The 57,671-nt window shown below is 70.3% G+C and carries 41 protein-coding genes and 2 pseudogenes (1 of these 43 running past the window's edge); 19 read left to right on the top strand and 24 right to left on the bottom strand.

From position 1 onward, the window contains the following. The 4 genes from CHR28_RS09380 to CHR28_RS09365 all read left to right on the top strand — a co-directional run. On the top strand, window positions 1–348 hold the end of the coding sequence (locus tag CHR28_RS09380; RefSeq protein WP_094053051.1) for an aldo/keto reductase. It extends 702 nt beyond the left edge of the window; only the last 348 of its 1,050 coding nucleotides appear in the window; its start codon lies off the left edge, out of view; its stop codon occupies window positions 346–348. Next, window positions 345–1,061, top strand: coding sequence for a DUF998 domain-containing protein (locus CHR28_RS09375; RefSeq protein ID WP_094053050.1), 717 nt, complete (start codon window positions 345–347; stop codon window positions 1,059–1,061). The genes CHR28_RS09380 and CHR28_RS09375 overlap by 4 nt, the downstream gene beginning before the upstream one ends. 10 nt (window positions 1,062–1,071) lie before the next feature. Next, window positions 1,072–2,115, top strand: a complete 1,044-nt coding sequence (locus tag CHR28_RS09370; protein WP_094053049.1) for an SDR family oxidoreductase — start codon at window positions 1,072–1,074, stop codon at window positions 2,113–2,115. A 133-nt stretch (window positions 2,116–2,248) separates the two neighbouring features. After that, a complete protein-coding gene (locus tag CHR28_RS09365; RefSeq protein WP_094053048.1) occupies window positions 2,249–2,764 on the top strand; it encodes a hypothetical protein in 516 nt (171 codons plus the stop codon). A gap of 65 nt (window positions 2,765–2,829) precedes the next feature. Here CHR28_RS09365 and CHR28_RS38765 read toward each other — a convergent pair whose 3' ends face one another. Then, complete coding sequence (locus CHR28_RS38765; RefSeq protein WP_094053047.1) at window positions 2,830–6,117, bottom strand: DNRLRE domain-containing protein; 3,288 nt, start codon at window positions 6,115–6,117, stop codon at window positions 2,830–2,832. Between the two features lie 751 nt (window positions 6,118–6,868). Then, window positions 6,869–7,069, bottom strand: a complete 201-nt coding sequence (locus CHR28_RS38235) for a hypothetical protein (protein ID WP_256984181.1) — start codon at window positions 7,067–7,069, stop codon at window positions 6,869–6,871. A gap of 334 nt (window positions 7,070–7,403) precedes the next feature. Between CHR28_RS38235 and CHR28_RS09350 the strand changes: the two genes are divergently transcribed. Continuing rightward, window positions 7,404–9,164, top strand: a complete 1,761-nt coding sequence (locus tag CHR28_RS09350; protein ID WP_373453341.1) for a hydroxysqualene dehydroxylase — start codon at window positions 7,404–7,406, stop codon at window positions 9,162–9,164. 108 nt (window positions 9,165–9,272) lie between these two features. On the opposite strand, the gene CHR28_RS09345 is transcribed toward CHR28_RS09350, so the two are convergent. After that, window positions 9,273–9,650 (bottom strand): VOC family protein, encoded by a 378-nt coding sequence (locus CHR28_RS09345; RefSeq protein ID WP_094053130.1) that lies wholly within the window; start codon window positions 9,648–9,650, stop codon window positions 9,273–9,275. Between the two features lie 192 nt (window positions 9,651–9,842). Here CHR28_RS09345 and CHR28_RS09340 point away from each other — a divergent pair, with 192 nt between their 5' ends. After that, entirely contained in the window at window positions 9,843–10,439 is a 597-nt protein-coding gene (locus CHR28_RS09340) for an RNA polymerase sigma factor (protein WP_094053045.1), read from the top strand. Further along, window positions 10,436–11,458 carry a CU044_5270 family protein gene (locus tag CHR28_RS09335; protein ID WP_094053044.1) on the top strand — a complete coding sequence of 341 codons (1,023 nt, stop codon included), beginning with the start codon at window positions 10,436–10,438 and terminating at the stop codon, window positions 11,456–11,458. Before CHR28_RS09340 ends, CHR28_RS09335 begins: the two co-directional genes overlap by 4 nt. 138 nt (window positions 11,459–11,596) lie before the next feature. On the opposite strand, the gene fxlM is transcribed toward CHR28_RS09335, so the two are convergent. The 9 genes from fxlM to asnB form a co-directional block, all read right to left on the bottom strand. Then, window positions 11,597–13,954, bottom strand: coding sequence for a methyltransferase, FxLD system (gene fxlM, locus CHR28_RS09330; RefSeq protein ID WP_256984180.1), 2,358 nt, complete (start codon window positions 13,952–13,954; stop codon window positions 11,597–11,599). A gap of 53 nt (window positions 13,955–14,007) precedes the next feature. Then, window positions 14,008–14,955 (bottom strand): NUDIX hydrolase, encoded by a 948-nt coding sequence (locus tag CHR28_RS09325; RefSeq protein WP_094053042.1) that lies wholly within the window; start codon window positions 14,953–14,955, stop codon window positions 14,008–14,010. A gap of 547 nt (window positions 14,956–15,502) precedes the next feature. After that, window positions 15,503–15,961, bottom strand: coding sequence for a DUF2199 domain-containing protein (locus CHR28_RS09320; RefSeq protein ID WP_256984196.1), 459 nt, complete (start codon window positions 15,959–15,961; stop codon window positions 15,503–15,505). A 312-nt stretch (window positions 15,962–16,273) separates the two neighbouring features. Beyond that, window positions 16,274–17,566, bottom strand: a complete 1,293-nt coding sequence (locus tag CHR28_RS09315) for an ATP-grasp domain-containing protein (protein WP_179272363.1) — start codon at window positions 17,564–17,566, stop codon at window positions 16,274–16,276. Then, entirely contained in the window at window positions 17,563–18,342 is a 780-nt protein-coding gene (locus CHR28_RS09310) for an aspartate/glutamate racemase family protein (protein ID WP_256984179.1), read from the bottom strand. The genes CHR28_RS09315 and CHR28_RS09310 overlap by 4 nt, the downstream gene beginning before the upstream one ends. Then, window positions 18,339–19,598: an MFS transporter gene (locus tag CHR28_RS09305; RefSeq protein WP_218829465.1), complete on the bottom strand. Its 1,260-nt coding sequence runs from the start codon at window positions 19,596–19,598 to the stop codon at window positions 18,339–18,341. The genes CHR28_RS09310 and CHR28_RS09305 overlap by 4 nt, the downstream gene beginning before the upstream one ends. Continuing rightward, window positions 19,588–20,673, bottom strand: coding sequence for a MupA/Atu3671 family FMN-dependent luciferase-like monooxygenase (locus tag CHR28_RS09300; protein ID WP_218829464.1), 1,086 nt, complete (start codon window positions 20,671–20,673; stop codon window positions 19,588–19,590). Before CHR28_RS09300 ends, CHR28_RS09305 begins: the two co-directional genes overlap by 11 nt. Window positions 20,674–20,703: 30 nt before the next feature. Then, a complete protein-coding gene (locus tag CHR28_RS37685) occupies window positions 20,704–22,713 on the bottom strand; it encodes a hypothetical protein (RefSeq protein ID WP_094053039.1) in 2,010 nt (669 codons plus the stop codon). 64 nt (window positions 22,714–22,777) lie between these two features. Further along, window positions 22,778–24,649 carry an asparagine synthase (glutamine-hydrolyzing) gene (asnB, locus tag CHR28_RS09290; protein WP_179272362.1) on the bottom strand — a complete coding sequence of 624 codons (1,872 nt, stop codon included), beginning with the start codon at window positions 24,647–24,649 and terminating at the stop codon, window positions 22,778–22,780. 245 nt (window positions 24,650–24,894) lie between these two features. Here asnB and CHR28_RS09285 point away from each other — a divergent pair, with 245 nt between their 5' ends. From CHR28_RS09285 to CHR28_RS09250, 8 genes are all read left to right on the top strand, one after another. Beyond that, the gene (locus CHR28_RS09285) at window positions 24,895–27,975 is read left to right on the top strand and encodes a non-ribosomal peptide synthetase (RefSeq protein WP_179272361.1); all 3,081 of its coding nucleotides are present in this window, start codon (window positions 24,895–24,897) and stop codon (window positions 27,973–27,975) included. Window positions 27,976–28,021: 46 nt separating this feature from the next. Further along, on the top strand, window positions 28,022–33,904 hold the full coding sequence (locus CHR28_RS09280; RefSeq protein WP_094053037.1) for an amino acid adenylation domain-containing protein: 5,883 nt from the start codon (window positions 28,022–28,024) through the stop codon (window positions 33,902–33,904). Continuing rightward, window positions 33,901–35,247: a KamA family radical SAM protein gene (locus CHR28_RS09275; RefSeq protein WP_094053036.1), complete on the top strand. Its 1,347-nt coding sequence runs from the start codon at window positions 33,901–33,903 to the stop codon at window positions 35,245–35,247. The genes CHR28_RS09280 and CHR28_RS09275 overlap by 4 nt, the downstream gene beginning before the upstream one ends. Before the next feature lie 94 nt (window positions 35,248–35,341). Next, the gene (locus CHR28_RS09270; RefSeq protein ID WP_094053035.1) at window positions 35,342–36,295 is read left to right on the top strand and encodes a TauD/TfdA family dioxygenase; all 954 of its coding nucleotides are present in this window, start codon (window positions 35,342–35,344) and stop codon (window positions 36,293–36,295) included. Continuing rightward, a complete protein-coding gene (locus tag CHR28_RS09265; RefSeq protein WP_094053034.1) occupies window positions 36,292–38,094 on the top strand; it encodes a carbamoyltransferase family protein in 1,803 nt (600 codons plus the stop codon). The genes CHR28_RS09270 and CHR28_RS09265 overlap by 4 nt, the downstream gene beginning before the upstream one ends. 134 nt (window positions 38,095–38,228) lie before the next feature. Continuing rightward, window positions 38,229–38,990 (top strand): thaumatin family protein, encoded by a 762-nt coding sequence (locus tag CHR28_RS09260; protein WP_094053033.1) that lies wholly within the window; start codon window positions 38,229–38,231, stop codon window positions 38,988–38,990. 20 nt (window positions 38,991–39,010) lie between these two features. Next, on the top strand, window positions 39,011–39,850 hold the full coding sequence (locus tag CHR28_RS09255; RefSeq protein ID WP_094053032.1) for a glycosyl hydrolase: 840 nt from the start codon (window positions 39,011–39,013) through the stop codon (window positions 39,848–39,850). A gap of 52 nt (window positions 39,851–39,902) precedes the next feature. Then, entirely contained in the window at window positions 39,903–40,331 is a 429-nt protein-coding gene (locus CHR28_RS09250; protein WP_256984178.1) for a septal ring lytic transglycosylase RlpA family protein, read from the top strand. 67 nt (window positions 40,332–40,398) lie between these two features. Here the strand turns inward: CHR28_RS09250 and CHR28_RS09245 are convergent, their stop codons facing one another. The 5 genes from CHR28_RS09245 to CHR28_RS09225 form a co-directional block, all read right to left on the bottom strand. Beyond that, complete coding sequence (locus CHR28_RS09245) at window positions 40,399–41,976, bottom strand: PTS ascorbate transporter subunit IIC (protein ID WP_094053031.1); 1,578 nt, start codon at window positions 41,974–41,976, stop codon at window positions 40,399–40,401. Between the two features lie 21 nt (window positions 41,977–41,997). After that, window positions 41,998–42,780, bottom strand: a complete 783-nt coding sequence (locus CHR28_RS09240) for a PTS sugar transporter subunit IIA (protein WP_094053030.1) — start codon at window positions 42,778–42,780, stop codon at window positions 41,998–42,000. 267 nt (window positions 42,781–43,047) lie between these two features. Continuing rightward, on the bottom strand, window positions 43,048–43,515 hold the full coding sequence (locus CHR28_RS09235) for a hypothetical protein (protein WP_094053029.1): 468 nt from the start codon (window positions 43,513–43,515) through the stop codon (window positions 43,048–43,050). Window positions 43,516–43,671: 156 nt separating this feature from the next. Then, window positions 43,672–44,808, bottom strand: a complete 1,137-nt coding sequence (locus CHR28_RS09230; RefSeq protein ID WP_094053028.1) for a fatty acid desaturase family protein — start codon at window positions 44,806–44,808, stop codon at window positions 43,672–43,674. Between the two features lie 7 nt (window positions 44,809–44,815). Continuing rightward, window positions 44,816–45,871 (bottom strand): ferredoxin reductase, encoded by a 1,056-nt coding sequence (locus CHR28_RS09225; protein ID WP_094053027.1) that lies wholly within the window; start codon window positions 45,869–45,871, stop codon window positions 44,816–44,818. Between the two features lie 87 nt (window positions 45,872–45,958). On the opposite strand from CHR28_RS09225, the gene CHR28_RS09220 reads away from it, so the two are divergent. Further along, a complete protein-coding gene (locus CHR28_RS09220; protein WP_094053026.1) occupies window positions 45,959–47,098 on the top strand; it encodes a PucR family transcriptional regulator in 1,140 nt (379 codons plus the stop codon). Window positions 47,099–47,773: 675 nt separating this feature from the next. Here CHR28_RS09220 and dmpG read toward each other — a convergent pair. From dmpG to CHR28_RS09195, 4 genes and pseudogenes are all read right to left on the bottom strand, one after another. Then, a pseudogene (gene dmpG, locus CHR28_RS09210) lies at window positions 47,774–48,786 on the bottom strand (4-hydroxy-2-oxovalerate aldolase). After that, window positions 48,783–49,601, bottom strand: a pseudogene (locus CHR28_RS09205) (acetaldehyde dehydrogenase (acetylating)); the annotation flags it as partial. The pseudogenes CHR28_RS09205 and dmpG, both read right to left, overlap by 4 nt. Beyond that, the gene (locus CHR28_RS38935) at window positions 49,571–49,822 is read right to left on the bottom strand and encodes a hypothetical protein (protein WP_094053024.1); all 252 of its coding nucleotides are present in this window, start codon (window positions 49,820–49,822) and stop codon (window positions 49,571–49,573) included. The pseudogene CHR28_RS09205 and the gene CHR28_RS38935, both read right to left, overlap by 31 nt. Before the next feature lie 121 nt (window positions 49,823–49,943). Then, complete coding sequence (locus CHR28_RS09195) at window positions 49,944–50,708, bottom strand: IclR family transcriptional regulator (protein WP_256984177.1); 765 nt, start codon at window positions 50,706–50,708, stop codon at window positions 49,944–49,946. A gap of 443 nt (window positions 50,709–51,151) precedes the next feature. On the opposite strand from CHR28_RS09195, the gene CHR28_RS09190 reads away from it, so the two are divergent. Further along, complete coding sequence (locus CHR28_RS09190; protein ID WP_094053022.1) at window positions 51,152–52,423, top strand: prolyl oligopeptidase family serine peptidase; 1,272 nt, start codon at window positions 51,152–51,154, stop codon at window positions 52,421–52,423. 169 nt (window positions 52,424–52,592) lie between these two features. Next, the gene (locus CHR28_RS38215; RefSeq protein ID WP_256984176.1) at window positions 52,593–52,724 is read left to right on the top strand and encodes a hypothetical protein; all 132 of its coding nucleotides are present in this window, start codon (window positions 52,593–52,595) and stop codon (window positions 52,722–52,724) included. On the opposite strand, the gene CHR28_RS09185 is transcribed toward CHR28_RS38215, so the two are convergent. Beyond that, window positions 52,708–53,436: an SDR family NAD(P)-dependent oxidoreductase gene (locus tag CHR28_RS09185; RefSeq protein ID WP_094053021.1), complete on the bottom strand. Its 729-nt coding sequence runs from the start codon at window positions 53,434–53,436 to the stop codon at window positions 52,708–52,710. The two genes, CHR28_RS38215 and CHR28_RS09185, sit on opposite strands and share 17 nt — an antisense overlap. Before the next feature lie 240 nt (window positions 53,437–53,676). Here CHR28_RS09185 and CHR28_RS09180 point away from each other — a divergent pair, with 240 nt between their 5' ends. Continuing rightward, window positions 53,677–54,018, top strand: a complete 342-nt coding sequence (locus tag CHR28_RS09180; RefSeq protein WP_094053020.1) for a winged helix-turn-helix transcriptional regulator — start codon at window positions 53,677–53,679, stop codon at window positions 54,016–54,018. A 135-nt stretch (window positions 54,019–54,153) separates the two neighbouring features. Here the strand turns inward: CHR28_RS09180 and adhE are convergent, their stop codons facing one another. Further along, a complete protein-coding gene (adhE, locus tag CHR28_RS09175) occupies window positions 54,154–56,796 on the bottom strand; it encodes a bifunctional acetaldehyde-CoA/alcohol dehydrogenase (RefSeq protein ID WP_094053019.1) in 2,643 nt (880 codons plus the stop codon). A 224-nt stretch (window positions 56,797–57,020) separates the two neighbouring features. Next, a complete protein-coding gene (locus CHR28_RS09170) occupies window positions 57,021–57,668 on the bottom strand; it encodes a CBS domain-containing protein (protein WP_179272360.1) in 648 nt (215 codons plus the stop codon). Between the last annotated feature and the right edge of the window lie 3 nt (window positions 57,669–57,671).

The raw sequence follows: 57,671 nt of genomic DNA, 5'->3' as shown, positions 1-57,671 counted from the left end.
GAGACCGACGCGGCCTACGCCGACCTCCTCTACACGCCCGCGCAGGAGGTCTCCAACAAGGCGATCATCGACGCGGTCGGCCAAGTGGCGGACGCGCACGGCGTGAGCCGCGCACAGATCGCGCTCGCCTGGCTGCGCCGCCAGCCCGTCGTCACCGCGCCCCTGGTCGGCGCCGGTTCCATCCACCAGATCGACCAGGCCGTGGCCTCCCTCGACATCGACCTCACCGACGACGAGGTGCGCACCCTGGAAGCCCCCTACACCCCGCGCTACGACTGGCAGGGCGTCTCCGGCGAAGCGGAGCTGGAGGCCATTCGCCGGCGCATCCCCGGAATGGCCCTGTCATGAACTCCATCGTCCGCTCCGGCCCGGCGGCCCGCGCCGGAGGCCTCCTCATCCTGCTCGGCCCCCTCGTCGCCTGGCTGGCCGAGTTCGTCACCGCCGCCGCCTGGCAGGACCCGCCGTACTCGCCCTTCCACAACTGGGTCAGCCACCTCGGACTGACCGGCCCGCCCCAGACCGCGTTCGGGCAAGTCGCCAACTCACCTCTCGGCGCCGTCATGAACACCGGCTGGGTGGTCTACGGCATCCTCCTGGCAGTCGGCGCGTTCCTCGTGTTCGACCTGCGCAAGGGGCTCCGCCCGACCGTCATCGTGGTCCTCGCCGTCCTGGCCGGCGCCGGAGTCAGCCTCGTCGGCATCTTCCAAGGCTCCAATGCCAACGTCGACAACGGCCTGATCGCCCTGCACACCCTCGGCGCGCAGACCGTCATGGTGGCCGGCAACATCATGGCCGTCGCCGCCGGAGCCAACGGCGCCCGCATCGGCCTCAGCCGCCGCCGCTCCACCGCGAGCATCGTCCTGGGCGCCGCCGGACTGATCGCCTTTCCCCTCTTCATGGCGGACGCCCTCACCGGCTGGATGTGGAACATCGGCCTGCTCGAACGCGCCGTCATCTACCCGATCATGATCAGCCACGCCCTCCTCGCCAGCAGCATCGCCGCCCGGCGACTCCCCGCGACACCCCCACCCACCCCCCTTCCCACCCACGCCACCAGCTGAGGAGACACCCATGACACCGGTACTGGTCACCGGAGGAACCGGATTCATCGGAAGCTGGTGCATCCTCGCCCTGCTCGACGCCGGCCACACCGTCCGCACCACGGTCCGCGACCCGCGACGCGAACCGGCTCTGCGCTCCTGGCTGCACCAGGCCGCCACCTTCGACGACGACCACCTCACCGTCGTCCGCGCCGACCTCCGGAACCCCGACGGCTGGGACGCCGCGGTCGCCGACTGCGATCACGTCCTCCACGTCGCCTCACCCACCCTGCGCCACACCCCGGCAACCGACGACGAACTCATCGTCCCGGCCCGAGAAGGCGTCCTGCGGGTGCTGCGCGCCGCCCGCGACGCAGGCGTCCGCCGCACCGTCCTGACCAGCGCCTTCGGCGCCATCGGCATCGGACACCCGCCCCGCTCGACCCCGTTCACCGAAGCGGACTGGACCGACACCGACGCCGACATCCCGCCTTACCAGCGCTCCAAGACCCTCGCCGAACGCGCCGCCTGGCAGTTCGTCACCGAGGAGGGCGCCGGTATGGAACTGGCCGCCGTGCACCCCGCAGGAGTCTTCGGCCCTCTCCTCGGCCCCGACGACCCGCCCTCCCTGCGCCTGATACGCAGAATGCTCGAAGGAAAGATGCCCGCCTCCCCGCCCTTCGCCATGGGCTACGTCGACGTCCGTGACGTCGCCGACCTCCATCTGCGCGCCATGACGGACCCCGCGGCCGCCGGCGAACGCTTCCTCGCCGTCGCCGGGCCCAGTCTGCGCGTGGCCGACATCGCCCGCATCCTGCACGACCGTCTGGGCGAACGCGCCGCGAAAGCCCCCATCCGCGAACTGCCGGTCTGGCTCACCCGCGCCCTGGCCACGGTGAACCCCGAACTACGCCTGCTCAAGCACCAACTGGGCCGCGACCTCGACGCCACCAGCGCCAAGGCGGAGACCCTCCTCGGCTGGAAACCACGGCCGATCGAAGACACCATCGCGGACACCGCGGAGAGCCTCCTCACCCACGGCATCGGCGCGCCTGTACGGCAACCACGCCGATGACGCTGTTCCCCTACCGCCATATGACGGATTTCGACCTGCCGGCCCCTCGTCCAAGGTCCTGAGTCCCCGAACAGGTCGACGGCCGCCGGGCATTATGCTGCTCGCGACTCGACGAATCGCGTGTGAGGTGCCCATGAGCAGGCTGCTGGATTTCGACGAAACCACGGTTTCCCCAAGTTACCGCATCTTCGGTCTGGTTGACACGAGTATCGATACGTATGCACCCCATGCGGATCGCTCGCAATGGCTCCTTTCTGCCCCTGGCATGGTGTATCTGCAGGTGCCGCCCCAGGTGATCCGGGCGTCCGTGCGATTGGAGAGTTGGTCGACCGTCCCTCCGCCGAGCGATGTGGAGTGGTCCGGTACGGAAGAGGTGGAGGTGGAACTCCCCGGCGGTGACCTGGCCTTGGAGACCATCGACGGCGGGCAGAAGGAAACCCCTCTGATCCTGCCCTCGGCCGGCTTGTACAGGATGCGATGGCAATGGATATTCAACCCTGCGGGCGGCCCTTTCACGTCTCCACTGGCGGGAACTGGTGAACCTCTGCCCGCACCCCTGAGGCACGAAGAGAAACTGAACGGCGCCGACCAGTATTGCCTGGTCCAAATCTGGCGCGTAGCCGCCGGTGAGGACATCGAGGAAGAGTGAAAGTGAAGCGGGGCCGCTCCGATGGAGCGGCCCCGCTTGACGGCCATTCGGGACCGGAGGTCCGGTCAGTCGCCGATGACGACTATGAACGGGTCATGACTGAGAATCCGGTCGTTGTCGTACCAGGCGCCGAGACGCCGCCCGGCCTCCTGATTCTCGTCCGAGTCGATGTAGCGGACGGAGAAGTCGTCGCGGTATGCATCCCCCTCGTACTGGTAGCGCGCGGCCCCCTGATAGCTGGAGGCGAAGGGGAACTCGTCGCAGTCGCGCTGCTCACCCGCCGTGGGCCGGCCAGGAACGGCGGCGTTGTTGCAAGTGGAGGAGACCACCGAGCGGTTGGCGTCGTAGCGCGCCTGCTCGTTCAACCCGAACCCGGGCACGAGGCGGTGCATCGGATTCAGGGCACTCCCACCGGGCAGCTTCTTGTCGCTCTTCGTCGGATAAGTGCTGCTCGGGTCGTCCAGAGCGTCGCCGATGTGGTCCGCGACAGCGGCGACTCCGATGTACGGCTCCACGGGAGCACTCGGATCGGACGTGTCACTGCGGTCGTAGCGCAGGGCAGGAGTCGCGTCGGGGAAGACGGAACCCACCTTCGCCCGCACGTTGTAGGCGGCGCTGTCGAAGCGGATCTCTCCCTGCTCGCCCTCGGAAGGAATCACCTGGGAGTACCCGGGGATCGTGAACTTGAGGACCGGGGTGAACAGGCCCGTGGCTATCTGATCGCCGTTGGCGACGTCGGGCAGCCTGGGCGCCAGCGACCACAGGTCGAACTTCGTGTCACCGTTGTATTTCCACTGGCTGGGCGAGTCGCTGCGGCCGGTGTACACGCCGGGCTGACACGCGTCCTCCGCCGTCGGGCTGCCCGGAACTCCGATGTCCCAGTCTCCCTCGCACTCCAGTTTCGCCTCCAGCTTGGCGCCTGCCTTGTTGAAGTCTCCGCTGGAGAGGAAGACATCGACGTTGAAGTCGAATTCGGCGAACCGGGTCAGCGTGCTGTCGCCCAGACCGCCGATCTGTCCTCGTCCGATGAGGGTGTTGGTCGAGATGAAGGTGCCCTGCAGATAGCAGCCGGGGGGCCAGAGACCGCACCTGATCGCCGGCATGACCGTCAGAGTCTCCTGGCAGTACGAGAACCGGTTCTTGATCCACCCCGAATCGTTGTCCGAGTCGTCGGCGTTGTGGCACTCGTCGACGTCGGCGATGTACTCGTAGGGATCCTGGCCGTTGTTCTCGGGCTTGCGGCCACGGGTGAAGCGCTGACTGGGAACGGTGTACGTGCGCTCCCACGCAGCCATCGTCCCGACGGTCGGCCCCTGTGCCGTACCGGCCGCGGCACTGCGGGAGGCGTCGGACGTGGCCGCGGCGGGCTGCTCAGCGGACGGACCGGTGCGCGGCTTGATGCCGAGCGCGTCCAGATTCCCGTCCCTGTTCAGGACCTGCTCGACCTGGGAGGGGTCGGCGATCAGCGCGGGATCGTTGATCGTGTAGGTGTCGCCCGGCTGCAGACTGGTGGGGACGCCGGCGGCGGCGGTCTCCACGACGAACGTCCGCCACGGGGACCATCCCAGGTTGTAGTGGGTTCCGTCGTAGGCGTTGGTGCGGAACTTGTACATCTTGCCGTCGACGAGCTGCCCCTCGGGGACCGTCACGGTGGCCCACTCGCCGGGTGTGACGAAGCCGGACACCAGTACGCCGTCTCCGGCCGGAGTCGTGATCGGCGTGTTCGTTTCCGCGTCGTAGACCTGGAAGCTGCCACTGACCTTGTCGCCGTCCGCGTCGGCGAACTGGTCCCTCAGCGTGGGTGTGAGGGTGCTGACAGCCCACACACCGTTGTAGGTCTTGAAGGGCGGACCAGCCTGCTGCGCCGTTCCGTCGGAGGGACGGTAGTTGTAGGTCACGGTCAGCTTCGGCTGGTTCGCGGTGGCGTTGCCGGAGTTGACGCGCTTCCAGGCCCGGGTGTCGTCCGTCTCCGCGCGCAGACCCATGTAGCCGCGGGTCGCCTTCGCTGAGGCCCAGGTCTGCACGAGGGTGTCGACGTCCGCGTTGATCCAGCCGTCGGGCTGGGTGGCGGTGCAGTCCGGGTTGCCGCGGGTCTGGGTCGAGGAGTGGTACTGCTTGTTCCAGGTGGGCTGGTTCGTCCACCGCGACGAGGTGGACGCCGCGGTGGTGTCCCAGACGGTCCACGTCTGGGCGGCGCAGTCGGTGTTGCCGGAATGGAAGTTCCACAGTGCCAGGTTCGTGTCGATGATCAACGCGTCCTGGATCGGCGTGGTGTTCCAGTGGACGAAGGACCGCGCCACGCGGGTGGTGCCGTCGGCGTTGGTGGTGCCGGGGTTGCCGAAGTCGAGTTCGGTGTCGGCCGACCAGTCGACGGTCTCACCGCGCTGCACGTAGGTGTCGAAGGTCGACGCCAGGGCGGAGGTCGAGGGGTCGACCGTGACGGGGTACCGGGTCTTGGGGCTGGCGAGGAACTCCGCGCTGGGCGTGACGACCAGGTCGATGCGGCCGGTTCCCTTGTCGACGACCTTCATGGCGACGCGGGACCGGCGGGTGTGCTCGCCCGACCGCTTGTCCACCGAGGCGTCCCACATGACGGGGGCGGGCATCGTCGCGCGCCGCTCACCGGTCTCGGCGTCGGTGAACGTCACCGAACCGTCCTTGTTCGCCTTGGCCTTCAGCCCCTTGGCCTTGACCGGCAGCGTGTACGAATAGGCGCCGGAGGGCCTCTCATTGATCTCGACGTACTGCTCGAAGCCGGTCCGCGTCGCCTCGACGATGACGTCGGCGCCCGGTACGGCCTCCCGGTAGCGAGCGGTGGTGCCGTCCAGCTCCGGCGCGGGAAGACCACCCTTCCACTGCAACGTCACGGCCTGCTCACCGGTGCCCAGCGTGACGAGATCACGCGGGGCGGCGTCACGGGCGGCGGCCAGCGAGCGCGGCGCGGTGCCGCCCTTGCCGGCCAGGCGCAGCCCGTTGGGATGCTCCTTCGCCTTCACCGAGCCGTCACCGGCCCTGGTCAGCGTGGCATCGACCTTGCGCCACGCCCCGGCCCGCCAGACGCGCTCGGGCCCGGAGGTCAGCTCGGTGGTGAGCGTGCCGTCGGGGTTGGCCACGGTGTACGAGGTGGCCGTCGTCTCGTCCGTGGCGACGACCTTCTTGCCGGTCTTCCGCGCTTCGAGTCTCGCCCACTCCTTCGAGCCCTTGGCGTGCCGAGCGGCGGCCTTCTTGGCGTCGGCCTTGCGGACGTCAGTTCTGTCGGACCGGGAGACCTCATCCGACTTGCCACGGTCCGGAGCGGAGACCGCGGCGGCCTGGCCCGTAATGCCGATCCCTACTTCGGCGATCAGCAGCAACGCGGCGGCGGTCGCTATTCGGTTGCGTCTTTTGCGTCTTGCTGGGGTGGAACGTGTGGATGGCGACACGAAGTGCGGTGCCCTTCCTCATGGGTCAACTCAAACGTCTGTGCGGAGTCGCACGGACGCCAGGACCCTGACAGGAAGGGCAACCCCCTCTGAAGTTGCTTTCAAGACACCTGCATCGGTCAACTGGGCAGGTCAGGGGCGCGCTTGGCATCCCGGGCCGCACATGATCAAACGTCAGGTAGATCACATCGGGCCCTCGGCCTCACGAGGGCGGATGGGGAAACGTGCAGAGGGAAAAATCCGCTCCCCGCTTGGCCTGTGACGCCATTTGCCGTGACGGGGAAGGTCGAGGTGTCCGATAGGGAACATTCCCCACCCTGAACGGCGAAACGGGGCTGTGGAGATGGTCTGCCTCAAGGCCGAGGTGACCTGAAAGTGATGCTAACTCTCCGTGCGTCAAGGGAGTGTGACGTTTTCCCAGCCCAATACGCTGGATAAAGAATTGCCTACCCGGCCTCACGCGCCGGGCAACCTCCGACAGGCTTTCGCGCGCCTCTTTTCCTCCGGCCGGGATCACATGTAGATCGTGGACAGATGGATCTCGTCCACTCCGGTGATCCCCTTGATCCCGTCCGGGCCGGCCGAGGGGTCGACGTCGAACTCGATGTCGTCGTAGCCCCAGCCGGCCGGCCGTGGCCACGGTCGAGTACTTGACGCCGGAGGCGGTTCGCCAGCCGATCTCCTACATCACGAGGGTGGCGCCGAACGCGGTGCAGTGGAGGTCGCCGTAGGCGCGGGCGGAACCGTCCTCGTTGACGCACACGGTGATGGTTCCGTAGCCCTGGCTCACCTCCTTGGTCTCGGTGACGCAACCGGCTGCCGTCGATGCGGTGGTGCCTGGCGCGGCGGCCGCCGAGGCGGCGGGTGCGGCGGCGACGGACATGCCACCCAGGAGAACTGCGGAGAGCAAGGCAGAGGCGATCTTCTTCACAGGATGCCTTTCACCGGACGTGACAGGGTCGCCGTAAAAGCTAGCCACGGGCGTTATCGCCGGAGTATCCGAGCCGGATGCGGAGACTTCGCGAGCCTCTCCTCGGAACCCCCTGTACGCGTAGGGGTGGGGGTGGCCGGCTCGGTTTCCGGCCATCGAAGGAATGGGTGCGCACGTGCCTTCCGGGCCGCACGCGTTGTTCGTATGCTCCTGCGGCGGACGCGTTTGTTACCTGCGGTAAGAGGGGGAGCGGATGGTCGGTTCAGGTGCTTCACGACGGACGTTCATGGCCGGGACCGCTGCCGTCGGTGGCGCTGCCGCGCTGGGCACCGCAGGTACGGCTGAGGCGGCGGCACACACTCCGCAGGCACACGCTCCGCAGGCCCGCGCTTCGGTCTCGGTCGCCGTGCTCGGCGGGGGAGTGGCCGGCTTGACCGCCGCTCACGAACTCGCCGAGCGCGGATTCCGCGTCACCGTCTACGAGCGCCGGGCGCTCGGCGGCAAGGCCCGCAGCATGGGCGTGCCGGGCAGTGCGCGCGGCGGGCGGCGGGAGTTACCCGCCGAGCACGGCTTCCGATTCATCCCCGGCATCTACCACAACCTGCCCGACACGATGCGGCGCATCCCCTTCCCGGGCAATCCCCACGGCGTCTGGGACAACCTCGTCGCCCCCTCCGAGATGTCCTTCGCCCGCACCGGCCGGGAGGACGTACGCCTTCCCCTTCCCTGGCCCGGCCACCAGCCGCCCGACCTCACCCTCGACGACGTCCGCCGCGCGCTGATCGCCGTCATGGAGACGGCGCGCGGCATACCGCCGCATGAGACCGCGTACTTCGTCAACCGCGTCCTGGTCTTCCTCACCAGCTGCGACGAGAGACGCAACGAGGTCTGGGAGAACACACCCTGGTGGAACTTCATCAGGGCCGGGCGGATGAGCCAGGACTACCAGCGCATCCTGGCCGTCGGGGTCACCCGCAACATCGTCGCCACCAAGGCGGAGGAGGCCAGCACGCGCACGGTCGCCCGTCTGCTGGAGGCGTTCGTCCTCAACGGCTTGGGACGCGGCGCGGACGGCCCGCTCGACCGCATCCTCAACGCGCCCACGAACGAGGCATGGATCGACCCGTGGGTGTCCCATCTGACCTCGCTCGGCGTGGAATTCGAGATAGGCCGAACAGTCCGAGAGGTGCTGTACGACGGAGGCAGGGTCACCGGAGCACTGATCACGGACCCGGCCGGCCAGACGCGGACCGTCACCGCCGACCACTACGTCTGCGCGATGCCTGTGGAGCACGCCCGGCGCACCTGGGGCGCCGCCCTGCGGGCCGCCGACCCCCAACTCGCGCGCTGCGACAAGCTGGAAACGGACTGGATGACCGGCATCCAGTTCTACCTCACCGAGTCCGCACCCCTGCTGGATGGACACCTCAACTGCGTCGACTCGCCTTGGGCGCTGACGGCCATCCAACAAGCCGGGCACTGGCCGCACCGGAACTTCCCCGCCGACTACGGCGACGGGGCCGCCGTCGACTGCCTCTCCGTCGACATCTCCGAATGGGACAAGCCCGGCATCCTGTACGGCAGGACGGCCAAGCAGTGCACCCGTGCCGAGGTCGCCAAGGAGGTCTGGGCACAGCTGAAGGCGGCGCTCAACGACACGGGAAAGGTGGTGCTGAGGGACAGCACGCTGCACTCGTGGTTCCTCGATCCCGGTGTCGACGGCATAGGCACCCCTCACCCGGTCAACGAGGACGAGCTGCTGATCCACCCCGTGGGCACCTTCCACAACCGCCCCACGTCGGCGACGAGGATCCCGAACTTCTTCCTCGCCGGTGACTACGTCTCCGTCGACATCGACCTGGCGACCATGGAAGGCGCCAACGCCTCCGCACGGGCGGCGGTCAACGCGCTGCTGGACAGCGCGGATTCGGACGCACCGCGCTGCTCGATCACTCCGCTGTACCGGGCACCGGAATTCGAGGCCCTCAAACGCCACGACCGAACCCGCTACCGCTGGGGCCTGCCCAACGCACTGGACCTGGGCTAGCGGAACACACACCGGTTCGAGGCGGAAGGGAAGATCAATTCCCATACGGGCGGTCGGCAGGCCAGCACTCGTCCTCGCTACCGGCCGCCGGCCACCCAGCGGCTCCTGTCAATCCCGGACGAGACAGAACGGGTGCCCTGCCGGATCCGCGAAGATCCGCCAACCCCTCTTCCCATCACCTGCGTCGAGCAGCAGGGCACCCCGCCTGAGAACCTCCTCCTGGGCGTGGTCCAAGTTCTCGACTCCCAGGTCGAGGTGGAACTGCTGGGGCCGAGCGGGATCCGGCCACTGCGGCGGCTGATGATCCTCCACCCGCTGGAAGGCCAGCACGAACCCACTGTCGGTGTGAAGCGTTGCCCAGCCATCGCCAAGAGACCACCGCGGATCGGGCTGGTTCACCACGCCACCGAGAAGCGCCTGATAGAACCGGGACAACTCAACGACATCCGTGCAGTCCAGCACCACGCACTGCAGCTTGGCGATCATGAGTGCAGCGTAGAACAGCACCGCCCGAATGGCCGGGGAAACGGCTGAGTGAGGGCTGAAGACGTACCGGGGACTCGTGGTCCTTGCGCGCTGAGGCGACGGCGTGAACCCGCGCGAGCCCATGTGACAAGTACTGGGTGTGAACACCCACCATCCTGACACCCACCGACCCCACCGACGGACGGACTGTCCATGACCGACCTGGCCGGCGGCGACGCCGAGCTCATCGCGGCCTCACTGGAGGAACCCGAGTGTTTCGCGGCGCTCTTCGACCGCCACGCCCCGGCGATCCACCAGTACGTCACCCGGCGCCTGGGCCGGGACGCGGCCGATGACGTCACCGCCGAGACGTTCTTGACGGCCTTTCGGATACGCGCCCGGTTCGATGCGGCCCGGGCCGGAGTGCGGCCCTGGTTGTACGGCATCGCCGCCAAAGAGATCGGCCGGCACCGCCGACAGGAGGTGAAGGCGCTGAAGCTGCTCGCCCGCACCGGCCACGACCCCGTCGCAGACAGCTGGACCGACTCCGCTGACGACCGCCTCGCCGCCGAAGCCGCCGCCCGCCCCCTGGCCGGGGCACTGGCCCGGCTCTCCGCGGGCGACCGGCACGTCCTGCTGCTGTTCGCCTGGGCCGACCTCAGCTACCAGGAGATCGCCGAGGCCCTCGGCATCCCCGTCGGCACGGTCCGCTCCCGCCTCAACCGCGCCCGCCGCAAACTGCGCACCGCGACCGGCGCGGCCGGCAACCCCCTCGTCGAAGCTCGCATACACGAAGGTGACCCCGCATGAACGAGCTCTCCGAACTCCACGGCCTGCGCGCCGACGCACCCCTTCCCGACATCGACCGGCTCGCCGCGCCGCGCGCCCGCCTCACCGCGGCTATGCACCAGGACACCCGCCGGGGACGCGCCGCCCTTCCCCAGCGCCGGATGATCCTGGCCGGCGCCGCCACCGCAGGGGCCCTCGCCGTCACCGCCGGGATCATCACGGCCCTGCCCGCAGACACAACCGGCGCCTCCGCGCCGAAGGGCGGCCCTCAGGTGCTGTCGGCAGGGGCCGCCGCCGACACGCTGGAACTGGCCGCCGCGACCGTCGAGAAGCACGGCGGGACCGAACCCGGCCCGAAGCAGTGGGTGTACGAGAAGGAAACCGTCTTCGGCCAGATGCAGGCGCGCACCAGCGAGAAGGGGATCACCTTCGGCCAGGACAAGTCGCGCACCACCGAGGAGTGGACCCGCTGGGACGGCACCGGGCACGCCAACCTGCCCGGCATTCCCCCGGCCGGCGACATCTCGGACTTCGACCCGGACAAGCTCCAGGTCTGGTACGGCCCCAACCAGGAGGAGGAATGGAAGAGGAAGGGGTACGACGACCGCTCCCAGCGGCAGTTCTACCGCTTCCTCGACACCCTGCCGAGCGACCCCGGCCGCATGATGAAGCGCATCCGCGAGGAGCACGCCATCGGTGACATCAAGGGGGAGACGCGCGCACAGCGCGACTGGCGGGAGATCGACGTGCTGTACCGGTCGGTGCTGATCCCGCCGAAGGTCCAGGCGGGCCTGTTCCGGGCCCTCGCGAAGATTCCCGGTACACGGGTGACGACCGGTGTGAAGGACCCGCTCGGCCGTGCGGCGATCAGCGTGAGCGTGGACTACGCCGAGAAGACCCCGTCGGGCTGGCAGGGCAAGCAGGAGATCTTCTTCGATCCCGAGAGCTACGCCTACCTCGGGGCGAGCAAGGACGACGGACTCATCGTCAGCGCCCGCGACGCCTGGGGCGTCGTCGACAAGCCCGGCGCCCGCCCCTGAGCACCCGCGAGAAGCACCCGGTACGGGGTCCGGACACATGCCTCCGGCGTCCCGGACCTCGTATCGGGAGTCGGTGTCCGGCAGCTCCTTGGCAGGAGGGCCGGCATCTTCGCCGGGCCCAATGGAGCCGACCGCGAATCAACTCACGCACTCGGTGTCGCCGCGCGGGGCAGGGGCCGAGAGGTGTCCGTCTCGGCCCGGCCAGCGGAACACCAGCCGGGAGTGCTCCTTGTCCAAGACGTCGCCGGCGGGCAGCAGATGGTCGGGGGTGGCTGCAGGGTGGACGGTCAGGACGGGGTCGGCGTGCTCGCTGTTGTCGTCGGCGCGGATATGGCGGTCCCAGGCCCGGACCGTGGCCGCGAACTGCTCCGCGAGCTGCGGGCCCTGCTCACCGAACGCGTGGACCACCCACTCCCACTCCTTGTCCTCCGGGCGCTCTCCGTGCCGGGTCTGGGCATGGGTCAGGTAGGCGAGCGAGGCGGTGCCGAGGATGGCTGGTGCGTCACGGTCCTTGGTGATGGCGGTGACCCCCGTGTCCTGATGGGCCTGCAGGCGGCAGAAGGTGGGCAGGGTGGTGGCCGCATACAGCTGAAGAGAGCCGAAATAGGTCTTGGGCCCCATGGTGACGCCGGTGGCGACTTCGTGCCGCGGCCCGTGCAGAGCCTCCTCCAAGTCCTCCGTGCCGGTGGCGGCGCCATCGTCGAAGCGAAGTGTCAGCCCTCCGTCGAGCAGAGGGACGACCGGGACGGCGCGTGCCTGCTGTCCTTGGTCGCGGACGAAGCCGCAGTACGTGAAGTGGCGGGCATGCAGAACCTCCCCGCGCCGCTCGAATTCGATCGCCCGGGTGTAGCCGCCCATTTCCAGCGGCAGGACGAGGCGCCCGCCTTCGGCCAACTGCTCGCGCCAGGCCGGGGCGATGTCCCAGCAGTTGTAGGTGATCACGCTGCCGTCGAAGCCGCCGCGGGGCACGAGGTGGGCGGGGGCGCCGAGGGAGGCGTCGGATTCGACGACGGTGACGCGTCCGCTGCCGGCCTCCGTGGTGAAGGCACGGGTGCGGCGCACGACCCACGGATCGATGTCGACGGTCACCACCCGCCCCCCAGGGCCGGCAACGTGAGCGATCAGCTCGGCGTTGTAGCCACCGGACCCCGCCTCGAACACCATCGCGCCCGGCCGAAGACGCAGGCTCTCGATCATGTCGGCTTGGAGCCAGGCCGCGGACACCGAGCTGATGGTCGTCCCGGTCTCGTCGCGGCGGGTGATGACGGCCCGGTCGCCGCCGTCGTACGCGGTCGTGAGATTCACTTCCGGGGCGAAACGGTGCCGGGGCACGCTCCGCAACGCGTCGCGGACGGACTCGGACGGGGCCCAGCCGCCATCGATGACCGTCTGGGCCATCGCCTGGCGCATCCGGACGGCCTCGGCCGGCTCGCCCGGCACGGCCGGCGGATCGACGGCGAGCGGGTAGGAGATCACGGGCGGCAGGTCCGGGATGACGCCGGGCCACACGGCGTCCAGCGCCTGGGCGGCCGGGACGAACACGTCTCCGGCACAGGAGAGCGCGTGCAGGTCGACGAACTCCCAGCGGTCGAAATGGCCCTCTTTCGGCTTGGTCAGTGTTCCGGACCAAGCGGTGATGCGGACGACGGCCGTGAGCCGCGGGATGCCGTGACTGTCGTCGACCAGCATCGTCACCACGTGAGCGTCCGCCGGATCGGCGACCAGGGTGGTCTCCTCGGCAAGCTCGCGGACCGCCGCAACGGCGAAGCCTTCCGGGCCGCGGGTCCTGCCACCGGGAAGTTCGAGCATGCCGCGGTGGGACCGGCCGAGCAGGACCCGGCCGGCGTCGTCGGTGACGACAGCGAGGGCGCCGGTCAGGGCATGGGAGGTGGCCGGCCTCATCTCGACGGCCCGGCTGCCGGTGTGGCAGGGGCCGCGCAGGACCAGGAAGGCCAGACCGTCGGCGTCCAGCCGCTCCACTGCCTCCCAACCGGCGCCGACGAGCGCGATCTCGTCCTCGTCCAAGGCGATGCCGCGCCGCTCCTCGGGCGTGGTTTCCGCCCCCGGAGTGATGACGACCAGAGCGCCGCCGTCCCGCAACCGCTCACCCAGAGCGTGTAGAACGCGCCCCCTGTTTGCCAGGAACGGGTACATCAGCCGCATCACGACCAGGTCGTACTCCTTCCCGTGCAGCGGCGCCAGGTCGTCGCGTTCGATGTCCAGCAGCAGCCAGCGCACGTCCTCGACGTCGGCGTGCTCGGTGCGGGCCCGGACGAGTGCGCTGCCGGCGAAGTCGACGGCGTCCACGGCATAGCCGAGGAAGGCAAGGTAGGCGGCCAGCTCGCCGGTGCCGCATCCCACGTCGAGCGCGCGGCCGCCCCCGTCCGGGGCCGGAGTGTGCTCCGCGAGAAGTTCCCGCTCACGCTCACCGACCTTTCGAAACCCCCTGCCGTCGCTGAAGTGCCTCTCCCACTCTTCGCGGGCGCTGTACGTCAAAGTGCTGCTCCTTGTGCGATGGGTGGGCGCCGCGCCCACGGAGCCGAAGCCGGTCAGCGCTGCCATCCCAGTTCGGTGTAGAGGCGGCGGCCGGTCTGGATGCCTTCGACTGCGGTGCGGGCGTAGGCGACGATCGGCTCGGGGAGCGCCTCGACGCTCCACCACCGCCAGGCCACGCACTTGTTCGGCTCCCGCAGCTGAGGTGTTCCCTGCCAGCGGTGGGCCCGGAAGAAGAGCTGGATGCGGGGCGGGTCCGCGGGCCGCTCGCGCATGTGCACGACGTGGACCAGGTCGACGTCGGCCGGGTCGATCACCAGGCCGGCTTCCTCGTACGCCTCCCGGACGAGGCATGCCACCGCGGCTTCCGCCTCGCAATGGCCAGTGAGCACATGCCAACACCCGCCGGCATACGCCGAGTCAGGGTGCCGCAGACCCAGGAGAACTTGTCCGTCACGCTCCAGATAGAGGTGGACGCCGACCACATTCAATACAGTCCCGTACGGTCCTTCGGCCGACGCGGTCTCACCGCCTGCCCCCGGGCCATGGGCCGGTGCGGGGTACTCGGCGGCGTGCCGCTCCAGCAGGGTCCTGGTCGACGGCAGCATCGTCATGTAGGGGAACTTCTCGGGCCGCACCCAGGCGAGCATCACGCCCTCCGTGAGCGGCAGCCGGTTCGGGTCGCCGTTCCAGCGGCCGGTGAAGATCTGGATCGGCACATGGGTTCCGTCGTGGCCGATGACGCTCTCGACCGCGTACGGCTCCAGGCCGGCAATGACGAGGCCGGCCTCCTCGCGCAGCTCCCGGCGGACCGTGTCGAGGAGAGTGCGATCCTGTGGCTCCCTGCCGCCACCGAGCAGCGACCAGCATCCTGGCTCCCAGATCCACGGCTTATTGGCGTCCCGCAGGTGAAGCAAGTAGCGGCCCTGGCCGTCGTGGATGATCGCGGAGGCGTTCACGGGTTCCGGCCGTCCGTCCAGCTGTGGATGAGAGCTGGGGGGCATGAGCGTTGTCTCGCCTTCGACGTACTGAGCGATGCTGCGAGCCAGGACTGTGGCGGTCGCGCTGGTGGGTCATGCCGCCGTCACGGGACGGCTGGCGCTGCGGATCCCCACGATGTCGAAGGGCTGCCGCCGCACCGCTGGCTGGTTCAACGGACGTCAATGAGTTCCCCCTGGCGCACGTGTTGGTGTGGTGCTGCCGTGCTCAACGACGCCGCACCGGTTTCGAACACCTGCGCTTTCGGACAGAGACCGCACCTTGGAGTTGAGCGGTCTTTCCTAGGTGCGCGGTGCACCGACCCTTGCCGAGCAAGAGCGCACGTCCGCTTGTGCATTGGCCGAAACGCCGACGGTCAGGCGTCGCAGGTTTCGGTTCGGTGGGGGCTGCTCGGCCCTTGCGGCTGTCTAAGACGAGGATGCGCTGGACGGCTGGCATGGACAGGCTTGCGAGCTCCGCCGAACTCAATGAACTCGCAGGCTGCTCAACACGCCTCTGATCCGAGGACGGAGACGACAAGACTGGGGAGCCCGCTTGTCGCATCGGCTGTCATCACTCGTCACCCGTGTCGGGGTGGAGCACTGCGGCTGCGATTTCTCGCACGCGGTCCGGGGTGATTCCCGTTCGTTGTTCGAGGGCGAGGGGATGGTCGGTGGGCTCGAGTTCGATGAGGGGGCGCTCGCCGATCGGACGGGTGTGCACGTGCGTCTTGAGGTTGAGGGTGGTCGGGTAGATCGGCAGGTCGGTGGTGAGCCAGCCGAAGTACGGCTTCTCAGCCTCGCGGCCGGGAGTGTCCCAGAGGTCCGCAGCCCTGGAGAAGTTCTCGCGGCTGAGCGAGACCCAGACGCCCCAGGAGAAGACCTCGTCACTGCCGATGACCGGTATCTCGATCATGCCCTTGATGAAGTAGTACTGTCCTCGGATCACGCACTGGTCGGGGGACAGCAGGCAGTCATCGGCGTCGGCGAAGGCCGGATCCCAGACGGCCGGAGCCTCGGCCGTGAAGTTCATCGGCAGTTCAGGGTGGTAGGCCCCGCAGCACGAGCAGGTGAAGCCGAGATCGCTGGTCATGGTGCTGGAGCCTAGCGAGGGCCTCCGGGGACGTCGCGGGCGGTTCACCTCTCATCCGCCGACTCGGGCCAGGGCTCGCGCTCAGAGACCGACCAGCTGTTGCAAGACACAACGTCGTGCCGCAGACCGGGCTTCGAGGCGGCGAGTCCGCGCGCCACGCGTGTCATGGCCGTGTGCGCTGCCGACACGAGAGCGAGCCGGGCGGGCAACCCCTAAGAGGGACATGCCCTGCCCGGTTCGGCAGCCGTCTCCCTACCTGAGGGCACCAACATGCGGCACCTGATTGAGTTCCGTAACCAGGTCGCGGTAACGGCGCAGGCCCTGTTCGTCGTCCTCCTCCGCCGCCGGGTCCGGCTCCGTCACGAACCGCACCTGGGAGGCCAGCGACTGCGCCAGTTCCCGCGCTGCCTGGGCCGTCTCCGCCGTCACCACCACGTACCCGGCCCGGTCCAGGGACCAGCGGACCCGGGGGATGAGCTGGCCCACCTTGAAGTTGAGGTGGAATTCGACGACACCGGCGTGGGCGCGTGCCTCTTCGGCGCCCTCGATGGCGACCAGGCGGCCGGGCTCGGCCTCGAAGAAGACGACCGCCGCACCGCCGTTCGCCGCGGGACGCTCCGTGAGCGGCTGGAGCAGACCCGTCGCCCAGGCCAGGCCGGCCTCCTCCAGGTCGATGCCGTGGACGGCGTGCGTCATCGTGTTGATCCGGTCGCCCCCGCGCCGGTTGTGGCTCTCGACCACCCGCGGCCCGGCCGGCGTGAGTTTCAGCTCGGTGTGCGACAGCCCGTTGCGGAGACCGACCGCGTCCAGGAAGTCGGACACCGTGCGGCACACCTCCTCCTCCAGGGAGGGGTCCAGCTGGGCGGGAATGGCGTGTCCGAACTCGACGAACCCCGTCCCGGTGATCTTGTCCGCGATGGCGATCGGCACATGACGGCCGTCGAAGGAGAGCGCGTCCACGCTGATCTCCGGGCCCTCGAGGTACTCCTCCAGCAGGAACTGCTTCAGGTCGAGCCCACTCAGCGTGGCGTACGCGGCCTCCGCCGCCTCGGCGCTGTCGATCTTGTGGATGCCGATGCTGGCGGAGCCGCCCAGCGGCTTGGCGATCAACGGGTAGCCATGGGCCGCACCGAACTCCCTGATCTCGGCCAGGCTCGACGCGACAGCCGCCCGCACGGCGCCGACGCCGCGCTCCGCGGTGTGCCGGCGCATGCGCCACTTGTCCGTCAGCAGCGCCACCGTCTCGGAGGAGACCCCGTCCAGGCCGAGCGCGTCGTTGAGCAGGGCGGCGGTGATGACGCCCTCCTCCTGAACGGTCAGCACGGCCGTGAACGGCGTACGGTCGTGCAACGCGCGCACGGAGTCCACCAGTTCCCGCGGGTCGGACTGGTGCCGGAGCACCAGGCACACCTCGTCCTGCACGGCGTCGGCGGGGAGCTTGCGGAACTCCTCGGGGGTGTACACGCAGACCACGTCCAGCTTCAGCCGCCTGGCCCGCTCGAGCATCGGCGGTTTGGGCGAGACGAGACAGACACGCGGGTTCATGGTCGTTCCTTCGTGGGGTCGGGGCGCGTCAGACGCCGGGCGAGCGCCACGGCGTCCTGGGCCAGTGCCGTGGTGGTGTCGAAGACGGGGAGGTTCTCGGCCTGGTGACCGAGCACCAGGGGGAGTTCGGTGCATGCTGCGACGATCATGCCCGCTCCCGCTCCGGCGACGCTTCTGACCGCCGGGGCCAGTGCCTGCGCGGCGACCTCCAGCTGGCCGGCCTTGATCAGCCGCACGGCCCGCATGACGGACCGCTGCTGCAGCAGCGGCGGCGGGACGACCGCATCGATGCCCTGCTCGCGCAGACCCTCCTGGTAAAGGCCCGTCACCAGCGTGCCGGTGGTGGCCAGGAGCCCCACCCGGGAGACCGACGGCGCGGCCGTGCGCAGCCTCCGCACACTGGCGTCGATCATGCTGAGGATGGGGACCGCCGAGGCCTGCCGCAGGTCCGCGAGGAAGGCGTGCGCGGTGCTGCAGGGCATGGCGATGAGCGCGGCCCCCGCCGACTGGAGCAGATGCACCCCTTCGAGCAGGCGGGGGAGCGGGCTGGGCCCGGCCGACAGGATGGCGTCGGTGCGGTCCGGCACCGAGGCGTCGGACCACACCAGCGTCCGCAGATGTTCCTGGTCGCTGACGGCGGGCGTCTCCCGCACGAGCTTCGCGAAGAAGTCGGCCGTGGCGGCCGGCCCCATGCCGCCGAGCACACCGACGATGCCGGGGGCCGCCGGATCGGGTGCCGGCGTCGCGGTCCGGTACCCGGAGGTGACCGCGCTCACCGCGCCGACCGCCCGTTCACGGCTAGCGCGTCGTCCTTGAGGAGGACCCAGGGCACGAGGCCGCCGAGCAGCACGACCACACCCACCAGCAGCCACACGGGAGTGCCCTGGTGCACGAGCGGTCCCACGACCAGCAGCGGCCCGACGAGGTCCTGGCCCACCCGGCCCAGGTTGTAGAAGGACAGGTACCGTCCGAGCGACTCCTTCGGGGCGAGCTCGAAGGACAACGGCGTACTCGCGATGAACAGGCTCTCCCCGGCCGTGTGGGCGAGCATGGCGACCACGAGGATCGCCAGCGCCACCCAGGCGTCGCCCACCGCCCCGGCCCCGGCGTAGGCGAGACACGCGGCGCAGACGGCGACACCGCCCAGCGCCGACGCGCGCAGGGCGGCGGAGAAGTCGGCGAACATCCGGTTCACCGGTACCTGGGCCGCCATGGCCAGCGCGCCGTTGAGGGCGAGCAGCGCGGTGAGGCTCCACTTGGGCGAGCTGGTGGCGTGGACGATCCACAGGGGCAGCACCAGGGACAGGATCGTGTTGTGCGTCATCGCCACGCCGTTGACGACCGTGATGGCCAGATACCGGCGGTCGCGCAACGGGGAGGCCCCGCCGCGGCGTTTGTCGTCCTCTCCGGCGGCCGCGGGCTCCGCCTCGGGGACGTCCAGCCGGGCCACGAGGAGCGCGGCGACGATGAAGGACGCGGCGTTGATCCCGATGCCCACCAGGTACAGCGCGCTGGAGCCGGTGACGACGGGCAGCGTGGCGGCCAGCGACCCGAGCACGATCGCCCCGTTGCGCGCCGAGAACACGGTGCCCAGGATCGTCGCCCGGTCCTTGGCCTCGAACAGCCGGCCCATCAATGCCTGGTTGATGGCTGGGCTGGCCCGGTCGGCCGTGGTCACCACGCAGGCGAGCACCACGAACAGCCAGTACTGCTCGGCGAGCAGATACAGGCCGTAGCCCACGGCCCGTATGCCGAACAGCACGATGAGGCCCCGCTGCGGCCCGACCCGGTCCGCGAGGGCGCCGATGCGGGGGCCCAGGAAGAACGCGCAGAGACTGCCCGCGGAGATCGCCAGGCCGACGGCGGAGACGCTGAACCCGCGGACGGTGGTGAAGAACAGGACGGACGTCGCCGTGAAGATGCCGGTGCCGAAGGAGTCGGCGGTCACACTCGCCAGCAGGAGCCTGGTCTCACGCCGTTGCAGCATCAGCACATCGCGCAGACGCGCCCACCGGGCGAGGTCAGTGCTCACGCTCGGTGACCTCACGTCCGGGGCGGCGGTCGCCGGCGAGCGCGGCGATCAGCGGGATCACCGCGGGGATCCGCTCGCTGGGCACGCCGAAGTCGACCAGGCAGGCGATGTCGTCGACACCGGCCGCCGCCACCCGGTCGGCCATCTCCCGGCAGGTGTCCGGGGAGCCGATCAGGGAGCCGTCCCGCAGATAGCGCTCGTAGGTGGCGTCCAGCAGCTCGTCGAGGAGGTCCTCGGGGATCTCGTCGTCGGGCAGGACATGCCCGCCGCTGATGGTGCCGCCGCCCTGGGCGGCCCGGAGTTCCAGCTTCACGGCGGAGCGCAGATAGTCGCGGAACGGTGCGCGGCTGCGGGCCTCGGCGGCCTCCGGGTCGGCGTCCAGGTGGGTGTGCAGCATCAGGGAGACCGTCCCGGTGGCCGGATCGAAGCCGGCGTCCGCGCGGGCCTTGCGGTAGAGGGCCACCTTCTCGGCGAGCTGCTCCAGGTTCTGGCCGATCAGGTGGGTCAGCACGTTGAGGCCGCGGGCCCCGGCGTCCTGGAAGGTCCGCGGGTTGCCCGACGAGGTGATCCAGATCGGCAGCTCCGGCTGGACGGGCCTGGGGTGCAGGCGTGCCGCGAAGGGCTGCCCGGTGCCGTTGGGAAGCTCGATGTCCTCCCCCCGCCACAGGGCGCGCACCGTGTCGATCTGCTCCAGCATGACCTGGTGCCGTGATTCGTAGGCGTCGGGGGCCAGCACGAAGTCGTTGGCGTTCCAGCCGGAGCCGAAGGAGACCGCCGCACGGCCGGACGACCAGTTGTCGACGACGGACCAGTCCTCGGCGATGCGCACGGTGTGGTGCAGCGGCGAGATGAGGCTGCCGGCCCGCAGCTGGATGCGCTCGGTCGCGGTGGCCAGCGCGGCGCTGGTGAGCGCCGGGTTGGGGAACACGCTCCCGAACTGGTCGAAGTGCCGTTCGGGAGTCCACACCGCGTCCAGGCCGTGTACGTCGGCCAGACGGCTGGTCTCCAGCACCGTCCGGCAGGTCTCCTGCGGGGCCGCCTCGCCGGAGGCGAAGAACATGACGCTGAAGCGCAAAGGGACTCTCCTGTCTTTCGGCGGGGTTGGTCAGACCGCGGCGGGCACGAGCCGGGTCGCGGACCAGCCGTGGAGGTGGCCGTGGACCGGGTGACTCGGGACGTTCTCGCCGCACTCCAGGCGGGCCGGGGCCCCGGCGACGAGCGCGTCGGTGCCGTCGCCCCCCTCCGGCCAGCGGATCTCGACGGTGTTGCGGCCGCGGCGCAGGAGGTCCGGGGTCACGGTGAACTCCCGGGTCGTCCACGCCGGGCCCACCTCGGCCGTGCCCACCGTGTGGCCGTTCACGGCGACCGACACCGGCGCGACCGGTACCTCGGCCGGCAGCCGCCAGGTCACTTCGAGGACGAGCGGGGCCGGTTCGTCGACGACGAGGGTGGAGCGGGTGCGGGGGGAGCTCACCCGCAGGTACGCCACGCGCGGTCCGACACCGGCGTCACGGCGTTCGTTGAACGTGGTGGCCAGGCTCGCATCGGCCAGCAGGTCGGTGCTGCCGGAGTGTTCGGCGACCAGCAGGTCCTCGTAGCGCCGGCGCGCCGGGACGCCCCTGCTTTCGAGGACGTCGAGCATGACCTCGCGCAGGCCGTGGTCCGCCAGCTTGCCGTTGAGCCGGCCGTCGCCGACCACCATGTAGCGCCGGAACGCCGGGTCCTGGGTGGAGCGCTCGTAGGAGGAGCACATCCAGTTCGGGGCGATCCTCGTCTGGTAGTCGAGGTAGTCCTCGAAGCGGTCGGCGACCGAGGCGTCGGCGTCGAGTGCCCGGGTCAGGTGGTGGCGCAGTACGTCCTCGGGCTGGCCGTAGTGGGCGTTGTGCACGGCGGCGAGGAAATGGGCCAGGGCGAGCCGGTCGGCGGCGGCCCGGGCCGGTACGCGGCCGGTGTCCGGCCGTTCGGGCAGCTCCAGGGCGGTGGCGAGGGATTCCGCCACGGCCAGGGCCGTGGCGCGCAGTCCGTCGAAGGTGAGATGGCAGTAGTCGAGGAACCACCGGCGGCCCGGCGCGCCGGCGTCGCCGTCCCGGAACAGGGCCGCCTGGTCGACGAGGTGGAAGCCGGCCTCGCCGGCCTTGCGGCGCATCACCTCCTGCACGGAGGCCAGGGTGCGCGGGGAGTGGATGGCGAAGGGGCTGACCACCGCGTCCTTGGCCGCCCGCAGCGCGGTGAGCGCCTCGTCGGGCGAGGCCGCGCAGCGTGCCGCCAGACGGTGGGAGACGGGGCTGGAGCCGCCGTCGAGGGCGGTCATCTCGGCGACGAGCGTGCGGGCGCCGGCGAGGTCGCCGCTGCGCAGGGCCCGCTCGGCCTCGTCCCGGGCGCTTCGCCAGCGCCGCATCCGCCCGGCGGGCAGGGCGGGGCAGTCGAGGATCGGCTCGTCCGTCCAGTCGCCCAGGTTGAACTCCGGGACGACCAGGACGACGGGGACCCCGCCCGCCAGTTCGCGCAGCAGGTCCAGCGCGCTCGCGGCGACCTCGGTGACGAGCTCCCGGAAGGACGCCGCGGCCGCCGGGAAGCCGCCCTCTTCGAGCAGCAGGGCCAGTTCGTGGCGCTCCACGGGCGTCGGGTCGACGTTGTTCCAGTTGTTCCCGGCGTGCACCACGAGCGCGTCGGCGCCGAGGGCGAGGGCTTCGGCCGCCGTCGTGAGGAGTTCCGCCAGGGAGCAGTTGGTGCGGGCGAGGTCAAGGACGTCCACGCCGTCGAGGGCGGTGCCGACGAGGCCGGCCAGCGAGTACGCCGGGTCGAAGAAGTACCCGCGGGTCGCGGACTCCCCGAGCACGGCGACACGGCGGTGTCCGGGGCGCAGGGGTATCTCCGGCAGGTCGGCCCAGTAGCGCCATTCGTCCCGGCGTCCGGTGTCCCGGCTCAACTGCCCGTCCGCCAGGCGCCACACGCCCACCCCGGCTCCCGACGGGGTGGGCGTGGTCAGCTCCGTCGAACGCTCGACGGGCCGGCCCAGCAGCTGCATCCGGGCCAGGGCGAGGGTTCCCTCCGGCCCGGACAGGGTGCGGCTGAGTCGCTCGGTGATGCTGTGCGTCGGATCGGTCGGCGGCATCCGTTGTCCCCCTGGCGATGTGGATCCGGGCAGGGCTGCTGCCCGGCGCCCGCCTGAGTTGCCGTCAGGCGGAGTATGCGGGCAGGTCGTAGAGGTCGAGGAGCAGGTTGAAGGTGAGTACGGTCATCAACAGGTCGGTCTCGAAGGGAACGTTGATGCGGAACCCGGGCGTGGCGTACTCGCGGACGAGCCGCTCCACCTGGTCCGGATCGAAGTAGCCGTCCGCCTCGATGCGTTCGCGGGACAGCAGGGCCTCGATCGCGGGGTCGTCCTGCCGGATCAGGTGCGGGCTGCCCGGCGCGGTGAAGCCGAACTTCTCGCGGTCCACGATCCGGCGCGGGATCCACTCCCGGGCGACCTGCTTGAGGAGGTACTTCTCCTCAAGTCCCTTCAGCTTCAGCTCGGGCGGCACGGTCGCGAGGAACTCGACGAGTTCCCGGTCGAGGAAGGGATGGCGGGACTCCACCGAGTGGGCGAACACCATGCGGTCGCCGTGGTCGCCGAGCAGATGGTCCGCCAGCCGGAGTTTGAGGTCGAGGTAGGAACGGCGGTGCAGATCGTGCAGGCCGGTCAGGCGCTCGCGGTCGACCAACGGGTGGCCGAGGCAGTCGATCTCGCCCTGCCGCTCACGTACCGGCGCCGAGTACAGCCGGGCCTTGGTGGCCCCGAATCCGGCGTCGTTGCGTTCGTAGAAGAAGTTCTCGTCGCCCCACAGGCTTTCGCGCATCCGGGCCTCGCGCAGGTCGGTGACGCCGCCCGCGGCCTGGGTGCGCCGGACCTGGTCGAAGCGGTAGCCGATGTAGCCGCCGAACAGTTCGTCCGCGCCCTGCCCGGTGAGCACCACCTTGACGCCGGCGCGGTGCACGGCCTCGGACAGCGCGTGGGCGGCCGAGTTGAACGACTCCTTCAGCGGGCACTCGGTGTGCCGTACGACCGCGCGCAGCCGGGAGGCTATCTCCTCGCCGTGCACGAAGCGCTCGGTGTGGCGGGTGTCGAGGACACCGCTCATCAGCCGCTGGTAGTCGCTCTCGGAGAGTTCCCGCTCGGGGAACGCCGCCGCGAACGACTGGATGTCGGCGTCCGGCATCAGATGCCGCATGATCGCGCCGACCAGGGACGAGTCCAGACCGCCGCTCAGGTACAGGCCGACCTCCACGTCGGACTGCAGACGCTTCTCGACGGAACGGACCAGCAGGTCCTCGACCCGGCGGACGTAGTACGCCTCGTCGTGGCGTTCGACGTCCGCGTCGGTGCGCGGGTAGGCGAGGTCCCAGTACGTCCAGACCTTGGGCCGGTCGCCCGGGCGGAACGCGACGGCGGTGCCGGGCGGCACGCTGTGGACGCCCTCGAACATGGTGCGCGGGCTCACCAGACCGGGCAGGGTGAACACCTGGTCCAGGCCGACGAGGTCGACGCGGCGCGGCACCGCGGGGTGCTCCAGCATGGCCTTGATCTCGGAGCCGAAGACCAACTCGCCGCCCTGGTGGGCGTAGAACAGCGGCGTGACGCCGAAGTGGTCGCGGGCGCCGATGAAGAGCTGTTCGCGGTGGTCGTAGAGCACGACCGCGAACTGCCCGTCGAGCCGGCTGACGAAGTCGCGGCCGAACTCCTCGTAGAGGTGCGGGATCACCTCGGTGTCGCAGCGTGTGCGCAGGGTGTGGCCCCGGCTGACGAGGAGGTCACGCAGTTCGCGGTAGTTGTAGATCTCGCCGGTCGTCATGGCGACGATCTGCCGGCTCTCGTCGTACATCGGCTGGTCGCCGGCTTCGAGGTCGTTGATCGCCAGCCGGGTGAACGCGAATGCCACCCTTTCGTCGACATGGAATCCGGTGGAGTCCGGTCCCCGGTGCCGGATGGCCGCGCTCATGGCGTCGAGTGTTCCGCGCGCCGCCCGGGGATCGTGCCGTGGCCCGACGAAGCCCGCGAGTCCACACACCGTCAACACCCTTTCCAGAGTCGGTACGGCATTTCGTCAACACGTCAACATCCGCCCTGGTACGGCGGGTTGCCGGGGCGGGACTGAGGCAGATTACATCACCAGTTGATCAATGCAAGGAAAGATTCCTTGACCAAATAAGGATCTTCCTAAAGTGCTTCCGATGTGCCACAGTCCCCTCTCGTGCATCGCTGGGGCGATCTTGTTCGATCCGCCGGCAGGGTATTCACGAGGGGGGCAGCACCGTGTCTGGTACCGGTCCGGAGTCGTTGTGTGCGGCGCTGGTCGAGCAGTTCCGCCGGACACCCGACGCGCGGGCGGTCTGCGACGACCGGCAGGTCCTGACGTACCGCGAACTCGACGTCCGCTCGGCCGCCCTGGCCGAGGCGCTCGTGGCGGCGGGGGTGGGGCCCGACCGGATCGTGGCGCTCCAGATGGAGCGCTCCGTGGACCTGGCCGTGGCGATCGTCGCCGTCGTGCGGGCGGGCGGGGCGTGGCTGCCGCTGTCCACCACGGACCCGGACCGGCGGATCCTCGCTCTGCTGCGCGACGCCGCGCCCGCGGCGGTCGTCGCCGAGGAGTCGTCCCGGCTGTGGTCCCTCGCCGACGGCGGCGTGCCGCGGCTCACTCCCCGCGCACACGCCGGGCCCGGCCAGGCGCCGCCGATCGACTCGGCCGCGCCGCACCACCTGGCCTACGTCCTGTACACGTCCGGTTCCACGGGCCGCCCCAAGGGCGTGATGATCGAGCACGCCGCCATCGTCAACCGTCTGCGGTGGATGCAGGATCGTTTCGGTATCGGACCCGGTGACGTGGTCGCACAGAAGACGCCGTACACCTTCGACGTCTCGGTGTGGGAGTTCATCTGGCCCCTGATGACCGGAGCGGAACTGGCCTTCGCCGCTCCCGACGGACACCGGGACCCCGGCTACCTGGCACGGTTCCTGACGGAGCGCCGGGTGACCGTCACGCACTTCGTGCCGAGCATGCTCACGGAGTTCCTGCGCCGGGTGCGGCCCGGGGACTGCCCGCGGCTGCGCTCGGTCATGGTGAGCGGCGAGGCGCTCGGCCCGTCCCTCGCCCGGCGGTTCTTCGAGCGGCTGCCCCACGCCGAGCTCCACAACCTCTACGGCCCCACCGAGGCCGCCGTCGACGTCACCCACTGGCAGTGTGCCGCGGACGCCTCACCCACCGCACCGGTTCCCATCGGCCACCCCATCACCGGCATCGAGCTGCTCGTCGTCGGCGAGGACGGCACCGAGGTGCCCGAGGGCCAGGTCGGTGAGCTGTGCATCGCCGGCGTGGGCATCGCCCGTGGCTACCTCAACCTGCCCGAGATCACGGCCGAGCGCTTCGTGCCCCACCCGGCCGACCCGACCCGGCGCATGTACCGCACCGGCGACCTGGCCAGCCGCCGGCCGGACGGGGCGTACCTGTACCACGGCCGCAACGACCGCCAGGTGAAGATCGGCGGCGTCCGCATCGAGTTGGGCGAGGTGGAAGCCGCCCTGCAGTCGCTGCCCTGTGTGGAGGAGTGCGTCGTGGTGACGCGTGCCGACGCGGCCGGCGTCGCACGCCTGCACGCCTTCGCCGTCCTGGTCCCCGGCGTGCCCTGGTCCGGATGGCGTGACGAGCTGCTGGGCATCCTGCCGGCCGGCTCGATACCGGCCGGCCTCACCCCCGTGGACGCGATGCCGAAGACCGCGCACGGCAAGGCCGACGTGACGGCACTGCGCGCGATCCTGGAGGAGCAGTCCGACCCGAGCGGACAGGCCGCCGGCGCCGACCCGCTGGAGCGCCTGTGGGCCGGCGTGCTCGGCACCACCGAGCCGCACTTCCTGCGCGCGGGCGGCACGTCACTGCACGCCGTCCGGCTGCTCGCCGACGCCGCCGAGGAGTTCGGCCGCACCGTCGCCCTGGCCGACTTCTTCACGGAGCCGACCCTCGACCGGCTGCGCGCCCTGCTCACCGCCGCGGACACGGGCCCCGGCACGGACACGGTGCCGTCGCGGATACCGCGCGAGGGTGAGCTGCCCCTCAACCGCTACCAGGAACGCCTGTGGTTCCTCCAGGAGTTGGAGCCCGAGAGCACCGCGATGAGCGCCCCCACCGCGTTCCGGATCACCGGGGTGAGCGCCGAACGGGTGGCGGAAGGCTTCGCCGCTCTGGTGCGGCGGCACGAGGTGCTGCGGACGACGTTCCGCTCCGTGGACGGTGAGCCGCGGGCCGTCGTCGGCGCCCAGCCCCCAGCCCTGGAGTGGACGGACGGGACGGGCCTGACGGCGGATGACGCGACCGTGCGACGATGGGTGACGCAGACGGCGTACGAGCCGTTCGACCTGGCCGCCGGACCACCGCTGCGGGCCCGCGCGGTCAGCTTCGGCCCCGCCGACCACCTGCTCGTCATGGTCACCCACCAGATCATCGCGGACGGCTGGACCTGGTCGCTGCTGACCGACGAGCTGAGCCGACTGCTCACCGAACCGGACCCGGGACCCGACGACTCGCGCCTGCAGATCGTGGACCACGCGGCCTGGCAGCGCACGCGGGAGACCCGCCCGGAGCACCGGGCGGCCGTCGAGGAGTCGCTGCGGCACTGGCGCACCGTACTGGCCAACACGCCGGACGGGCTCGACCTGCCGGTGGACGAGCCGCGCGGCCCCTCCCTCAGCGTGCCCGCCGACAGCGTCGCGCTGCGCTGGTCGCCGGACTTTCCCGCCCGGCTGAAGCGGCTGTGCCGCGAGCACGGCATCACCGAGTTCATGGCCCTGCTCGCCGGCTACACGGCCTGGCTGGCCCGGCTCTCCGGCCAGGAGACCGTCGTCGTCGGCACTCCCATGGCGAACCGGACGCCGCCCTGGACCGCCGACCTGGCCGGCTACTTCGTCACCACCGTCCCGCAGCGTCTGGAGATCGACGAGGACGCGACCATCGCCCAGGTGCTGGACCGCGCCCGGACCTCCGTCGTGGCGGGCCAGCGCCACTCGGTCGTGCCCATCGAGCGCATCGTCGCCGAGGTCGGAGGCGCCCGGACCGCCGACCGGCTGCCCCTGTTCCAGAACCTGTTCGTCTTCCAGAACATGCCGGCGTGGCAACGGCAGACCGACGGTGTCACCGTGCGCGTCCAACAGTTCCCGCCCCGGCACACCCACTACGACCTCAAGTTCGAGGTCTTCCCGCTCACCGAGGGCTACGAGGCACGTCTCGTGTACGCCCGGGGCCGCATCTCGGACGAGCGCGCCGCGCTCATGGCCCGCCAGCTCGCCTCCTTCGTCGAGGCCGCCGTCGACAAGCCCGACGCATACGTCGACGAGATAGCCCTCTGACCGGCCCCCAGGGCAGTCCCGACCACACGATTGGACTCACACTCAGATGACGCACGCCGACGACCACCCCACCGCGTCGACGACGCCGTCACGGCACCTGGTCGAGAGCACCACCGTCCCCGCCCTGATCGAGGCCACGGCCTCCCGGCTCCCGCACGCCGTCGCACTGGTCCGGGGCACGCGGTCCCACACGTACCAGGAGCTCGTGGAGCGGTTCTCCGCGACGGCCCGGGCGTTGCGGACGCGCCAGGTGACGACCGGGGACGTGGTGGCCGTCCGGGGCGGCCGGTCGCCGGAGACCGTCGTGGCCATGCTCGGTGTCCTGCGGGCCGGCGCGGTCCTGGTGATGATCGACGTCACCCAGCCGGAGGGCCGGGTGCGGGACGTGCTGGAACGGGCACGCCCGGCGCTGCTCGTCGACACGACCGAGCGGACGGGGGAGCCGGACGCCGAGGACGAGGGCCGCACGGCGCCGGCGGGCGCCGGAACCGCCACGCCGGTGGTCCGGCTCGCCGAGCTGGAGCGGTCAGCGGCGCAGGACGTGGAGCTGCCCGACGTGGCCGCCGCCGCGGACGCGTACGTGTGCTTCACCTCCGGCACCACCGGTGAACCCCGCGGTGTCCTGGGCTGGCACGGGGCGCTCGCCCACTTCTGCGCGTGGGAACAGCGGGCCCTCGCCATCGGCCCGGGCGACCGCGTCGCCCAGACGGCCGCGCTGACCTTCGACGCCGTCTTCAAGGACCTGTTCCCGGCGCTCATCGGGGGCGCCACCGTGTGCCTCCCGCCGACCGACCGGCCCTTCGTCGACGTGGCGCGGGTGCTCGCATGGCTGCGCGAGGACGAGGTGACGGTCCTGCAGACGGTGCCGAGCGTGCTGTCCACGCTGCTGGCCGAACAGCCGGCCGGCCCCGGCTTCCCGGCGCTGCGCCTGATCTGTCTGTCCGGCGAGCCGCTCGCGGGCAGCCTCGTCAACCGCTGGCGGAAGGCGACCGCCGACGCGGGCACCCGGTTCGTCAACCTCTACGGGACGACCGAGGCCACCATCCTCAAGTCCTGGTACCCCGTGCCGGACGGCGAGGTCCCGCCCGGCATCCTGCCCGTGGGCAAGGCCATCGACGGCGCCGAACTGCTCGTGGTCAACAACCGCGGCCGGCGGTGCGGCGTCGGCGAACCCGGACACGTGCTGATCCGCACCCCGCACCTCACCCGGGGCACCTGGCGCCCGGCCGCGGGGGAGGAGCCGCTGTTCGAGGTCAACCCGCTCAACCCCGACGACCCCACCGACCTCGTGCAGCGGACCGGCGACCTGGGCCGCATCGGCCCCCAGGGGGACCTGGAGATCCACGGCCGCGTGGACGACCAGGTCAAGATCCTCGGCGTCCGCGTCCACCCGGCCGAGGTCGGCGCGGTGATCACCCGTATGCCGGAGGTCGAGGACGCGGCCGTCGTGGTCCGCGCCGGGGACGACGGTCCCGCCCTCGTCGCCTACGTCGTGCCGGCGCAGGGCGCGGGCGTGGACGCCTCCGCCGTGCGGCGGCACGTGGCCGCGGCCGGCTCCAACGCGATGGTCCCGGCCCAGGTGGTCCTCCTGGAGCGGCTGCCGCTCACCGGCCACGGCAAGCTGGACCGGTCCGCGCTCCCCGACCCCGACGACGCTGCCCCACAGCAGCCGCACGAGGCGGCGGACGACGGCGAGTGGACCACGACGGAGCGGCGCGTCGCCGAGCTGTGGTCCGAGGCGTTCAAGAAGGAGATCACCTCCCGGCACGCCAACTTCTTCGATCTCGGCGGCCACTCGCTGATGCTGGCCCGGCTCCTCGCCCGGATCCGCCGGACGTTCGAGGTCGATCTGAACCTGCCGACCCTGTTCCGTTCGGCGACGATCGCCACACTCGCCCAGGCCGTGGACGGCGCCCTGGGAGAGGGCGCCCGGGCCGAGGAGGAACCGGCCCCCGTGCCCGTCCCGCGCGAGGCCGACCAGCCGCTCTCCCCCGAGCAGGAGGGCCTGTGGTTCCTCCAGCAGCTGGACCCCCACAGCTCCGCCTACAACATGGCCGGCGTGTTCCGGCTGCCCGCCGGCCTCGACGAGGAGACCGTACGCACGGCCTTCCTCACGGTGTGCCGCCGCCACGAGGCGCTGCGCCTGCGCTTCCGCGAGGTCGACGGCCGCCCCGTGCAGTCGGTGGGCGAGGCCGCCGTCGACTTCGCCGCCCTGCCGGCCGTGACCGACCGGCCGTCGGGCCTGGCCGCCCTGTCGAAGGCGGCAGCCGACGCCTTCGACCTGGTCACCGGCCCACTGGTGCGCGTCCGCACGGTCCGGGTCGCGGGCGACGAGCTCCTCGTCGGCCTGACCATCCATCACCTGTGCTGCGACGGGGTGTCGTGGAGCCTTGTCGCCCAGCAGGTGGACGAGCTGCTCGCGGGCACCGACCGGCACACGCACCTGGACGGCGACACGCCCCGGCTCCAGTTCGGCGACTACGCGGCCTGGCGCGCACGCCGCACGACCGGCAAGCGCGCCGAGACCGACCTCGCCTACTGGCGCGACCTGCTCGCCGACACCCCCGCCCCGGACGTGCCCTGGGGACGTCCCGTGCCCGGCGAACGGCCCCACCAGGCGCGGGTGCTGCGCGTCCCGGTCGCCCGAGAGGTGACCGACCGCCTCGCCGAGCAGTGCGCGAAGTCCGGGGCCACCGAGTACATGGCGATGATGACCGTCCTCGCCTACGGCCTGTCCCGGGCGGCGGCACAGGACCGGGTCGTCATCGGCAGCGACAGCGTGGGCCGGGACCGCGAGGAGTTCGAGGACGTCGTCGGGTTCTTCGTCCGCACACACGCCTACAGCTTCGACATGGCGGGCACCCCGACGTTCCAGGAGGCGCTCGGCCGGGTCAGGTCGACGCTCGTCGAGGCATCGGGGCACCGGGACGTCTCCTACGCGCAGGTCGTGGAGGCCGTCGCCGCCGCCCGGGACGGGGACCGCAGCCCGCTGTTCTCCGTGATGCTGCGGATGCCGCCGCGCGAGGAACTGCCGCGTGAGGCCGCCCTGTTGCGTCCCGTCGACGTCGTCGCCGACGCCGGCGACGGTTCGGGGACGGCGCCGACGGCCAAGTTCGACCTCACCGTGGTGGTGCGCCCCACGGAGGCGGGCACCGTCCTGGACTTCGAGTACGACGCCGACACGGTCCAGGCCGAGTTCGCGGCCGCGCTCGCCGAGCGGTTCACGCGCCTGCTCCGCTTCGCCGCCGAGCAGCCGGAGCGTCCGCTGGCCGACGCCGGCCGCGCCGAACACCCCTTCGCCGAGCCGCTGCCCGCGCGGGACCTCGTCCCCGTCGCCGAGCTGTTCCGGCGCCGCGCCGCCGCCACCCCGGACGCCGTCGCCGTCTCCTGGGCGGAAGGCGAGGTGACCTACCGTCAGCTGGCCGCCGCGGTGTCGGGCGCCACGCAGCACCTCCAGGCCGGGCAGCGCGTCGGTGTGCTGGGCGGCAAGTCGCCCGCCACCGTCGCCGCCCTCGTCGCCGCGCTCGGCGCCGGCGCCACCGCCGTCCTCCTCGACGACGGTCTGCCCGAACCGCGGCGCGCCGCCATGGTGGCCAAGGCCGGCGTCCGGCAGATCCTGCTCACCGAGCCGTCGACCGCGACGCAGGCGCCGGGCGACGCCACCGTGCGGCGCCTGTCCTTCGAGGAGCTCGCGAAGAGCACGGACGAGCCGCTCGGGCCCGTCCCCGCCCGGCCCCTGGAACCGGCGTACGTCTTCTTCACGTCCGGCACGACCGGCGAGGCCAAGGCGGTCGTCGGATCACACCGCGGCCTGGACCACTTCATCGACTGGGAGACCACGGAGTTCGGCGTGCACGCCGGGGACCGCGTGGCGCAGCTGACCACGCTCTCCTTCGACGCGGTCCTGCGCGACGTCCTGGTGCCGCTCACCCAGGGGGCCACCCTGTGCCTGCCGCCGGCGAGCGCCCTGGACGACACGGCACGGATGGTGGACTGGCTGGCACGCGAGCGCGTCACCATCGTCCACACCACACCCAGCGTGGCGGCGTCCTGGCTGCGGGACACCGACCGGGACAGCGCGCCCCTGGCCGGTCTGCGGCTGCTCTGCCTCGCGGGCGAGCCCCTCACCGGCCGGCTCGTCCAGGAGCTGCGGGAGCGGCTGCTGGGCCCGGACACCGAAATCGTCAACTTCTACGGGCCCACCGAGACGACCATGATCAAGACGTTCCACCGGCTGACGGCCGAACAGGACGCCGGACCGGTGCCCGTGGGCCGCCCGCTGCCCGGCGCCCAGGCGGTCGTCCTGGGCGCGGACGGCTCCGTCCGCGGCCCCGGCGAACGCGGCGAGATCGTCATCCGGACGCCGTACCGGACCCTCGGCTACCTCGACGACGCCCGCGCGGCCTCCCACTTCCGCCCCAACCCGCTGTCCGACGACCCGGACGACCTCGTCTACCACACGGGAGACCTCGCAGTGGTCGGCGCCTTGGGCGAGATCCACGTCGAGGGGCGCAGCGACGATCTGCTCAAGGTGCGCGGCGTCCGGGTGCATCCCGCGGAGGTCGCGGCCGAGCTGACCACCCATCCGCAGGTGCGCCAGGTCCACGTGGAGGCGGACAAGGAGGCGGACGGCTCGCTCGTCGCCTACGTCGTGCGCTCGCCCGGCTCCGCCCTGACCACCGAGGAACTGCGCCGCCACGCGCGTGAGCGGCTGCCGCTGGCCGTCGTCCCCTCCCTGTTCCTCTTCGTCGACCGGTTCGCGCTGCTGCCCAACGGCAAGCTGGACCGCTCCTCCCTCCGGGGCACCTCGTCCCCGGCCGCACAGGAGCGGGTCGCGCCCCGGGACGACACCGAGACCCTGATCCGGTCCATGTGGTCCGAACTCCTCGGCCACGACGACTTCGGCGTCACCGACGACTTCTTCGCCGTCGGCGGGCACTCACTGCTCGCCACCATCCTGCTCACCCGGATCCGCAAGAAGACCGGCCTGTCGCTGTCGCTGCGCAAGCTGCTGGAGGGACCGCGCATCGACCGTCTGGCCGCGTCCGTACGCGAACTGCGCAAGGACTCCGACGACCGGACCAGCGAACTGCTGCTGACGCTGCGTCAGGGCACGGCCGGGGGACCGCGGTTGTTCCTCGTGCACCCGATCGGCGGCGACGTGCTGTGCTTCCGGGAGGTGGCGTCGGCGCTGCCCGCCGAGTTCACGGTCATCGGGGTCCGCTCGCCCGGCCTGGACGGCGGCACCGTCTTCACCTCGGTCCAGGAGATGGCGGCCGCCTACCTCCACGAGGTGCTCAAGGTGCAGCCCGAGGGGCCGTACCACTTCGCCGGCTGGTCCATGGGAGGCGCCGTCGCCTACGAGATGGCACGCCAGCTCTCCTTCGAGGGCGTGCGCACCGCCTCCCTGGTGCTGCTGGACAGCTACGCGCCGGGCTCGAAGGCCTTCGAGCACTTCGCAGGACCCGACGCCGACCGGGTGGCGTCCTTCGCCCGCGATCTGGAGCGCATGACCGGCGAGACGGCCGACACCGCGCTCCTCAGCGGCGAGAGGCCGGCGGCCGGCGAGGAGCAGCAGTCGCTGCGCCGCAGGTTCACGGTGTTCGACGCCAACGCCACCGCGCTCGTGAACTACCGGATGCGGCGCGCCCGCCTCAGGGACACCCGGCTCACGCTGCTGCTCGCCGGTGACCAGCCGCGGCCGGAGGGGACGTCCCCGACCCTCGGCTGGGAGGAGGCACTGGGCACACCGGTGCGGACCCGGACCGTGCCCGGCGCCGACCACTTCACCCTGGTCCAGCGGTCCCATGCCGCGCTCACGGCCGAGGAGATCGCCCGCGCGGTCGCACCGGGCCCCGCCGGCCAGGACGAGGAGATCGCCCGCGCCGTCGCATCGGACTCCGCCGGCCGGGACGAGGTGCGCGGATGAACGCCGTGACCCCGCCGCGCTTCCGGGCGTACTCGGCCCGCGATCTGGACGCGCTGCTGAACCGGTGCGGGGCGGACGCCGAGACGAAGCTCCAGATACGGGCCGTGGCCGCGGTCCTGCCGTTCCGGACCAACCAGTACGTGGTCGACGAGCTCATCGACTGGGACGACGTGCACGACGACCCCGTCTTCCGGCTGGTGTTTCCGCAGCCCGACATGCTGGCCGCCGACGAGCTGAAGACCGTGACGGACCTGCTGCGCGAGGAGGCGGGCCCCGCCCGTCTCGCGCCCGTCGTGCGGGAGATCCGCGCGGGGATGAACGCGCACCCGGCGGGCCAGACGGACCAGAACGTCCCCCACTGGCAGGGGCAGCGGCTCTCGGGCGTACAGCACAAGTACCAGGAGACGCTGCTCTACTTCCCACGCCAGGGCCAGACCTGCCACGCGTACTGCACCTACTGCTTCCGCTGGGCACAGTTCGTCGGGGTGCCCGAGCTGAAGATGGCCGCGGAGAAGGACGACGCCGACGCCCTCGCCGCCTACCTGCGGCACCACACCGAGATCACCGACATCCTGGTGACCGGCGGCGACCCGCTCATCATGCGCACCGACAACCTGCGGCGCGCGCTCGAACCCTTCCTCGCCCCGGGCATGGAGCACATCAGGAACATCCGGATCGGCACCAAGGCACTGACCTACTGGCCCTACCGGTTCACCGACGACGAGGACGCCGACGACCTCATGCGCCTGTTCGAGGAGGTCCGCGACCGCGGCCGCCACCTCGCGGTCATGGCGCACGTCACGCATCCCCGCGAGCTGCACCCGGAAGCCGTGCGCCGCGCGATCCAGCGGATCCGGTCGACGGGCGCGGTGATCCGCACCCAGGCGCCCGTGGTCAGGTCGATCAACGACGACGCCGCCGTCTGGCAGGAGATGTGGACCCGCGCCGTCGCCCTCGACGCCGTGCCCTACTACATGTTCGTGGAGCGCGACACCGGCCCGCGCCAGTACTTCGAGGTTCCGCTCGTGCGCGCCTGGGAGATCTACCGGGAGGCCCTGTCGTCCGTGACCGGGCTGGCCCGCACGGCCCGCGGCCCGTCCATGTCCGCCACCCGCGGCAAAGTGGTCGTCGACGGAGTGACCCGGATCGCCGGACAGCCCGCGCTCGCCCTGCGCTATCTGCAGGCCAGGGACCCGGACGTGGTCGGGCGGCCGTTCTTCGCACGGTTCGACGCGCAGGCGACCTGGGTGACGGATCTGCGGCCGCTGTCGCCGTCGGACGCGCCCTTCCTGGACCAGACGGCCGGAGCCCGTCCGGCGGACCGGATCACGGACAGTCCCTGAGCCCCACCGGGGCGACGGCGACCGCCCCGGACGTCCCGCACCGGCCCGTCCGACCCCTCTGCCAGCCCGCAACACCGCTATGTCAGGAGACCGAATGTCCGCGTCGGCAGCGCTGCCGCTGGTGGTGCAAGCAGGTTCCACCACCGACCTCGTAGACCTCATCGAGCACGACCGGGACGAACTCCGCTCGGCGCTCCACACCCATGGAGCGCTCCTCTTCCGGGGATTCGACATCGACGGCGTCGACGGGCTGCAGTCGACCGTCGACGCCCTGTCCGGGGAGACGCTCACCTACACCGAGGCCTCCTCCCCGCGCACCTCGATCCAGGGCAATGTGTACACGTCCACCGACCACCCGGCCGAGGAGGAGATCTACCTCCACAACGAGTGCTCCTACCAGGACACCTGGCCGATGACGCTGTACTTCTACTGCCTGCGCGCGCCGCAGACGCTGGGATCGACACCGCTGGCCGACACCCGGCGGCTGTACGCGGCGATCGACCCCGCCGTCCGGGAGGAGTTCAGGCGCCGGCGCTGGAGTCTGGTGCGCAACTACCACGCCAACTTCGGCGTCCCGTGGCCCAAGGTGTTCGGCACCGACAGCCGGGCCGAGGTGGAGGCGTACTGCAAGGAGCACGGGCTGATCCCCGAGTGGACCGGCGAGGACGGGCTGCGCACCCGCGTGGTGCGGGACGCGCTGCACCGCCACCCGCGCACCGGCGAGGACGTGTGGTTCAACCACATCACCTTCTTCCACGTGACCACGCTCCCCGAGGACGTCCAGGAGGGCCTGCTCGCCCTGTTCGGCGAGGACGGCCTGCCCACGAACACCTACTACGGCGACGGCGGACGCATCCCCGACGACGTGATGGACCACCTGCGACGCTGCTACGAGGACTGCCGGGTCCGCTTCGACTGGCAGCGGAACGACATCCTCGTGGTGGACAACATGCTGTCCAGCCACGGCCGGGAGCCCTTCACCGGCGACCGGAAGATCGCCGTCGCGATGGCGGAGCCGCACACCGCCGGACAGGGGGACCCGCGATGAGCGTGCGGAACACACCTACCCCGGCGCCCGGCGGACCCGTGGTCCTCGGCATCTCGGCCCACTTCCACGACTCGGCCGCCGCACTGCTGGTCGACGGCCGGCTCGTGGCCGCCTCCCACGAGGAGCGCCACACCCGGCGCAAACAGGACCCCGACCTGCCCATCGACGCCGTGCGCGACTGCCTGGACCAAGCCGGTCTGCGCATCACCGACGTGGACTGCGTGGCCTACTACGAGGACCCGGCGAAGAAGCTCCACCGCCAGCTGTGGACCGGCCTGCCCGCCTTCCCCGACAGCAGCGCGAGCGCCCTGTACCGCCTGGACGCCGACCGGCCGCTGCGGGAGATCCGCAACCTGCTGGGCTGGGAGGGCCGGGTCGAGTTCGTCGACCACCACCTCTCCCACGCCGCGAGCGCCTACTACTTCTCCGGATTCGACGACAGCGCCGTGCTGACGGTCGACGCCGTCGGCGAGTGGGCCACCACCAGCTGGGGGATCGGCCGGGGCGCCTCGCTCGAACTGACCGAGCAGGTGGAGTTCCCCCACTCCCTGGGCCTGCTCTACAGCGCGGTCACCGGCTACCTCGGCTTCGAGGTGAACGAGGGCGAGTACAAGGTGATGGGGCTCGCCCCCTACGGCGAACCGCGGTTCCGGGACGAGATCGGCCGGCTGATCCATGTCACCGAGGACGGGTCGTTCCGGCTCGACCTGGACTACTTCGACTTCACCAACCCGGACGGCATGCTCGGTGAGCGCTTCACGTCCCTGATCGGCGTGGCACCGCGGGTGCCGGAGTCGGAGATCGACAAGGTCCACCACGACCTGGCGCGCAGCATCCAGGTGGTGACCGAGGAGACCCTGCTCCGCATGGTCGACAAGGCCCACCGCATGTCGGGCAGCGAGAACCTGTGCATGGCCGGAGGCGTGGCCCTCAACGTCGTCGCCGTACGCCGCATCGTCGAGGAGGGCCCCTTCGCCAGGGTGTTCGTGCAGCCGGCCGCCGGCGACGCGGGCGGCAGCCTCGGGTGCGCGGCGGTGGCCCACCAGCGCCTGACCGGGGAGCGGCCCCGACAGGACCGGCTGACCTCCGTGCTCCTCGGCTCCGGCACGGACTCCGACGGTATCGCCCGGCTGCTCGGCGCGTACGCCGGCCAGTCCTTCGCGGACTTCCGCGGGGACGAGGCGGGACTCCTCGATGCCGTCGCGGGACGACTGGCCGAGGGCAAGGTGATCGGCTGGTACCACGGCCGGGAGGAGTTCGGGCCCCGCTCGCTCGGCGGACGGTCCATCCTGGCCGACCCACGGGGCGACGACACGCGTGACCGGATCAACGCCTCGGTCAAGATGCGCGAGGCGTTCCGGCCGTTCGCGCCCGCCGTGCTGGCCGAGCACGCGCACGAACACTTCCGGCTCGACCACGAGTCGCCGTTCATGCTGGAGACCTGCGAGGTCGTCTCGCCGCTGTCGCTGCCGGCCATCACCCACGTCGACAAGTCGGCCCGCGTTCAGACCGTCACCGAGGCGACGAACGGGCGCTTCTACCGCCTCATCCGGACGTTCGCCGACCGGACGGGCTGCCCGCTGCTGCTGAACACGTCGTTCAACCTCCGCGGAGAGCCGATCGTCCACACCCCCGTCGACGCCCTGCTCTGCTTCCTGAGGTCGGACATCGACTGCCTGGTGCTCGACGACTTCGTCCTGGACCGCGACGCCCTCCCGCAGTCCTGGGTGACATGGTTCAAGGGCACCCGGCCACCGCGCCGGAGCCGGGTGAGTGACAGCGTGTACACCCTGCTGTGACCGAAAAACGCGGCATCGCCGCGAGGTATTGGTACAGGCCATTGACAGGACAGGGGAGGGCCGCTGTCATATGGGGCTGCCCCAACCCTGACACCGGAGGAGTTGTGCGCAGAGTTCAGTTACTCCTGACGGCCATGGCCGCCGCCCTCTTGTTCATCGTCTCGCCGAACGCAGCCACCGGTACGAGCGGCGGCACACTCGACGGAACAGTCCCGGCGGCCGCCTCAGCCATCAATCACACGGTCACGTTCGTCAACGCCACCGGCCGGAAGATCTGGGTCGGCAGTCAGGTCAACGCCGACGGGTCGAAGAACTTCGGCTCCTTGCCGATCCTGGAGGCGGGGCAGTCGGCGACCATCACCATCCCGGAGACGTCCGCCCCCGGCCACTGGCGCGGCAAGTTCTTCGCGCGCATGGGGTGCACCGGCGTCCCCGGCAGCACCTTCCACTGCCAACTCGGCGACTGCGGCGTGTACGACGACCACTGCGCGCCGAACACGAGCGAACAGCCGGTCAGTCTGGCGGAGTTCAACTTCGACAGCGCGGACGGCCTCGCGCCCTGGTACAACGTCAGTTACGTCAACGCCTTCTCGGTCCCGATCACCATCACTCCCACGGGTGTGACCGGCACCGGCGGCGGCTGCGCCACCATGGGGTGTGCCGACAACCTGCTGCCGAAGTGCCCGGCCGCGAACCTGACGCGCTGGGCCGACGGCACCCCGATGCTGTGCACCAACCCCAACCGCGACGCCAAGACCCCGTACAGCGACATGATCGCCACCAACTGCCCCAAGGCATACGGCTGGTCGAAGCAGGACCAGGAACCCGGCAACCAGGTGATGCAGCAGTGCAGCCGGTGCACCGGCTTCACCGTCACCTTCCACCGCGGCGCCTGAAGGGACGGACGACGGACAGCATGCGCAGAAGGAACGTACTGACCGCACTGGTGACGGCACCGATCGCCCTCTCGGCCGTCGGCCGCACCGCCACCGCCACAGCCGCACCGGCGACCGGCACCGCCGCCACGAAGAAGAAGGGCGTCAGCGCCTGGGACTTCAACGGAGTCACCCAGTGCCTCGCCGACTCCCGGTCCGGGTGGTTCTACACCTGGTCCTCGAGCCGGGGCGCCATCACCACACCGACCGGCGTCGAGTTCGTCCCCATGATCTGGGGGCCCAACTCCGTGACCGACGCCGAGCTGAACCAGGCCAGGCAGCAGGGCACCACACTGCTCGGCTTCAACGAGCCCGACCATCCGGGGCAGGCGACCATGAGCGTGACACAGGCGCTCGACCTGTGGCCCCGGCTTCAGTCCACCGGCCTGCGCCTGGGCGCACCCGCGGTGGCGACCGGAGCGAACGTCGCCGGCGGCTGGCTGGACTCCTTCCTCCAGGGCGCTGCCGCCCGGGGCCTGCGCGTCGACTTCATCCCGGTGCACTGGTACGGCGCCGACTTCAACGCCACCAACGCCACCGCCCAGCTGCGCGGTTACCTCCAGAGCACCTACGACCGGCACAAGAAGCCGCTGTGGCTCACCGAGTACGCGCTGATCGACTGGTCGTCCGGTACGGCGAGGTACCCGACGCAGGCCCAGCAGGCGGCGTTCGTGCAGCAGTCGACGGCCATGCTCCAGAGCCTGCCGTTCGTCGAGCGCTACGCCTGGTTCACGCTCTCCACCAGCCGCGGCGACGGCACCGGCCTGTACGCCGGCACGACCGCCACGCAGGTGGGTGCCGCCTACCGGTCCGCCGGCTGAGCCGCACCCTGCACCCTGTCATCCACCTCAACCGCACCTCGGAAAGGCCCTGATGATGCGCGCGCTCACCCTCGCTCGCCTCGCCGTCACCATCACCGCGCTGCCCGCCGTGCTCATCGCGGCGCCCAGCAGCAGCGCCGCCCCCGCCACCGCGCAGGCCGACACCTGCTGGGCCACGCACTACGGCCCCATACCGGCGGGCGCCTACACCGCCAGCGGAGAGATCTTCGACAACAACGCCGACACCGCGGCGACCTCGCTGACCCGCAACCCGCAGTTGCCGTTCGGCACTCGGGTGCGGGTCACGAACGTCGCCAACGGCGTGTCCCTGGTCGTCCGCATCAACGACCGCGGCACCTTCCAGCAGACCCCGCAGCAGCCCAAGTGCCTCGACCTGACGGACGGCGCCTTCCAGCGCCTCGGCGGAATCATCAACCCCGACCAGGGGCACATCGTGGTGACGCAGGAGGTCCTGCAGTGAGGTGAGCGTCCCGCTGCCGGGTGACACGCATGCCCCACCACTCGTACGGCCGGCGGGCACCGTGATGTCAGCGTGCCCGCGCCGGCTGTGGGGGCGGCGGGGGAGTGGGTGCCCCCGCGGGCGGCGCTATCTTGGCGTACCGGGTGGAGGCGCTGCTCTCCCCGGTACCGGCCGTCGTGCTCGGCCGATCGACCGCAGCGCTGCCGACCGTGGGGGCGCTGCCCGGGATCCAGCCGCGGTCGACGACACGCACCTGCACGAGCCAGGCACCGGCCAGAAGCATGACTCCGACGGCGAGCATGGCAAGGAGGCCGGCGGCGCCGTCGAGTCTGGCGACATTGCCGAGCACGGCGCCGAACCATCCGAAGTCGGCGTCGCCGAACGTGGTGTTGGCGTCACCGAAGTCGCCCAGGACGCGCAACAGCAGGGCGGGCAGGAACGTGATCAGGACGCCGTTGAGGAAGGATCCCGCGACGGCGCCGCGGCGGCCGCCGGTGGCGTTGCCGTAGACGCCCGCTGCTCCGCCGGTGAAGAAGTGGGGGACCAGCCCGGGCAGGACGAGGGCCAGACCGAAAGCGGGGTTGAGGATCCAGATGAGGGCGGCCAGGGCGGTGAGGCCGCCGAGGAAGCTGGAGATGAAGCCGACGAGTACGGCGTTCTGGGCGTAAGGGAAGACGATGGGCGCGTCGAGTGCCGGCTTGGCGCCGGGGACGACGCGCTCGGCGATGCCTTGGAAGGCGGGGACGAGCTCTCCGAGGATGGTGCGGACGCCGAAGAGGATGACGGCGACGGCGATGCCGAACTGCAGGCCCTGCATGAGGGATTGCATGAGGTAGTCGCCGAGTCCCGTAGCGGTGGTGCCGAAGGCCTTGAAGGCCGTCGCGCGGCCGGCCTTGGCGAGGAAGAGCAGGCTCATCACCAGGTAGACGACGACCATGGACAGAGCGGTGGCGACCATGGAGTCGCGCAGGAAGCGGAGTCCTTCGGGCAGGCGCATGTCCTCGGTGCTGCGGCTGGGCTTGCCGATCCTGTCGACGAGCTGGCCGGTGGCGCCTGCGGTGATGTAGCCGGCGGTGCCGAAGTGGCCGATGGCCACACTGTCGTCGCCGGTCACCTTCTTGGTCCAGGGGTGGGCGAGCGCGGGCAGGGAGACCAGAAGAATGCCCAGCAGTACGCCTCCGCCGAGGACGACCGCGAGAGAGGGCTGTCCGGCGGTGGCCATGACGATGGTGAGCAGGGTGGCCATGAACAGCATGTGGTGGCCCGTCAGGAAGACGTAGCGCAGGGGCGTGAAGCGGGCCAGCAGGAGGCTGACGAGGAAGCCGGTGATCATCAGCCAGGCTACGCGGGCTCCGAACTCGCTCTGTGCGATGCCCGCGATGGCCTCGTTGGTCGGAATGACCCCGTGCGCGCCGGTGCTGCCCTGGATCATCTTGCCCAGGGGGTCGAGGGCGGCGGTGACCAGCCCGGCTCCGGCGCCGACGAGGAGAAGTCCGAGAGTGGCTTTGATGGCCCCGCCGGCGATCTGCCCGGGACTCTTTTTCAGCGCGATCAGGCCGACGGCGGTGATGAGGCCGATGAGGTAGGCGGGTTGGCTGAGGATCTCGTTGACGAGGAACGTGGCGGGGGCGATGAGCCAGTCCATGAGAGGGGCCTCCTTTCGCGGTCAGACGCTGTAGGTGTCGCGCAGGACGGTGTCGACCTCTGCGGTGCTGGTGAAGTCCTGGACGACTCTCACGGGCACCCCGACATCGCCGAGCGTGCGGGCGATCTCGCGGGAGGTGAGGATGGCGACCGCTTCGGAGGATTTGCCCCTGGCGGAGATGGTGTCGGTGGCCTCCACGCTGACGTGCCCGGACCAGCCCCAGCGGTCGAGGACCTGCTCAAGGGTGTTCTTCAGGAACAGGCTCGTGCCCACGCCGTTGCCGCACACGGTCAGGATCTTGTGGTGGGACGCTGCCGCGGCGGCCGGCACGGCTCGGTCCGCCGGCCCTGCTGCGCCCTCGCCCTCCAGCAGGGCGAGTACTTCCGACGCGTCACGGGCCTGATCCAGAGCGGCGGTCGTGGCGGGGTCCGCCAGGGAACGGGCAAGGGCTGCCATCGCCTCGGTATGAGCTGATGAGTCGGTGGCGGCCAGTGCCACGACCAGTGAGACGGGATCGTTGGTGTCGTGGCCGAAGCGGACCGGCTCCCGCAGACGTATCCACGACATGCCGGTTCTGAGCACGGCCGGGGACGGCCGGGCGTGAGCGAAGGCCACACCGGGAGCGATGACGATGTAGGGGCCGTTCTCCTCCACGTTGTCGATCATCTGCGTGGTGTAGTCGGCCGTGCTGACGCCGTCGTCGACCAGGGCCTGCCCTGCGGCGCGGATCGCCGCGCGCCAGTCGGGGGAGTGGACGCCGAGTCGCACGGCGACGGGGGACAGCAGCGTGGTGAGCGCGGTCATGACGCGGCAACTCCGTGGTCAGCGGGGTTGGTGGAGTGGGCGGCCGAGGCAGTGCCCGGCACGGGGCGGGGAAGGACAGCGGCCGTCTCGGGGCGGACCGGCTGTCTGGCGAGCTTGCTCATGATCAGACTCGTTCCCCGGTCGAAGCGGAGACAGTACTGCTGCGTGGACCTCCATCGACTTCGGGCTCGACTCGGTCATCGAGGCCGGTTCTGCGGGCAGTCCCCGGCGCCCTTCCACCTCCGAACGCCCAGCGTCCATGGGCGATTACCCGGCCGGCCTCCGTGACCGACGAGCCGGGGGGATGGGTGACGTTGCCGGGGCCGCCCTGTCCGGGGCAGTGCCGATGGCGCCGGCCGAGCGAAGTGAACTCCCGAGGCATCCGGTGAGAATGCGGGGGTGTCGCCGCCACCACCAGAGGTCGGAGCCGGGCAGCCTGTGGAACCGGTCGAGCGCTTGGCCGTCGTCGTCGATGGTCGCGGCCTTGTACCGGTCGTCCAGAGCTTTGACCTGCGGGGTCCAGAGCTGGACGATGTGTTCGTCCAGCAGGAGCCACGCCTCGTGCAGCCAGTTTCGGCAGTAGAGGTCGTTGGTGTACTCGTAGACGTCGTCACCGTAGCCGCGCTCGACGGCGCTCACCAGGGCGGCCCACGCGTTCACCCTGTCAGCGACCGTGAACGCCACCCGCCAGCCGCGCTGGTGCAGCCGCTCTCCCACCTCGGTTTCCGTAGCCACGGGTGTGAGGCTCTCATAGGCGACCGGTTCGGGCGATCGAGATGATCACGGCGTCGGGCGTCCTGGCGCATGTCCGGGCACCGTCGCCGAACGGCAGGCTGCCGTACCCGGCGGTGCCGCCGGGTACGGGCCATGGATCCGTACCGATACAGGGTGTCAGGCCGCGACGAGTTCCTGCTCGCGGTCGGGCGTCTTGGACTTCAGCCGCTTGTTGGGCTTGTTGGGCTTGTTCGGCAGGGAGAGCCGGAAGACCTTGCGCCACGCCGAGAACACCTGCTTGGGCAGCGGGCCGGTGACGTAGTCCAGCTCGTACTTCTCGAACAGGGCCCGCACCTTCACCGCGACCTCGGCGTACCGGTTGCTCGGCAGGTCCGGGAAGAGGTGGTGTTCGATCTGGTGCGAGAGGTTGCCGGTCATGAAGTGCATGGCCTTGCTGCCGCTGATGTTCGCCGAGCCCATCATCTGGCGCAGGTACCACTGGCCGCGGGTCTCGCCGTTGATCGACCGGCGCTCGAAGACCTGCACGCCCTCGGGGAAGTGCCCGCACATGATCACCGAGTGGGACCAGAGGTTGCGGACCAGGTTGGCGGTGAACGTGGCGGCGAGCGTGGGCAGGAACGACGGGCCCGACAGCAGCGGGTGGATCACGTAGTCCTTGAGCACCTGCTTGCGGATCTTGCGCCCCACGGCCTTGGCCCGCGCGCGGAACTCCGGGTTCTTGCGGCGGCGCTTGTTCAGGTTCTTGCCCAGTTCCAGGTCGTACGCCGCGATGCCGTACTCGAAGAAGCAGGCATTGATGAAGTTCCACAGCGGCTGGCCGAGGTGGATCGGGTGCCACCTCTGGTCCTCGTCGACGCGCATGATGCCGTAGCCGAGGTCGTTGTCCTTGCCGATCACGTTGGTGTACGTGTGGTGCAGCTCGTTGTGCGAGTGCTTCCACTGGTCGGCCGGCGAGACGTGATCCCACTCCCAGGTGGTGGAGTGGATCTTCGGGTCCCGCATCCAGTCCCACTGGCCGTGCAGGATGTTGTGGCCGATCTCCATGTTGTCCATGATCTTCGCCATGGACAGACCGGCCGTGCCGATGATCCACGCGGGCGGGAAGAACGAGAACAGCAGCACGCCCCGGCTGACCAGCTCCAGCTTGCGCTGCGCGGCGATGACCTTGCGGATGTAGGCGGCGTCTTTCTCGCCCCGGCTGGCGATCACCTCGTCGCGGATCGCGTCCAGCTCGCGGCCGAGCTCCTCGATCTGCTCCGCGGTCAGGTGGGCGGTGGGGTCGATGGCGGTCAAGATGCTCCTACCGTTCGATGTCGCAAGGGCCCGCAGCGGCGGACACGCAGGTCTGGATGAGGACGCCCGGCTCGGCCTCGGTGATCTCGCCGGTGCGCAGGTCACGGACGGCGCCCGTCTTGAGCGGCGAGACGCAGCCGAAGCAGATGCCCATGCGGCACCCGGAGGGCATGAGCACGCCGGCCTCCTCGCCGACGTCCAGCAACGGCGTGGCACCGTCCGCGTCGACCCTCTTGCCGGTGACGCTGAACGTGACCTCACCGCCGTCACCGGCGACGACGATGCTGGGGCGGAAGCGCTCGGTGTGCAGGCGCTCAGGCACGCCGTGCTCGCTCCAGTGCTTCTCGGCGGCGTCGAGCAGGCCCGAGGGCCCGCAGGCCCAGGTCTCGCGCTCGACCCAGTCGGGCACGAGCTCGCCGAGACGGGCCACGTCGAGCTTGCCGTCCGTGTCGGTGTGCACCTCGGTGAGCCGCAGCTTCTTGCCCACGACCAGGTCGTGCAGCTCGTCGCGGAAGATCACATCCTGCGGCCGTGGCGCGCAGTGGACCATGACGACGTCGTCGAACCCGGTGTCGCGCAGCATGCCCATCACGGGGGTGATGCCGCTGCCGGCCGTCAGGTAGAGCACTTTGGCGGGCCTGGCCTGCGGCAGCACGAAGTCACCGGTCGCCTGGTCGAGCTGGATCAGCGTGCCCGGCTCGACTCTGCGTACCAGGTGGTTGCTGACCTTGCCGTCCTCGATCGCCTTCACGGTGATCGTGAAGCGGCCGTCCCGGCGGTGGGTCGGCGAGGTGATGGAGTAGGCACGCCACAGACGCACTCCGTCGACGTCGACGCCGATCCGCACGTACTGACCGGCTGTGTGACCGCGCCAGCCTCGTCCCGGCCTGATCACAATGGTCGCGGCGTCACCCGTCTCGGGGAGCACGGCCTCGATGCGCCCACGCAGGTCAGCGCCCGCGCGCAGCGGGCTGACCAGGTCGAGGTAGTCCGACGGCAGCAGCGGCGTCGTGACCATCTCCAATAGCTTCCACGCCCTGCTGCGGAGGGCTGTACTCGTCATGACTCCAGCGTGCTGCGCCTTGAGGCGTAAAGTCCTGACCACAGGACGTGAATCTTGTCGATCGATTTGTTCGCAGGGAACAAGAACATGAGTCATGCACTACGGAGGGTCAGCGAACTGGCCTTGGATGAGACGACGGTCACCGCACTGCGGGCCACGCTGAAGACCACTGCCGACGAGGTCGTCCAGGCGATCATCGACGAGGTCCCTCCCTACGCCAACGCCCTGTCGGGCCACATGGGCGCCACCATCCGCCGTGCCGTCCGCACCGCCCTGGGACACTACCTGGACCTCGCGAGCGGGAACGCCACCGGCGTCGACGCCGGTGACGCGGCCTACGAGCTGGGCCGCGGCGAGGTGCGCGACGGCCGTTCGATGGACGCCCTGCTCAGCGCCTACCGTGTCGGCGCCCGGGTGGCCTGGCGATGCCTGGCGGCTGGTGCCGTGCCCGCGGGTCTGCCCGCCGCCGAGGTCGCCAAGTTCGCCGAACTGACCTTCGCCTACATCGACGAGCTCTCCGCCGCGAGCGCCGCGGGCCACGCCGACGAGCTGGCCGCCCGGGGCCGGGCCCACGAGCTCCACCTGGAACACCTGGCCCGCGACATCCTCGCCGGCGCGAGCCCGGACGTACTGCTCGCCTCTGCGCAACGGGCCGGTTGGCAGCCTCCGGTTTCGCTGACCGCCGTCCTGCTGCCCGCCGCCCAGGCCCGGCCTGCCTACCGCACACTCGACCCGAGCACCCTCGTCCTGGACGATCTGCCGGACGCCACCGGTGTGCTGCTCGTTCCCGACGCCGACAGACCGCATCTCCTGCGGCAGCTGACCGACCGCTCCGCCGTGACCGGGCCGGCCCGGCCATGGACTCGCGCGTCCGCCTCGTACGCACGAGCCCTGCGCGCCCGCTCCCTCTCCTCCGCCATTCGCGACACCGAGGACCACCTGCCCGAGCTGGTGCTGAGCGCCGACGCGGACGCCTTCGCAGACCTGCGCGCCCGAGCCCTGGCCCCGTTGCGGACCCTGCCCGACGCGACCGCACGGAGGCTGGAGGAGACACTGCGGGCGTGGCTGCTGCACCAGGGCAGACGGGAGGAGGTGGCGGCAGCGCTGTTCGTCCACCCGCAAACAGTCCGGTACCGGATGTCACAACTACGAGAGCTGTTCCCGGACCTCGCATCCCCCCACCGCGTCCTTGAACTGACACTCGCGGTCGGCCTGGGGGACACCTGACACGTGTTCACCAACGAACAACACCACTTTCCCAGGAGTTGTCGTCCGAGGAGAGGGCCGTATCCCTGGGGGAGTGGTTCGTTGGCCACTCTTGACTCGAGCCGCGCGCTGATCGGCAATGGGCCGTATCTGGTCGACCGCGTCGACGGGGGCTTGCACCAGATCGGCGTCGTTTCCGCGGTGACCGGTGACCGGTGACCGGTGACCGGTGAGTGGGAGGCCGACTACCGTGCTCTCGGATACGCGGGCTGCCGGTACGCACTGCAGTGGACGATCTCCACGATGCGCTCCACGAAGTCGCCGCTGCGCGCGGACGGATGCACGCTGTGCGGACACTGCGCCAGAGGCTGCCCGGGCTCTCGCCGGCGGAAGAATCCCGCGACCGAACCCTTGTCGGTGCGCACGGTCGAAGGGCGTGTGGCGGCTGACGCGGGCACAGCCGACACGAGGGGCAGCAGGACGAGAAGGCTCGCCAGACAGGCAAGTCTGCGTCGGAGAGTGAATCGCACTGATTCTCCTGAGAGTTGGAGCGATGAGCGCGTCATGCTCCGGCGCATGCGGCAGACGCGCCACGTCTCCGGTCCGCTCCGTGGACCGGCGCGCGAAACGGTGAATCCGGGCACACCGAGCGGGGCCGGGAGGCACCGCCCTCCCGGCCCCGCGTCCTGCCGTAGGTCAGCTCGCCTGCGCGAGACCCAGCGCCACGTCGACGATCATGTCCTCCTGGCCGCCGACGAGGCCGCGCTTGCCGACCTCGACAAGGATCGTGCGAACGTCGACGCCGTACCGGTCGGCCGCCGCCTCCGCGTGCCGCAGGAACGAGCCGTAGACACCGGCGTAGCCCAGCGTGAGCGTCTCGCGGTCGACACGGACCGGCCTGTCCTGCAGCGGGCGCACGAGATCCTCGGCCGCGTCCTGAAGGGCGAAGAGATCGCAGCCGTGGTTCCAGCCGTTGAGGTCGGCGACCGCGATGAACGGCTCGATGGGCAGTTGCCCGCGCCCGCGCCCTGGCCGGCCAGGGAGGCGTCCACGCGGGTCACGCCCTCCTCGACCGCGACCATGGAGTTGGCCACCGAGAGGGAGAGGTTCTCGTGGGCGTGGATGCCGATCTCCGTGGCCGGGTCCAGCACATCGCGGTAGGCGCGCATCCGCTCGCGCACGCCGTCCATCATCAGCCGGCCGCCGGAGTCGGTGACGTAGACGCAGTGGGCGCCGTACGACTCCATGAGCTTGGCCTGCCCGGCCAGCGTTTGGGCGTCGGCCATGTGGCTCATCATCAGGAAGCCGGACACGTCCATGCCCAATTCGCGGGCGGTGGCGATGTGCTGGGCCGAGACGTCGGCCTCGGTGCAGTGCGTGGCGACCCGCACCGAGCGCACCCCGAGCGCGTACGCCTGCTTGAGCTCCTCGATCGTGCCGATGCCGGGCAGCAGGAGCGTGGTGAGGCGGGCGTTGTTGATGTGAGCGGCCGCCGCCTCGATCCACTCCCAGTCGGTGTGGCTGCCGGGACCGTAGTTGAGCGAGCCGCCGGCCAGGCCGTCACCGTGGGACACCTCGATGCCGTCGACGCCTGCCGCGTCGAGCGCGGCGACGATCCGGCCCACCTGCTCGGGCTCGATGCGGTGCCGGATGGCGTGCATGCCGTCCCGCAGGGTGACGTCCTGGATGAACAGCCGGTCGGTGGTCATGCGCGGGCTCCCTGGAGTTCGGTGGTGCGGGCGGCCATGGCCTCGGCCATCCGCAGGGCCGCGCTGGTCATGATGTCGAGGTTCCCGGCGTAGGCGGGGAGGTAGTGGGCGGCGCCCTCCACCTCCAGGAACACCGACACCTGGTGGGTGGCCGCGGCAGCGGTGAGGGTGTGCACCGGCTGGTCCGCGGGGACGGGGGTGATCTGCACCTGCTGCTTGAGGCGGTAGCCCGGCACGTACGCCGACACCTCGTCGACCCGCTGCGCCACCGCTGCGCGGATCGCGTCGTGGGTCGCCTCGTCGGGCGCGTCGACGAGCGCGAGCACGGTGTCGCGCATGATCAGCGGCGGCTCGGCCGGGTTGAGGATGATGACGGCCTTGCCGCGCTCGGCGCCGCCGACGGTCTCGATGGCGTGGCTGGTCGTCTCGGTGAACTCGTCGATGTTGGCGCGGGTGCCGGGACCTGCGCTCTTCGAGGCGATCGAGGCGACGATCTCCGCGTACGGGACCGGCGCCACCGAGGAGATCGCGGCGACGATCGGAATGGTGGCCTGTCCGCCGCACGTCACCATGTTGACGTTGTCCGCGGCGACGTGGTCGTCGAGGTTCACGGCGGGGATCACCATCGGGCCGATGGCGGCGGGGGTGAGGTCGATGAGCTGCTTGCCGTACGGGCCGAGCGCGTGGGCGTTGGCGATGTGCGCATTCGCGGACGTGGCGTCGAAGACGATCTTGATGTCCTCGAAGCCGTCCATGGCGATCAGGCCCTGGACGCCCTCGGCGGTCACGGGGACCCCGAGCCGCTCGGTTGCCGCTGCACAGCGGGGGAGGTGAGGCCGATCTTGCGGCCGGTGACGCGGCCGCCCGCTTCGAGGCGGCGCGCGGTCAGCAGCTCTTGGACGGCGTAGGCCGCCTTCACGTCGTCGCTGCCGATCAGATCACGCACCGGCGGACAGGGCACGCGGTCGGCGGCGGCGCGCAGCAGACGGTCGGCCGCCCGCGCCACGGCGTCGGCGCCAGGAGAGAACTCGTTCATGCCGACAGCTTGAGCAAGGGAGCCGTCCCGCGCCCAGCAATGAGTTCCGCCTCACGGAACTCGGCCGCGGATCGCTGCCCACGGGGCAGCTGCCGCGGATCGCTGCCCAGGGGACAGCCGATCAGTTGCCGCGAAGCTCCTCACGACGGCAGAGCGTCGCGGAGATCCCCGCCGCGGCGGCTCGCACACTGCCGGCGTGCCGGGCGGGCTGGAACCGGTGCACCGGCCCCGTGACACTGACCGCCGCCATGATCTCGTCCGACGGCGAGAAGATCCCCGCGGCCACGCAGACGATGCCGACCGCCGACTCCTCGTACTCGAAGGCCACACCCTGCGTGGCGACGTCGGACAACTGGCGCGTCAGCACATCGACGTTGGTGATCGTCCGCGGCGCCTTGCGCTCCAGCGGCCCGCGCAGCACGGTCTCCCGCACTTCGTCCGGGGCGTGGCTCAGCAGCACCTTCCCGAGGGCCGTCGCGTGCAGCGGCATACGGCCGCCGAGCCGCGACGGGGAGTTGGCCTGCTGGTGGCCACCCACCTTGGCGACGTAGACGACCTCCGTACCCTCGCGAGTACCCAGATGGACGATCTCGTGCGTACGCTCGTACAGATCCTCGAGAAAGGGCGTGGCCACTTCGAGCAGCCCGCGCTCGACCGACGCGCGCATCCCCAGCTCGAAGACGAGCCCCGACAGGCGATAACGCTCCTGGACACGATCCAGCAACCGTGCCGCCACCAGGTCCCGGAGCACCCGGTGCAGCGTGCTCTTCGCGAACAACGTACGTTGCCGCAGTTCGGTGAAGCCCAGGGTCGTGTCCTCGACGGTGAACGCCTGCAGCACGGCGAGAGCCTTGCTCAGGACACCGCTCGGCGCGTCGTCACTCAAGGGGATCTTCCTTCCGGGGCACCACGACATATCGACTGTACGGGACCAAGAGCGCGCCCACTCCTATGCAACAGCGAGCCAACGGATGCCCCCGCGGCCCTCGGGAAGGAGCCGGACACGCCCCCGTCGCGGTGACCCGCTGCGCTCGGACATCGAGGGCGGCTGTTTTCCTCTCTTCTTTCGAGAATCCGTTGAACGGACCGGTAACGTCGCGTGTCTTCCGTGCCAGTCACACCATGGCCACCGCGCCGCCCCGAACCCTCAGCGATTCAGCGAGATGCCCTGTCCGAAAGAGACCTGCCTACCTGGCCGGCCTCTTGCCGGCCTGGCATCGTGCCAGCTCGATTCCCGGCAGACGGGGTCGGCAGCTCCCTCTCCTCGACGGCGGCTGCCCCTTGTTCGGCGGGACCGTGGTGAAGCCTCCGACCCCATGAGGAGTCCGCATGGCAACACGTATCAGCCGTCGCACCATTCTGGCCGCCGGTGCGGGCGCCGCCGGCCTGTCCGTGCCTGGCGTCGCCGCTCACGCCGCCGACCGTGCCCCCGCCGGCGTGAGATTCACCCTGAATGCCCAGGTGCTCGACGGCGGCGAACAGGTCACCTCGATCACCCTGGAGACCGCACGGCTCGGCCCGATCGACCCGGCCGGCCTGACCACCGCCACCTTCGGCGTGCACGCCAAGGGCACCAGGCCGTTCGCCACCGCACCCGACGACGACCTGGTCAGCGACTACGACCTCGACCGCACGGTGACCGCCATCCGGCTCGACCGCAAGGGCAACATCGTGCTCGAACTGGGCTATGGAGAAGGCCGGATCGGGGGGAGCACGCTCAGCTACCTCGCGGACGAGGGCCGCAACGTGATGCTCGACCTCTCCTACACCCTCACCCAGCACACCCCGATCGTCTTGCGCGATCACCGATCCGTCGTCATCGAGAAGTTCGTGCAGAACCCGAGACTCTCCGACCCCGAGGTGGACGCCTTCAGCTCCCACATCTCCGGCTCGGGAATGAAGTACCGGCTGTTCTCACCCACCGGTTCCCACTCCTCCCGGCGGGACAAGCGTCCGCTGATCGTCTGGCTGCACGGCGGAGGAGAGGGCGCCTCACTGCCCAACAACTACTACGACAACGAGACCACGCTCCGGGCCAACCGTGGCGCCCTGGGCTTCGCCACCCCCGAGGCGCAGCGCATCTTCGACGGCGCCTACGTCCTCGTCCCGCAAAGCACTTCCTATTGGATGGAGGACGGCCCCCGCTTCGCCCCGCTCATCCACGAGATCATCAACGACGTCACGCGCCGGAACTGCATCGACCGTGACCGGATCTACGTCGCCGGCTGCAGCAACGGTGGCTACATGAGCATGAAGATGACCACCGTCTACCCCACCCTGTTCGCCGCGTCCGTGCCGATCTGCGGCATTGTCACGTCCTTCCCGCCCGGCAGCACACCGCTGCTGCCCGACAGCGAGCTGGCCCGGATCAGCACGCCCAGCTGGCTCGTCGCCTCCCGTGACGACTCCGTCGTGGACTCGCAGACCAACACCGTCCACGCGCACGAGGTGATCCCCGGCTCGTTGATGACGCTCTACGACCACGTCGTCTGGAACAACTACCAGTTCCTCGGCCACTTCGCGTGGATCTACGTCGCCCGCAACGACCCCAGCATCAACGGGACTCATATCTGGCAGTGGATGGCCGCACAGCGCCGTTGACACCACTCACGGAGAGTGGCGCTCTCGGCATGGAATTTCGGACTTCCCCGATCGACCGAAAACGACGTCGCCGAGCAGCGCCACGCCCCCTGCCCGCAGGACGGAGCACCTGGTGTGCTCGCTCCCAGCCGATCGACGGATCTGAGCCTGCCGGCCTGTCTGCTCAGACTTGCTGCTCGAACTCCAGGGCTTCGTACCGGCACGCGGCTATGTCCTCGCGGGTGCCGACAATGAGGTCTGGGTGCAGACGTGGGGCTCGATCGACGCCTCGGCGAGGATGCTGCCTAGTCTGCGGGACTGATCGGTATAACCGAGCTTCCGCGTCCCATTGTCCGGGCGACGAGAGATCGGAAAGCGTTCAGGTCGCCGATAACCTCCTCGGCACGGTTCCGCTGCTGGTACATGCTGTAGTAGCGGGCGCCGATGGCGTCAGGGTCGGCCTCGCCGCCGCCGGGGACAACCCCGGAAGCGATCGTCACCGTGGCCGCGTGGATTCCCCGCGGCTTGAGTTCGGCGTGCAGTGTGTGCGCCCAGTTGCGCAGGCCGGCCATGGCCATTCCCACGTTGGCCAGAAAGGGCGCGGGGACCGTGGATGAGACGCCGGTGGTCAGCAGCAGCGTGCCCTCACCTCGGGTCAGCATTTCCGGCAGTACCTGGCCCACGGCCGTCACCGCGCCCAGCACATGCAGCTCGAATTGCGCGGTGACGGACTCGACCGTGGTCTGTGCGGCATGAGTGATCGGCCCGGTCGGGCTGGGACTGTATTCGAGCACGTCGATCGGCCCCAGCGTGTCCCTCGCCGCGGCGAGGGCGCCGGCGAGCGCGTCGCGATCGCGGATGTCGGCGGGAAACGCGGCAGCCGTGATGCCCAGCTCGGCCAGCTCACTGACCAGGATGTCCAGCTTCCCCTTGGTACGGGCGATCAGCCCGACCCGGAACCCCTTGAGACCGAACGCGCGAGCCACCCCCATCCCCAACCCCGGGCCGGCACCGACCACAACGAGCGTCTCCATGACGGAGGATCCTCTCCTGCCACCGCGATCGGAGCAGTGCCACCTGGACTCCGCGCCGGTCACTTACTGTTTGTGAGTGGCCCCATGATTTGTTACTGGCAAGGCTGCGGCAAGACGGCACATTCATGTCAGTCACACACACGGAGGTAACCGTTGGCACCTCGGAGGAACATCTCCTCTGCCCCGCAGTCTCCGACAGCAGGCACCAGCCGCGAGCCGGATGAGGAAGCGTGCCGGCAGGTGCTCCAGATCCTCGGACTGATCGGCAGCAAGTGGAGCATCCTGATCATCGGCCAACTCCGGGACCGCACCCTGCGTTTCGGTGAACTGCATCGCACCGTCAACGGCATCTCCCAGCGCATGCTCACCCTGACGCTGCGGCAACTCGAACGCGACGGCTTGTTGACCCGCACCGTCCACCCCAGCGTTCCCCCACGCGTGGACTACACGCTCAGCGAACTCGGGGCGACGCTACTGGACTCCGTTGTTGCTCTCGGAGAATGGGCCACCACACACCGACAGGAGATCAACGACAACCGAAGCCGCTACGACGCCACACACCCCAGGCAACCACCATCCTGAAGGCCGTGTTCCATGCACGGAAATCATGCGGTGAGGGCGTCCATCCGGGTCGTGATGACCGGTGTCACGGCGATGTCGAGGCCTCCGCGCGGAAGCTGTCAGGCTCCCGCGCGGCCGCTTCCGGCACGGCCGTGTTCAGCCGTGGTACGCCGTGCGCATGAGCTCCTGCATGTCGTCGAGCATCGGCATGCGCGGGTTGGCCGGGGCGCACTGGTCCTCGTAGGCGTTGAGGGCCTGTTGGGGCAGGGCGTCGAGGAAGGCGCGCTCGTCGATGCCGAGGGCCTGGAACGTCGGCTCTATGCCGACGGTGTCGCGCAGTCGCTCGACGGCTGAGGCGAGGGACTGCACGCCCTCGGCCGGAGTGGCCGCGGGCAGTCCGAGGGTGCGGGCGATGTCCTGGAAGCGTTCGGGGGCACGGTAGTTCTCGTATTTGGGCCAGCCGGTCAGCTTCGTCGGGATGGTGCCGTTGTAGCGGATGACGTGCGGCAGCAGGACCGCGTTGGTGCGTCCGTGTGCGATGCGGAAGGTGGCGCCGAGGGTGTGGGACATGGCGTGGACGATGCCGAGGAAGGCGTTGCCGAAGGCCATGCCCGCGATGGTGCCGGCGTTGTGCATCTTCTCCCGCGCTTCCGCGGCGGTTGCATGGTTGTTCACGGCGGCCTCGAGATGGCCGAAGACCAGGCGGATTGCGTGCAGCGCGAGGCCGTCGGTGAAGTCGTTGGCGTAGACGGACACGTACGCCTCGATGGCGTGCGTGAGGGCGTCGAAGCCGCTGTCGGCGGCGAGCGCCGGAGGCAGGGCGGTGGTGAGGAGGGGGTCGATGATTGCGACGCTGGGGGTGAGGGCGTAGTCGGCGAGCGGGTACTTCTTGCCGGTCGCGGGGTCGGAGATGACGGCGAACGGGGTGACCTCGGCGCCGGTGCCGGAGGTGGTCGGGACGCAGACGAGGCGGGCCTGCTTGCCGAGGGTGGGGAAGCGGAAGGCGCGCTTGCGGATGTCGGAGAACTTCTGCCGCATGTCGGTGAAGTCGATGCCGGGCTGCTCGTACAGCAACCACATGACCTTGGCGGCATCCATGGGGGAGCCGCCGCCGAGCGCGATGATCGTGTCGGGGCGGAAGTCCCGCATGAGGTCGGCGCCGTGCTGGACGGAGTCGATGCTGGGTTCGGGCCGGACGTTGTCGATGATCTGGAGGGTGACCGGTTCGCGACGCCGTTGCAGGACGCGGCTGATCCTGTCGACGAACCCGAGGCGGGTCATGGTGGCGTCGGTGACGATGGTGACGCGGTGGACGTCCGGCATGGAGGTCAGGTAGCGGATGGCTTGTGGTTCGAAGTAGATCTTCGGTGGGACCTTGAACCACTGGAGGTTGTTGCGACGGGTGGAGACTCGCTTGATGTTGAGGAGCTGGGCGGCGGAGACGTTGTTGGACACCGACGTACTGCCCCAGGAGCCGCACCCCAGCGTGAGCGAAGGCAGCAGACCGTTGTAGACGCCGCCGATCGCGCCCTGTGAGGACGGTGAGTTGACGATGATCCGTACGGTCTTCATCCGAGTGCCGTACGCCTCCGCCACCGCCGCGTCCTCGGTGTGGATGACGGCGCTGTGGCCCTGGCCGTGGAAGGCGACCATGTCGGCGGCGAGGTCGAACCCGCGGAGCTCGTCCTCGGCGCGCAGTACCGCGAGGACCGGGCAGAGCTTCTCGCGGGTCAGCGGCTCGTCCGGGCCGACCCGTTCGGCCTCGACCAGGATGACCGAGGTGTCTGCCGGCACCGAGAAGCCGGCCCGTTCGGCGATCCACGCCGGACTCCGCCCGACGGCGGCCGCGTTGACCTTGGGTTCGCAGCCGGCGCCCGAACCACCGGTGGTGGGGAACAGGAAGGTCTCCAGCTTCACCTTCTCGTCCGGGGTGGCCAGATGAGCGTGCAGGGCGTGAAACTCGGTGATCGCCGCGTCATAGATTTCCGTGTCCAGGATGACGGCCTGCTCGGAAGCGCAGATCATGCCGTTGTCGAAGGACTTGGACAGCACGAGGTCGTTGACGGCCCGACGCAGCTTGGCACTGCGATGAACGTAGGCCGGGACGTTGCCGGCACCGACGCCGAGGGCCGGCTTGCCGGCCGAGTAGGCGGCCTTGACCATGGCGTTGCCGCCGGTCGCGAGGATCAGCGAGACACCCGCGTGACGCATGAGCGTGCGGGTGGCCTCGACGGACGGAGCCTCGATCCACTGCACGCAGTGCTCCGGCGCTCCCGCGGCGACGGCCGCGTCCCGCACGACGCGTGCTGCTTCGGTGCTGCACTGCTGGGCGGAGGGGTGGAACGCGAAGATCACCGGGTTGCGGGTCTTGAGCGCCATCAGCGCCTTGAAGATCGTGGTCGAGGTCGGGTTGGTGACGGGGGTGACCGCGGCCACCACACCCACCGGTTCGGCGATCTCCACCATGTCCTCGATGTCGTCCCGGCCGACGACCCCGACGGTCTTCATGTGGCCCATGCTGTGCGTGACGTGCTCGCACGCGAACATGTTCTTGGCGGCCTTGTCCTCGAAGACGCCGCGCCCGGTCTCCTCGACCGCCAGACGGGCCAGCGCGGTGTGCTGGTCCAGGGCGGCGACCGACGCCTTCTTGACGATGTGGTCGACCTGTTCCTGTGAGAATGCCTCGTAATCGGCGAGTGCCTTGAGGCCGGCCGTGACCAGACGGTCCACGGCGACCGCGGTGTCGGACGGGGCGTCGGTCCCGACGCGTTCCTTGGCCCGCGTGTCCTGTCGGGTCATGGTGGTGTGCCTCCGTTGTCAGGGACCGCCGCTCTTATGCGGCGGCTCGATGCGGGAGGAACACCGCGGGGGACCGGCGTCCCTCCCTGGCTCCACTCTGCGGCGGTTCCCGGTGCCGTGGCAGGCGCCGAAAGGCCCCTCGGGTGTCCGTCCGGCCCGGCTCGGAAGGGACCCTCGGCCCCCGGTCCGATGGAGCCGTGGCACGACCGCGCTCCGCGCCGCGGTCACGGGCTCGCGGCCCAGTGGGCCGGGGTGGGCGGCTCGCAGTCGTCGCTGCGAAAAACCAGGCTGTTCACCACGCCCACCACGCCGTCGAGGCGCCAGACGGCGTGCACGAGTTCCGGCACCCGGCTACGCGCCTCCACCTGACCCCCCAGGGTGACCACGCCGTCGCGGACGGAGACGCGGACCGCGTCGGACGGCAGGTTCAGCGCGGTGGTGACGATCTCGTCGCTCACCTGGCGGCGAATGTCGTCGTCCGTGCGCAGGAAGACCCGCAGGAGGTCGCGACGGGTGGCGATGCCGATGAGGCGGTCGGCCTCGTCGACCACGGGCAGTCGTTCGACGCCGCGGCGTTCCATGAGCCGGGCGGCGTCCGGCACGGTCTGCTCCGGATGCACGGTGATCGCGGGGCTCGACATCACGTCGCCCGCAGTCACGGCCGGGGGAGGGGCCGTACCCTCCCGGTAGGCCTGGCAACGCACCAGGTCGCTGCCGGACAGGACGCCGAGGACCTTGTCGTCGGCGTCGACCACCGGCAGTCCGCTGATCCGGTGGTGGTCGAGCAACCGGACGACCTCCTTGAACGGTGTCGTCCGGCGTGCTCGGACGACGTCCCTGGTCATTACCTCGCCGACGACGTGAGTGGTCATGGC

The organism is Streptomyces sp. XY006 (genome assembly GCF_002237655.1).
In the GTDB taxonomy this organism is placed as follows: domain Bacteria; phylum Actinomycetota; class Actinomycetes; order Streptomycetales; family Streptomycetaceae; genus Streptomyces; species Streptomyces levis.
The sequence above is the reverse complement of the archived record's forward strand: the minus strand, read 5'-3'. Positions and strand labels throughout refer to the sequence as shown.

Excerpts from the sequence above, each read along its gene's own strand:
- CHR28_RS09375 (WP_094053050.1), top strand. The coding sequence starts at position 345 with ATGAACTCCATCGTCCGCTCCGGCCCGGCGGCCCGCGCCGGAGGCCTC.
- CHR28_RS09370 (WP_094053049.1), top strand. The coding sequence starts at position 1,072 with ATGACACCGGTACTGGTCACCGGAGGAACCGGATTCATCGGAAGCTGG.
- CHR28_RS09365 (WP_094053048.1), top strand. The coding sequence starts at position 2,249 with ATGAGCAGGCTGCTGGATTTCGACGAAACCACGGTTTCCCCAAGTTAC.
- CHR28_RS38235 (WP_256984181.1), bottom strand. The coding sequence starts at position 7,069 with ATGTCCGTCGCCGCCGCACCCGCCGCCTCGGCGGCCGCCGCGCCAGGC.
- CHR28_RS09350 (WP_373453341.1), top strand. The coding sequence starts at position 7,404 with ATGGCCGGGACCGCTGCCGTCGGTGGCGCTGCCGCGCTGGGCACCGCA.
- CHR28_RS09345 (WP_094053130.1), bottom strand. The coding sequence starts at position 9,650 with ATGATCGCCAAGCTGCAGTGCGTGGTGCTGGACTGCACGGATGTCGTT.
- CHR28_RS09340 (WP_094053045.1), top strand. The coding sequence starts at position 9,843 with ATGACCGACCTGGCCGGCGGCGACGCCGAGCTCATCGCGGCCTCACTG.
- CHR28_RS09335 (WP_094053044.1), top strand. The coding sequence starts at position 10,436 with ATGAACGAGCTCTCCGAACTCCACGGCCTGCGCGCCGACGCACCCCTT.
- CHR28_RS09325 (WP_094053042.1), bottom strand. The coding sequence starts at position 14,955 with ATGCCCCCCAGCTCTCATCCACAGCTGGACGGACGGCCGGAACCCGTG.
- CHR28_RS09320 (WP_256984196.1), bottom strand. The coding sequence starts at position 15,961 with ATGAACTTCACGGCCGAGGCTCCGGCCGTCTGGGATCCGGCCTTCGCC.
- CHR28_RS09315 (WP_179272363.1), bottom strand. The coding sequence starts at position 17,566 with ATGAACCCGCGTGTCTGTCTCGTCTCGCCCAAACCGCCGATGCTCGAG.
- CHR28_RS37685 (WP_094053039.1), bottom strand. The coding sequence starts at position 22,713 with ATGCCGCCGACCGATCCGACGCACAGCATCACCGAGCGACTCAGCCGC.
- CHR28_RS09280 (WP_094053037.1), top strand. The coding sequence starts at position 28,022 with ATGACGCACGCCGACGACCACCCCACCGCGTCGACGACGCCGTCACGG.
- CHR28_RS09275 (WP_094053036.1), top strand. The coding sequence starts at position 33,901 with ATGAACGCCGTGACCCCGCCGCGCTTCCGGGCGTACTCGGCCCGCGAT.
- CHR28_RS09270 (WP_094053035.1), top strand. The coding sequence starts at position 35,342 with ATGTCCGCGTCGGCAGCGCTGCCGCTGGTGGTGCAAGCAGGTTCCACC.
- CHR28_RS09265 (WP_094053034.1), top strand. The coding sequence starts at position 36,292 with ATGAGCGTGCGGAACACACCTACCCCGGCGCCCGGCGGACCCGTGGTC.
- CHR28_RS09260 (WP_094053033.1), top strand. The coding sequence starts at position 38,229 with ATGGCCGCCGCCCTCTTGTTCATCGTCTCGCCGAACGCAGCCACCGGT.
- CHR28_RS09255 (WP_094053032.1), top strand. The coding sequence starts at position 39,011 with ATGCGCAGAAGGAACGTACTGACCGCACTGGTGACGGCACCGATCGCC.
- CHR28_RS09250 (WP_256984178.1), top strand. The coding sequence starts at position 39,903 with ATGATGCGCGCGCTCACCCTCGCTCGCCTCGCCGTCACCATCACCGCG.
- CHR28_RS09245 (WP_094053031.1), bottom strand. The coding sequence starts at position 41,976 with ATGGACTGGCTCATCGCCCCCGCCACGTTCCTCGTCAACGAGATCCTC.
- CHR28_RS09240 (WP_094053030.1), bottom strand. The coding sequence starts at position 42,780 with ATGACCGCGCTCACCACGCTGCTGTCCCCCGTCGCCGTGCGACTCGGC.
- CHR28_RS09225 (WP_094053027.1), bottom strand. The coding sequence starts at position 45,871 with ATGACGAGTACAGCCCTCCGCAGCAGGGCGTGGAAGCTATTGGAGATG.
- CHR28_RS09220 (WP_094053026.1), top strand. The coding sequence starts at position 45,959 with ATGAGTCATGCACTACGGAGGGTCAGCGAACTGGCCTTGGATGAGACG.
- CHR28_RS38935 (WP_094053024.1), bottom strand. The coding sequence starts at position 49,822 with ATGAACGAGTTCTCTCCTGGCGCCGACGCCGTGGCGCGGGCGGCCGAC.
- CHR28_RS09190 (WP_094053022.1), top strand. The coding sequence starts at position 51,152 with ATGGCAACACGTATCAGCCGTCGCACCATTCTGGCCGCCGGTGCGGGC.
- CHR28_RS09185 (WP_094053021.1), bottom strand. The coding sequence starts at position 53,436 with ATGGAGACGCTCGTTGTGGTCGGTGCCGGCCCGGGGTTGGGGATGGGG.
- adhE (WP_094053019.1), bottom strand. The coding sequence starts at position 56,796 with ATGACCCGACAGGACACGCGGGCCAAGGAACGCGTCGGGACCGACGCC.
- CHR28_RS09170 (WP_179272360.1), bottom strand. The coding sequence starts at position 57,668 with ATGACCACTCACGTCGTCGGCGAGGTAATGACCAGGGACGTCGTCCGA.